The organism is Pseudomonas sp. YuFO8 (genome assembly GCF_035065025.1).
Classification (GTDB): Bacteria; Pseudomonadota; Gammaproteobacteria; order Pseudomonadales; family Pseudomonadaceae; genus Aquipseudomonas; species Aquipseudomonas putida_AE.
The window spans coordinates 57,215-114,752 of the sequence record NZ_JAXDEQ010000012.1; the positions used below are offsets into that span (position 1 = coordinate 57,215).

Here is a 57,538-nt window from a genome sequence, read left to right on the forward strand (position 1 = left end):
GCACCGTGGATTCCCTGGTACTGCCGGACCTGAAAGTCACCGACCCGTCTACACCTGAATTCGCCGGTCGCGTCAAAGTGGTCAAGGAATTGCTCGAACACCACATTGAAGAGGAAGAGACCGAGATGTTTCCCCAGGCTAAAAAGTTGCTGGGGAAAGCGACTCTGGATGAGCTTGGGGAAAAAATGGAGGCTTTGAAGGCCCGCCTGAAAAAGGAAATGGCGGCTTCGCATATGGCTGCTTGATGATGGTGTGTTGTAACGGCGGCAGCCCATACCTGTAGGAGCCCGGCTTGCCGGCGAAGGCGTCCTTAAGGCCAACGCCATGTTCAGCGACGCCTTCGCCGGCAAGCCGGGCTCCTACAGGGCCGTCGCGATGATCTCCACCAGGTTCAGCTGGGTAAACGGCTTGGATAATCGCGGCAGCCCGGAAGCAAAGCCTTCCAGCCGATCGGCATAACCGGTAGCCAGGATAATCGGCATATCGGGTTTAAGCGTTCGGATCGCATCCGCCAGCTGCGCGCCGCTCATGTGCGGCATGGCCATGTCGGTGATGACAAGATCGATGGCCGGATTGTTCTCGAATTGCTCCAGGCCCTGTACACCGGACGTCGCGGTGATCACGCGGTGGCCGAGGTCTTCAAGCAACAGGCAGGTGCTGGTCAGCACCAGGCTGTCGTCATCCACCACCAGTATGCACAACCGAGGAACTTCCGGCTCTGCCGGCTCTTCGATAACGGGCGCCATCACGGCGTTTGCCGAGGCCACTGGCAACCACAACTCCGCGGTAGTGCCCTGGTTTTTCTGGCTCTTCAAAATGAATCGCCCACCCAATTGCTCGATGAAGCCATGGACCATCGACAAGCCCAGTCCTGTGCCCTTGCCAAGCCCTTTGGTGGTGAAAAACGGATCCATCGCCGAGGCCAGTGTCGCTTCATCCATCCCCTCGCCGGTGTCAGTGACACTCAGGCACACATAACGTCCCGCCTTCGGGAAAGACCTATTTTGAACAGGGATGGTTTCGACCCGGGCACTGATGACGATTCTGCCGCCATTGGGCATGGCATCGCGGGCGTTGGTGGCCAGGTTCAGCACCGCCAGTTCGAGCTGATTGACGTCGGCCATGACCGGCTCGAGCTGCGCGGGAAAACGGGCTTCCAATGCCACCGAAGGCCCGAGAGAGCTGCGCAGCAGCCCGGAAATCCCTTGCACCAGATCGGCGAGATCCACAGGTTCCGTCTTGAGCTCCTGTTTCCTGGCAAAGGCCAGCATGCGCTGGGTCAGGGACACGCCGCGCAAAGCACCCTGGGTGGCGTTGTCGAGCAAACGGACTATTTTCGGGTCGTCGGCCAGGCGTTTGCGCACAATTTCCAGGTTGCCAAGAATGACGGTCAGCAGATTATTGAAGTCGTGGGCAATCCCGCCGCTGAGCTGGCCGATGGCTTGCATCTTCTGCGCCTGGAACAGTGCTTCGCGGGTTTGCTCGAGCGCCTGCTGCGCCTCGGTCGCTTCGGTGATGTCGCGGGTGATCTTGGCAAACCCGAGCAAGGTACCGGTGTCTCCCCGGATCGGGTCGACCACGACATGGGCCAGGAACCTCGTGCCATCCTTGCGCACCCGCCAACCCTTGTTCTCGAAGCGTCCCTCGCGCGTCGCAATCTCCAGTGCCCAAGCTGGCAAGCCGGCAGCCTGGTCTTCGGGGGTGTAGAACATGGAAAAATGCTGGCCGATGACTTCTTCGGGCAAATAACCCTTGATGCGTTGGGCCCCCAGGTTCCAGTTGGTCACACGGCCATCCGGGGCAAGCATGTAGATGGCATAGTCGGTGACGCTCTGCACCAGCAACCGAAACTGTTGCTCGCTCTGCTTGAGGGTCTCTTCGGCCATCTTGCGGTCAGTCAGGTCACGGGTGATCTTGGCAAACCCCAGGAGCGTGCCCGTCGGGTCGTAGATCGGATCGATCACCACGTGGGACCAGAAATGCGTGCCGTCCTTGCGCACGCGCCAGCCTTCGCCTTCGAAACGCCCCTCGCGGATGGCCGTGTCCAGCGCCCGCTGGGGCAAGCCGGCACGACGATCTTCATCGGTATAGAAGCGCGAGAAATGCTGGCCGAGAATCTCCGCTTCCTCATAACCCTTGAAACGCCGGGCTCCTGCGTTCCAGCTGGTAATGATGCCATCCAGATCAATCATGTAGATCGCATAGTCCACCACTGCATCGATCAGCAGGCGCAGGCGCCTGTCTTCGTTGATCTCGGCCTGGGTTCGAACTTCGCTCATTGATCCCTCACATCCACTGCTGTTTTTCTGAAGTATGCGATAAACCGTCCATTTGAACAGTCGCCGGTGCAATTGACCACCAGCGCGGCAACAAGTGCTTGACCTTGCTCTCGCCAAACCGGTCATCGATCAACATCACCACGCCCTGGTCCTGCTGGGTACGAATCACCCTGCCGGCGGCTTGCACCACTTTTTGCACGCCGGGGTACAGGTAGGTGTAGTCGTAGCCTGCGCCGAACAGGGCCGCCATGCGTCGCTTGAATTGCTCGTTGACCGGGTTGAGCTGCGCCAGCCCCAGGGTGGCGATGAACGCGCCGATCAAGCGTGCGCCTGGCAAATCGATGCCTTCGCCAAACGCCCCACCCAGCACCGCGAAGCCCACACCCTGGCTTTCGGCGGTGAAGCGGTCGAGGAATTCCTGGCGCTGCGCCTCCGCCATGCCTCGGGACTGTGACCACAGGTTGATTGCGGGATAGCGCTCGGCCAGCAACTGCGCCACTTGCTGCAGGTAATCGAAGCTGCTGAAGAACGCCAGGTAGTTGCCGGGGCGCTGCCGGAACTGCTGGGCGATCAACTCGACGATCGGCCCCAGGGAGGCCTGGCGATGAACAAAGCGCGTGGAGATCTGGTTGACGATCTGCACGTGCAACTGATCGGCATGAAAGGGTGACTCGACGTCGATGCACACGGTATTCGCCGGGGTACCCAGCAAATCGGCGTAATAGTGGCGAGGGCTGAGGGTCGCCGAGAACAGCACGGTGCTGCGTGCAGCGCTCAGGCGCGGCCCGATGAAGCCGGCGGGCACCACATTGCGCAGGCACAGTTGCGAAAGGTTGCGCTTGCGTTCGAGGTCGCGCTTGCTGATGTCGAACAGGTACTGCTGGTCGAACAGCTCGCCCACCCGACAGAACTGCAGCACCTCGAAGTAGAAGCTCTGTAATGCACTGTCCAGCCCCTGGGGATGATCGTTCAGGTAATCACCGATGCTGGCGCTGCACGACGACAAGGCCTGGAGCAGTTTTTCCGGCGGTTTGTCGTAGGCCTGATAGGCACCGAGTTGCTGGTTATGCAGGGCATTCCATTCGCGGTTGACCCGCTGCAGCGGCTTTTTCAAAGCCTCGGGGGCGGTTTTTCGTACGCTATCGAGGGTCGATTGATCGAGGCTGGCGCTGTACATCTGCCGACCGCGCTCCACCAGGTTGTGGGCTTCGTCGACCAACACCGCGACTTTCCAGGTATTGGCCTGGGCCAGGCCGAACAACAGCGCACTGAAATCGAAGTAATAGTTGTAATCGGCTACCACCACGTCGGCCCAGCGGGCCATTTCCTGGCTCAGGTAATACGGGCAGACCTCATGCTCTAGGGCGACCTGGCGCAATGCGCTCTGGTCCAGCAGGCTCAGCTCGCTGGCGGCCTGGCGCGCCGCCGGCAAGCGATCATAGAAGCCCTGGGCCAACGGGCAGGATTCACCGTGGCAGGCCTTGTCAGGGTGTTCACAGGCCTTGTCCCGGGCGATCATCTCCAGCACCCGCAGGGGCGGCGCATCGGCGCGCGCCAGGATCACCTGCGCGGCGTCCAGGGCCAGCTTGCGTCCAGGGGTTTTCGCCGTGAGAAAGAACACCTTGTCCAGTTGCTGCGGCGCCAGGGCCTTGAGCAGCGGAAACAGGGTGCCGATGGTCTTGCCAATCCCCGTGGGGGCCTGGGCCATCAGGCAGCGGCCGGTGCTGACGGCCTTGAACACCGATTCGGCCAGGTGACGCTGCCCCGGGCGAAAGTCGGCATGGGGAAACGCCAGCTCTTGCGCCGCCTGGTTACGCCCCTGGCGATGGACCGTTTCCTGTTCGGCCCAGTGCAGGAACAGGCCACAATGGTGTTCGAAGAACTGCCCGAGTTCGGCGGCGTCGAAGGCCTCGACCAGACAGGTTTCCTTTTCGCTGACGATATCGAAATACACCAGCGCCAGGTTGATCTGCGCCAGGTCGAGTTTGCGGCACATCAGCCAGCCATAGATTTTAGCCTGTGCCCAGTGCAGTTGACGGTGGTTGGCCGGTTGCTTGCTCAAGTCGCCGCGGTAGGTCTTGACCTCTTCCAGGCAGTTTTGCCCGGGCTCGTAGCCATCCGCCCTGCCCCTGACCGTCAGGCCCTGAAACGAACCTTCGAGAGCGACTTCACTCTGGTAGCCATCACTGCGCCGTGACGCCACTGTGCGGTGCCCGACGATACCTTCAAGCGCGGTCGGCGACGGGGTGAAACGCAAGTCGAGGTCTCCGACCTTGGCGGTGAACTCACACAACGCCCGTACCGCGATGCTGTAGCTCAAGCGCCCTGCTCCGCCCATTGCACATAACACACGGCAATCGGCATCCGGTGCTCATGACAGAACGCCAGCCAGCGCAGCTGGTTATCCTGCAGGCGATCCCCCGGTCCCTTGACTTCGATCATGCGGTAGGTTTTTTCCTGCGGCCAGAACTGGATCAGGTCCGGCATGCCCGCGCGATTGGCCTTGATGTCGAGCAACAAGCGGTTGAACCAGTGCTTGAGGTGCTCGGCCGGCAAGCAGTCCAACGCCTGCTCCAGCAACGCCTCGTTGAGTGCGCCCCAGAACACGAAGGGCGACTGTACCCCCCATTTTTCGGCATAACGCGCGCGAATAGTTGCACGATAGCGCCCGTCGTCGAGTTCGCCGAGGCAGGCCTGGAACAACTCGGCCCGGCGGCCATGGAAGTCTTCGCTCAACAGGTCCACCGGACCGCGCTGGAACGGATGGAAAAACGCCCCCGGCAGCGGGGCAAAAATCGCCGGCCAGCACAGCAGGCCGAACAGCGAGTTGATCAGGCTGTTTTCGACGTAATGAACCGGTGCCGACTCTTCGCCCAGGTGCGCCTGTACATGGTCCTCGACCGACAACAAAGGGTCGATCCTGCTCAGTTGCAGGTCCAGGCGCAACATCTCCCGGGGAGCCACACGCTTGACCGCCGGCCCGCCCAGCTTGCGCCGCAGCCTGGGCAGGACACGCAACAGGTGCTGCTGCTCCGCGGCGTTTTGCGGTGACTGTTCGGCCATACAAGCCAGGTCCAGGGCCAGCTGGTACTCGCCGCAACGCTCCAGCACCCGGATCATGCGCACCCGCGCGCCGGGATACGCGCAGTCACGGTACAGGCTCAACGCGGCAGGGAAATCACCGACGCGCTCGCACTCCTGGCCCATCTGGAACAACTGCTTGTCGCGGCGCCTCTGCAGCCAGGGATTGCTCAGCGCCAGGCCGTTGATCTGCACGGCGATGTCGGCCACCGCCTCGCCAGCCTCGAACAGCTGCTGGCACTGGTAGAGGAACAGGCAGGCATCGACGTCCTCACGACTGCGCAAGCCCCGGGAATCGTCGCTAAACTCCACTTTTTCATAGGTAAAGATACCCAGGTCCGCGAGGACGAATTCGGACCAGTCCTGGTAGACATTGCCGAAAAACATCAAGCGCAGGCGATCGCACAGGCCCATGATGGTCAGGCTGAACAAGCGGTCGTTCAGCGCCGGACACCAGTCGTCGAAGGGCTGCGCTTGAGGAAACTGCGCGCACAAATCCGGCAGCCAGTCGGTCTTTTTACCCTTGGGTTTAACAATCGCGTTGCCCAGGCATTGCAGTATTTCCGCCTTGAGCAACACTTCAAACAACGCCTCTACCGGTAACGGCTGGCGGTCGTCGAGCCAACCCAGCGCCAGCAATGGCTGGGCGGCGCTGGGGATGTCACCGATCTCGGCGTAATACAGCTTGCTGGCCCGGAAGTGAACGCCCTTGCGCATGACCATCCTGACCAGCAACGCCCGGGACTCGCGGGGCAAGTCTTTGAAGTCGTTGATGAAGCGATGCTCTTCGTCGCTCAACACGTCGGCATAGCGATGCTCAAGCCAATCAAGCACTTGCATGAAGTTGTTGAGGTAATAGAACGGATCGTCGAGAGGATTTGCGGTCACGGGAAAAGGGGCCATGAATATCGAGCACTGGTTATGCATACAGATACCAGTAACGCCCTGCCCCATGCAAACGGAAAAGGATAAGCGGCGGTACTCCAAGGGTTTTTTGCCCCAGGCAGCGAACTTTCCGCCGTTCCATCGTACCAATCGCCATGCAGCTGCACTCGCTTGCGGCAGCCGTCCGGTTTCAATGAACAATGAGAGGTGACTATGAACATCAAGACTCTGGGTTTTCCCCTGGCGGTAGCAGCCTTTTTTGCCCTGGCTGGCTGCTCGACACCCACGGTGGTTACCCTGCAGAACGGCACCCAGTACCTGACCAAGGACATGCCGAAAACCAAGAACAAGGATGGCTTCTACGAGTTCGAGGATATTTCCGGGGCGACGGTGAAGGTCAGGGCTGATGAAGTGGCCACGGTTCGAGAGGAAGACTGAGTCCGCGAATCATTTTTGCTCTGCTCTGCTGGTGTGGCAGGTTTCGAGCACTGCCTTACACTGCGATAGACCCAGTGCGACCGGATGATGGTGTCGAAATGAAAATGGTCACGCCACTTTTGACTTCCCTCCTCGCGGTCGGCGCCTGGGCTTCCACGAGTCTTTGTGCAAATGCCGCGACGCCCGCGCGAACCTTCAACACCAGCTTCGATTGCGCCTCGGCCAGGGAGCCCATTGAAAAGCTGATTTGTCGCGATAGCCAACTGGCGCAAATGGACAGGGAGCTGCAACGCCTTTATCTGCTGGCGCTCACGGATGCACATTCGGTACCGCCTCCGAACAAAGTCGAGCTTGATCAGCAGTTCTGGGTCCACGCCCGCAATCAGTGTGCCGGGACGCAAGCCAAGGCATGCACGATCCGCAGCTACGTCGAGCGCGCGCACCTGTTACGTCAAGGTTCGGCGATTGCCCGGACCAAGGATCCCAGCAGGCTCACCGAAGGCCCCGTCGCCTATCGTTGCACCGGGTTTAACGGGGTGCTCACTGCAACCTTCTTCAATGCAGAGCCGGGTGTCGTCTACCTGAAATGGGCCAACGCCTCAGTCATCCTTGACCAGGTGTCGAACTATTCCGGCACCCAGTACAAGGGCAAGGACTTTCGAGGCGACTACAGCTTCTGGCAAAACGGCAGCGAGACCCTTTTACAAATGCCGGGCTCCGGAGCAATGACTTGTACGGTCGATCCGGCAGCTTGATCTGCGTCGCGCTGCTTTGAAAGGCAACCGGGACGTTCTGTCCCGATGGCCAGGGTGAGGTTTTCAACTGCCGGTGCGAATCTTGTTCCAGACTCGCGTGCGAATCCGGTCGATATTCAACGGCATCGCTTCGAGCGCAAACAGTTTCCCCATCATGTCCGGGCTCGGATAAACCTTGGTGTCATTCTTGATGTCCGGGTCGATCAGGCTGTCGGCCTGTTCGTTGCCGTTGGCGTAGTGCACATGGTTACTGATGCTGGCCATGACGTCTGGCCGCAGCAGGTAGTTCATGAAGGCGTAACCGGCCTTTTCATCCGGGGCGTCCACGGGCATGGCAACCATATCGAACCAGATGGCGGCGCCTTCCCTGGGAATCGCGTAGCCGATCTCTATGCCGTTGTTGGCTTCCCTGGCGCGGTTTTCCGCTTGCAGGATGTCGCCGGAGAAACCGACCGCCACGCAGACATCACCGTTGGCAAGGTCACTGGTGTACTTGGATGAGTGGAAATAGCTGACATAAGGCCGCACTTTGAGCAGCAGCGCTTCGGCTTTCTTGTAGTCTTCCGGGTTTTTGCTGTGGTGTGGCAGACCCAGGTAGTTAAGTGCCGCAGGGAGTAGTTCCGGGCCATTGTCGAGGATCGCCACGCCGCACTTCTGCAGCTTCTGCATGTTCTCGGGTTTGAAGATCAGGTCCCAGGAATCCACTGGCGCGTTTTCGCCAAGGACCGCCTTGACCTTGGCTATGTTGTAGCCAATGCCGGTACTGCCCCACAGGTAAGGGAAACCGTGTTCGTTCCCCGGATCGTTGCCCTGCAACGCCTTGAGTAACACCGGGTTGAGGTTGTTCCAGTTGGGCAACTGCGCCTTGTCGAGCTTTTTCAGGGCGCCGCCTTCAATTTGCCGCGCCATGAAGTGGTTGGACGGGAACACCACGTCGTACCCTGACCTTCCGGTCATCAACTTGCCATCGAGGGTTTCATTGCTGTCGTAGACGTCGTAGGTGAAGGCAACGCCGGTCTCTTTCTGGAAGTTCTTCGTGGTGTCCGGCGCGATGTAGTCCGACCAGTTGTAGATCTTGACGGTCTCGGCCGCCTGGCTGATGGCAGCGCACAGCATCAGCGGCGCCAGGACTAGTGACTTTGGGGACATGGGTCGATTCCTGTGGGGCTGTTTTTGTTGTTGGAGTTCGGCAGGCAATCAAGGGACCTGCGTTCAGAAAATCAGGACGTACGTCTTGCGCACGGTTTCCTCGATATCCCAGACGCCGAGGCTATTGGCCGGCAACATCAGGGCGTCGCCCGCTTCGATGTGCAGGGTTTCACCTTCGTCCGGGGTGAAGGTGCAACGCCCCTGGATGAAGTGACAGAATTCCTGGGCGACGATCTGCCGCCGCCAGCGTCCCGGGGTGCATTCCCAGACGCCGGTCTCGACGCCGTCGTCGCGTTCGACGCTGGTGGTCGAAGCCACCGCCACCGGCGTGCCCAAAGGCACGGCGACCGGGTTCGACTCTTGCAGTTGCAGGGTGGCGGTGTTCTTGAATTGGGTGATGCGCATGGGAGTACCTGTCAGTGAAGAAAACGCTGTTTAGTGCATGAAACCTTCCATGAACCCTGCAACCCCGCTGGCGAGCTTTCGCCGCCAGGGCGCGCTGGTTGGGTTGGCCAGGGTCTGGTCTTCATGGACGAAGCTGCGGATGATCGCGTTGTAGCCGAGCCAGCGGCAGGGTTCGGGCTCCCAGGCCTTGAGTGCGTTCAGTCCACCCCCGGTTGACACCCAAGGCTGGCGGACCCGCTCGGTGTCGCGTTGCAGGATCAGGTCGGCCAGGGTCCTGCCGCCCAGGTTGCTGGCGCCGACGCCCTCCCCGCCATAACCGCCGGACACGGCGATGCCGCTGGCCTGGTCGCACAGCATGTGTGGCTTGAAATGCCGCGACATGCCCAGGTTGCCGCCCCAGCCATGGGTGATCTGCACATTGCGCAGCTGTGGGAAGAGTTCGCCGAACAGATACCGGCGCAATTCGATTTCGCTGTGCGTCAGGTCGAAGTCATGGCGCAGCCTGCCGGCAAACTGGTAGCCGCCACGGGCGCCGAAGATCAACCGGTTGTCTGCCGTGCGTTGGCCGTAGGTGACCTGGCGACTGCTTTCGCTGAAAGCCTGGCCACGACTCAGGCCGATTTCGTCCCAGGTGGCGGCCGACAATGGCTCTGTGGCCACGATCAGGCTTTGCACCGGTAACTGATAACGCCCCAACGGCGGCAAGGTCACCGAATAGCCTTCGACCGCCGGCACCACCCAGCGGCTGCGCACCGAGGCCCGGGCCGTTCGCAGGCTGCCGGACTGCCAATGATTCACCGGGCTGTTCTCGTAGATCCTGACGCCCAGGCGCTCGACCGCACGCGCCAGCCCGCGGACCAGTTTCGCCGGGTGCAGGGTCGCGACGTGTGGCGCGTAGATACCACCGTAAGGTTTGGCCACGCGGATCTGTTGCGCCAACTGTTCCGGGCTCAACCAGCGGTAATCGTTCTCGTTGAGCCCCTGGCTGTACAGCTTGTCCAGGTACTGACGCAGGCTGGCCTCCTGCTCGGGATAGCGGGCTGCGCAATAAAGCGCGCCACCCTTGCGATAATCGCAGTCGATGCCTTCACGATCGATGACGTTTTTCACTTCATCGGGAATGCCATGAAGCAAATCGTAAGAGGCGCGACGTTGCTCGGGTGACGAGGCGGCAAGCAGCCGGTCTTCGCCCAGCAGATTGCCCATCAACCACCCGCCATTGCGCCCCGAGGCGCCAAAACCGGCGGTTTGCGCCTCGATGATGACGATGTTCAGGTCGGGCGCCTGGCGCTTGAGGTAGTACGCGGTCCAGAGCCCGGTATACCCCGCGCCGATAATGGCGACGTCGACGTCCAGATCCTGTTCCAGCGCCGCACGCGCCACCAGGGGCTCGTCGAGCTGGTCCATCCACAAACTGATAGTGCGCCACGCCGACATGCAAGACTCCGCCACTCAGACTTCGATGGCGTTGATCCTAATGCGCGGGCTCAGGCACTGTCTTGCGCGCGTGCACGCAAGGAAATCTGTTTGACGTAGGCCTTGGGCGACAGGCCTGTGTGCTGGCGGAAACAGCTGTAGAACGCCGACAGGGAATTGAAACCGGCGGCGAACGCCAGCTCGTCGATACGCACCGGTGGCGTGGCGCTGTCCAGGGCGCTGAGCAGGTGCTGCAGGCGTGCCTGGTTGACGTAGCGATAGAAGCTCTGCCCCAGCACCTGGTTGAGCAGATAGGAAATCTGGTTGCGACTGTACCCGCACTCCTGCGCCACCCGCTGCAGGTCGAGCTCAGGGTCGAGATAAGGCTGCTGGCGTTGGAAGTACTGTTGCAGGTCGTCGGCCATGAAGCTCAACTGCCGCGGCGACAGGCCCAGCCGACTGACCGCCGGGCGCTGGCTGGCGGTGTTTTTGCCGGTTGGCTGTTCGTGAACCAGCGAAGCGTATTCGTTGACCCGCCAGATCAGCCCGTCCTTCACGGTGATCGCTTCACTGGCGCGAAACGACACCAACCCCTCACCGCCGCGCAGGGTGATGCGGTACTGGATGAACGCAGTGTTGCCGTCCAGGCGGATGCGGTCCGTGTGTTCCAGGGCTTCGTCCGGGTCACGGGGCATGCTGCTGTGCACATAGTCCCGCAACTCAGCCAGCCCCATCACCCGGTTCTGGAAAAAATCGCTGTACTGGACTTCGGGGTGATACAGCGCCATGACCCCGTCCAGATCGCGGTGTTTCCAGCGCAAGTGATAACGCATGACCGTCTCGCCCGTGGCCTGGGTTTGCAGCGGGCCATCATCCTCGGCATGCATGGTAAGTCTCGTTAAAAAGTGCCGAGCTTGCCCAAGTTTGCCCGCGCCTTCAATGGCTAACAGTGGCTGGCCATTGCGCAAACGTTGGCGCACGTGACCTGCATCAAAAGAATCGCAGCAATTGCCAAACGGCCTGAAAAAAACACATTTTTTTCACATCCAGCTGCTACTTTTAAAGACTGTCACTGGTTGAGCCAATGAAGGCTCTTCCCACCTAACGTGAGCTAACGGAAGCGCTCGATAAAGAAGGCGGGCAACACATGAATAGAGGGTTCAGCAAGGTCACTTTTCCAAATGCCTGCCAGCTGATGCGCTGGCATTTCCATCCCATGGGTTTCGAGGCAAGCATGGACGCCCCGGGCAGCATGATTGCCCGTTTGTTTGATCGGGCCAGTGGCGAGACCATGATCGCCATCGCCGGTATCCCCTGTTCGACGGTCATGAATGCCGCCGACGTCGAGCGAATAATCGAAGCCGTGGAGGATGAGCTTGAAGCGTTCATTCCTCCGGTGGCCCTCAGGAGTTATGCCTGAAGGCAGGCCTTCCCCATCCAAAAGCCCACGATATGGTGTAATGCTGTTCACTTAAGCATGGTGTTGTTAAGAACTGGATTGGGGGAATATCCATTGCTGCGGTAACGGCCACTTATGGTTTCGCTCTTACAGCGAGTCACTTTTGGAAGAGCCCAAAAGTAACCAAAAGGCTCTTGCCCCACCACTCGGTGCCTCGCTGTGGCTCGGCATGCCGTATCGAAGGCATTGCTCCGTGGGTCGCCGCGATGGGCCGTCCCTGGCCCAGCGCGACTAAACCGGCGTCCTGCCGGTTTACCCACTACGCAATGCCTGCGTTCGGCCATCGTGGTTTAACGGGGCGCCACGATCAAAAGCAAAGCGAGGCGGCCTGACAGCCGACCTGGTTTCAAGTGAGCACGTTCCCCTGTAGGAGCGAGCTTGCTCCCACAATTGGATCGTAGACAGGTCCCTTAATCAGGTCGGCTGTCAGGCCGCCTCGCTTTTGCTTTGGCTTTTGATTTTCTTGCCCCATCGAGAGGCCGAGTGGAGGTTCTGCGCAGTGGGTAAACCGGCATGGATGCCGGTTTAGTCGCCCTCGGCCATGGATGGCCGATGGCGACGGGCCCACGGAGCAGGACCGGAGCGAGGGCATGCCGAGCCACAGCGAGGCACCGAACGTCAGGGGCAAGAGCCCTTGGTTACTTGGGGCTTTTCCAAGTGACTCGCTGTAAGAGCGAAACCATAGGTGGCCGTTACCGCAGGAATGGATATACACCTAATCCAAATACCACCTGGGGCCCTCCAACCTAAAGTGAACAGCATTACCCGATTGATCGGGGCTTTTGTCTGCTGTAGCGGCCGGCTTACTTCGAAGCTTCAACCACGCCACTCTGGCGCTGCTTGAGGTTCTTGTCCGATTTGTACTGCAAGGCGGCGGAAGCCACGGCAGCGCTCTTGCCGGTTTCAACCCAATTGCGGATGCGCGCGGCATCGGCAAAGTGCGTGTATTTGCCATAAGCGTCGAGCAGCACCAGGGCAACTGGACGGTTGCTCATCCGGGTCACCAGCACCAGGCAGTGGCCTGCTGCGTTGGTGAAGCCGGTCTTGGTCAGCTGGATGTCCCAGTCCGGCTTGCGCACCAGATGGTCGGTATTGCGGAAACCCAGGCTATAGACGGGTTTACGAAAGGTGACGGTTTTTTCCTTGGTGGTGCTCAGCTCGGTCAGCAACGGGTATTTGTGCGCGGCGATCAACAGTTTGCTCAGGTCGCGCGCGGTCGATACGTTGCGCGCGGAGAGACCGGTCGGCTCGACGAAATGGGTGTTGGTCATGCCCAGGGCCCGGGCCTTGGCGTTCATCGCGGCAATGAACGCGGCATAGCCGCCTGGATAGTGATGGGCCAGGCTGGCGGCGGCCCGGTTTTCCGAGGACATCAGGGCAATCAGCAGCATTTCCCGACGCGGCAGTTCGCTCCTGAGTTTTACCCGGGAGTACACACCTTTCATTTCCGGCGTGTCGCTGATGTCGATGTTGATGTATTCGTCCATGTTCTGCCGGGCTTCAACCACGACCAGGCCGGTCATCAGTTTGCTGACCGAAGCGATGGGGACGACGACGTCCGGGTTGCTGGCATAGATGACTTTGTTGGTCTGCAGGTCCAGCAGCAAGGAGCTGCCGGAAGCGAGCTTGAGTGACTTGGTATCCCGCGGCGCTGCGGTGGTCTCGTCGGCACTGGCGATTGGCGTGAGGAAAGTCCCTGTAACTGCAAAAAATAGGCTCAGGATGGAAAGACGGATTTTCACGCTGGCAGACTCAATAAAGTGTTGATAAGCCGTTTTTGTAACGGGCTATTTCCCGAAAAGCGCGACATTCTGGAGTATGGCTGAATAACTGTCGATGGTTGTTCGAGGGCAGAGTGAAAGACCCTCGAAACGTGAAAAAAACGTCATTTTCCGGCGGATGGTCATCCCGTTCCGCGGGCAAAAAAGAACCCCGCCATGGGCGGGGTTCCTTGTGTCGCTGGTTGCCTCTACCTGCGCCTCAGCTGTGCAGGGCTTCAGCGGCGTACAGGGTGTTTTCCAGCAGGCAGGCGCGGGTCATCGGGCCAACGCCGCCTGGCACCGGAGTGATCCAGCCGGCACGGGGCAGGGCGGTTTCGTAGATCACGTCACCCACCAGCTTGCCGTCTTCCTGGCGGTTGATGCCAACGTCGATCACGATCGCGCCTTCCTTGATCCACTCACCTTTTACCAGGCCCGGCTTGCCGGCGGCGACGACCACCAGGTCAGCACGGCCGACGTGACCGGCCAGGTCCTTGGTGAAGCGGTGGGTGACGGTCACGGTGCAACCGGCCAGCAACAGTTCCATCGCCATCGGGCGTCCGACGATATTGGAAGCGCCGACCACCACCGCGTTCATCCCGTAGAGATCGGCGCCGGTGCTTTCCAGCAGCGTCATGATCCCTTTCGGGGTGCAGGGACGCAGCAGCGGGATGCGCTGGGCCAGGCGGCCGACGTTATAAGGGTGGAAACCATCGACGTCTTTATCCGGGCGAATGCGTTCCAGCAATTTGGAGGCATCCAGATGTTCCGGCAGAGGAAGCTGAAGCAGGACGCCGTCAATCGCCGGATCGTCATTGAGGCGATCGATCAGGTCGGCCAGCGCTTGCTGGGTGGTGTCGGAAGGCAGGTCATAGGCCTGGGACAGGAAGCCGACCTCTTCACAGTCTTTACGCTTGTGCGAGACATAAACCTGAGAGGCAGGATCGCTGCCGACCAGGATCACCGCGAGGCCCGGCGTGCGCAGACCTTGCTGGCGACGCTCGTTGACGCGTTGGGCGATCTGCTGGCGCAGGCTGGCGGCGATCGATTTGCCGTCGATAAGTTGTGCAGTCATTGCGCGTGATTAACCATCGAGAGGGGAAAAAAAGAGAGCGCATTCTCGCATGTCATGCGGTGAGGGCAAAGGCGCTTGGTCTGCAAATTCCGCTAACCCCTTTAATTAAATGAATTTTTTTCAAAAAGGATTTGACGACCTGCGGGGGGCTCTATACTATTCGTCGCACTTGTCGGGCACAGCCTAGCACTGGTTGAGAAGGTTGAGCGGGATTACGGTTCTGCAAGACTGAAAAGCACTTAGTTTGTAGTCCTCCAAGAGTACAGATTAACAAGGCGCCCGTAGCTCAGCTGGATAGAGCATCCGCCTTCTAAGCGGATGGTCGCAGGTTCGAGTCCTGCCGGGTGCGCCATTAGGCAGCTTTGGCACAAGTAACGCGATATGGTGGGCGTAGCTCAGTTGGTAGAGCACGGGATTGTGACTCCCGTTGTCGTGGGTTCGATCCCCATCGTCCACCCCATATTTCGAAAAGGCGCCAGATTAATAGTCTGGCGCCTTTTTTGTTTCAGCAGATTCAGCGACCGCAGGTACCGGGTCGCAAGGGCAGGGCGTTTCGTCGTTTTTATGTTTCGCGATGATGCCGTGTTGCCCGCCGGCCTTGCTTGCGAGATCGGCTGCCAGGGAGATGATTGGCGACCTCCTCTATATATAGAAAGGTTGGCGCAGAGCCCTGGCGTGATTGATTGTATTTGCCATCGGGGCGAGGTGCATTCGTGCATTCGCACCTATAAATTGCCTGCTGCGTTTTTACCCGTTTTCAGTAGGGTGACTTCTTGAGTTTGACCCACTAGAATGCATGCCCTTGATTCTGGGGTCGGAAACGGCCGGCTAACGTCTGTGCAACGAGGAATATCCATGCAAGTTTCTGTTGAAAATACTACTGCTCTTGAGCGCCGCATGAGCGTCACCGTGCCGGCTGAGCGCATCGAGAGCCAGGTCAACAAGCGTCTGCAGCAGACCGCCCAAAAGGCCAAGATTGCTGGCTTCCGTCCAGGCAAAGTGCCAATGAGCGAAATCAAGCGCCGTTTCGGTGCTGACGCTCGCCAGGAAGCTGTAGGCGACGTGATCCAGTCTTCCTTCTACGAAGCTGTGGTTGAGCAGAAGCTGAACCCGGCGGGTTCGCCGTCGATCGAACCAAAATCCCTGGAAGCGGGCAAGGACCTGGAATACGTAGCCGTATTCGAAGTGTTCCCTGAGTTCACCGTTGCCGGTTTCGAAGGTATCACCGTAGAGCGCCTGAGCGCTGACGTGGCTGACGCCGATCTGGACAAGATGCTGGACATCCTGCGCAAGCAGAACACCCGTTTCGAAGTGGCTGATCGCGCCGCTCAAAACGAAGACCAGCTGAACATCGATTTCGTTGGCAAGGTCGACGGTGAAGTGTTCGCTGGCGGTTCCGCCAAGGGCACCCAGCTGGTCCTGGGTTCCGGCCGCATGATCCCTGGCTTCGAAGACGGCCTGGTTGGCGCTAAAGCCGGCGAAGAGCGCGTTCTGAACCTGACCTTCCCTGAGGACTATCAGAACCTGGACCTGGCTGGCAAAACCGCCGAGTTCACCGTGACCGTCAACACCGTTTCCGAGCCAAAACTGCCAGAGCTGAACGAAGAGTTCTTCGCTCAATTCGGCATCAAGGAAACCGGTCTGGAAGGCTTCCGCACCGAAGTTCGCAAGAACATGGAGCGCGAACTGCGCCAGGCGATCAAATCCAAGGTTAAGAATCAGGTCATGGACGGTCTGCTGGCCACCAACCCGATCGAAGTGCCAAAGGCCCTGCTGTCCAACGAAGTCGACCGTCTGCGCGTGCAGGCTGTTCAACAGTTCGGCGGCAACATCAAGCCTGACCAACTGCCGGCCGAGCTGTTCGAAGAGCAAGCCAAGCGCCGTGTTGTCCTGGGCCTGATCGTGGCTGAAGTGGTCAAGCAATTCGACCTGAAGCCTGACGAAGCCCGCGTTCGCGAGATGATCCAGGAAATGGCTTCGGCTTATCAGGAGCCTGAGCAAGTTGTGTCCTGGTACTACAAGAACGACCAGCAACTGAACGAAGTTCGTTCGGTTGTGCTGGAAGAGCAAGTTGTGGATACTGTTCTGCAGAAAGCTAGCGTGACCGACAAATCGGTCTCTTACGAAGAAGCGGTCAAGCCGGTAGAAGCTCCACAAGCCGACTGATCATTTTTGCGCTAAGAAGCACACACATAAGCCAGCTCTCGAGCTGGCTTATGCGTATTCAAGACATAACTATTTGGGAGTGACTGCAGAGCATGTTCCGTAATTCGTATATTCAGCAGAACTCTGATATCCAGGCCGCAGGGGGCCTGGTCCCGATGGTTGTCGAGCAGTCCGCTCGTGGCGAGCGCGCCTACGACATCTACTCGCGTCTTCTCAAGGAGCGAGTGATCTTCCTGGTGGGTCCGGTAGAGGACTACATGGCCAACCTGATCTGTGCGCAACTGCTGTTCCTTGAAGCGGAAAACCCGGACAAGGACATCCATCTCTATATCAACTCCCCGGGCGGTTCGGTGACGGCGGGCATGTCGATCTACGACACCATGCAGTTCATCAAACCCAACGTGTCGACCACCTGTATCGGTCAGGCGTGCAGCATGGGCGCGTTCCTGCTGACGGCCGGTGCCAAAGGCAAGCGTTACTGCCTGCCGAACTCGCGTGTGATGATTCACCAGCCACTGGGCGGTTTCCAGGGCCAGGCATCGGATATCGAAATCCATGCCAAGGAAATCCTCTTCATCCGCGAGCGTCTGAACACGCTGATGGCCAAGCACAGCGGGCGTACTCTGGAAGAAATCGAGCGCGACACCAACCGCGACAACTTCATGAGTGCAGAAGCTGCGAAGGAATACGGCTTGATCGATGAAGTGATCAACCAGCGCCCCGCGTAAAATAAGCAGCTCAAAATAGGGGTGGTCGGCGGGTCCGATCACCAGCGGGCTTGAAAAAGCCCGCAATAGCCTTCATCTTGTGTTGCAAGCCTATCGGATTTGGATCGAACGAATGACTGACACCCGCAACGGCGAGGACAACGGCAAGCTGCTCTATTGCTCCTTCTGTGGCAAAAGCCAGCATGAAGTGCGCAAATTGATTGCCGGCCCCTCGGTCTTTATCTGCGACGAGTGCGTCGACCTGTGCAATGACATCATCCGTGAGGAGGTGCAGGAAGCCCAGGCCGAGAGCAGCGCGCATAAATTGCCTTCGCCTAAAGAAATCAGCGGCATCCTTGATCAGTATGTGATTGGTCAGGAGCGTGCGAAAAAGGTTCTGGCCGTAGCGGTGTACAACCACTACAAGCGTCTTAACCAGCGTGACAAGAAGAGCGACGACGTCGAACTCGGCAAGAGCAACATCTTGCTGATCGGCCCGACAGGCTCGGGTAAAACCCTGCTTGCCGAAACCCTGGCCCGCTTGCTGAACGTTCCGTTCACCATTGCCGACGCAACCACCCTCACCGAGGCGGGTTACGTGGGTGAAGATGTCGAGAACATCATTCAGAAGCTGTTGCAGAAGTGCGATTACGACGTGGAAAAAGCCCAGATGGGCATTGTCTACATCGATGAGATCGATAAGATCTCGCGCAAATCCGACAACCCGTCGATCACCCGGGACGTTTCCGGTGAAGGCGTGCAGCAGGCCCTGCTCAAGTTGATCGAAGGCACGGTCGCTTCCGTTCCACCTCAAGGTGGTCGCAAGCATCCGCAGCAGGAATTCCTTCAGGTCGACACCCGTAACATCCTGTTCATCTGCGGTGGTGCGTTCTCTGGTCTGGAAAAGGTTATTCAAAACCGTTCCACCAAAGGCGGCATCGGTTTCGGTGCAGAAGTGCGCAGCAAGGAAGAAGGCAAGAAAGTCGGTGAATCCCTGCGTGAAGTCGAGCCTGACGATCTGGTCAAGTTCGGTCTGATCCCGGAATTCGTCGGTCGTCTGCCGGTCCTGGCCACGCTGGACGAGCTTGATGAGGCTGCGTTGATGCAGATCCTCACCGAGCCGAAAAACGCACTGACCAAGCAATACGCCAAGTTGTTCGAGATGGAAGGCGTAGACCTGGAATTCCGTGCCGATGCACTGAAATCGGTCGCAAAACGTGCCCTGGAACGCAAGACCGGTGCCCGTGGCCTGCGTTCGATTCTCGAAGGTGTACTGCTCGACACCATGTATGAAATCCCCTCGCAGTCCGAGGTGAGTAAAGTGGTGATCGACGAAAGCGTTATAGAAGGCAAGTCCAAGCCGCTGTATATCTATGAAAACAGTGAGCCTGCTGCCAAGGCCGCGCCAGACGCCTAAGCGTCACGCAGCCGGTACAAAGAAGGGGCCTTCGGGCCCCTTTGCTTTTTGCACTTTTTAACACTGTCTTTGTGCTTGTTTTTTTTCAAGGCAGCCCCCATCTTGGTTTCAAGCTTACATCCATCTGTTTCCGGCCTTATGGCCGCCGTAGAGGCGAAATCATGAAGACAACCATCGAATTGCCTCTCCTGCCATTGCGTGATGTCGTGGTTTATCCGCACATGGTTATCCCGCTGTTCGTGGGGCGCGAGAAATCCATCGAAGCCCTCGAGGCCGCGATGACGGGCGACAAGCAGATCCTTCTGCTGGCCCAGAGAAACCCTGCTGACGACGATCCCGGCGAAGACGCACTTTATCGCGTAGGTACGATTGCGACCGTTCTGCAGCTGCTCAAGCTGCCTGACGGCACGGTCAAGGTTCTGGTCGAAGGCGAGCAGCGTGGCGCCGTGGAGCGCTTCAGCGAAGTGGACGGCCACTGCCGCGCCGAAGTGTCGTTGATCGACGAGGTCGATGCGCCTGAGCGCGAGTCGGAAGTGTTCGTGCGCAGCCTGCTGTCGCAGTTCGAACAATATGTGCAGTTGGGCAAGAAAGTCCCGGCTGAGGTCCTGTCGTCGCTCAACAGCATCGATGAGCCAGGCCGCCTGGTCGACACCATGGCCGCGCACATGGCGCTGAAGATCGAGCAGAAGCAGGAAATTCTCGAAATCATCGATTTGTCGGCCCGTGTCGAGCACGTGCTGGCCTTGCTGGATGCCGAGATCGACCTGCTGCAGGTCGAAAAACGCATCCGCGGTCGTGTCAAAAAGCAAATGGAGCGCAGTCAGCGCGAGTACTACCTGAATGAGCAGATGAAGGCCATTCAGAAAGAGCTCGGTGACAGCGACGAAGGGCATAACGAAGTCGAAGAGCTGAAAAAGCGCATCGATGCCGCCGGCCTGCCGAAAGACGCCCTGGCCAAGGCGACGGCCGAGCTGAACAAGCTCAAGCAGATGTCGCCGATGTCCGCCGAAGCGACTGTGGTGCGTTCCTACATCGACTGGCTGGTCCAGGTGCCGTGGAAGGCCCAGAGTAAAGTGCGCCTTGACCTGGCTCGCGCAGAAGACATTCTCGACGCCGATCACTACGGCCTCGAAGAGGTCAAGGAACGCATTCTTGAATACCTCGCCGTGCAGAAGCGCGTGAAGAAGATTCGTGGTCCGGTGTTGTGCCTGGTAGGTCCTCCCGGGGTGGGTAAAACCTCGCTGGCGGAGTCCATTGCCCACGCCACCAACCGTAAATTCGTGCGCATGGCCCTCGGCGGCGTGCGCGATGAAGCGGAAATTCGTGGTCATCGCCGTACTTACATCGGTTCGATGCCAGGAAGATTGATTCAAAAGATGACAAAGGTGGGTGTGCGCAACCCGCTGTTCCTGCTCGATGAAATCGACAAGATGGGCAGCGACATGCGTGGCGATCCGGCGTCGGCGTTGCTGGAAGTGCTCGATCCGGAGCAGAACCACAACTTCAACGATCACTATCTGGAAGTCGATTACGACCTGTCCGATGTGATGTTCCTGTGCACCTCCAACTCCATGAACATTCCACCGGCGCTGCTGGACCGGATGGAAGTGATTCGTCTGCCGGGTTACACCGAAGACGAGAAGATCAACATCGCCGTCAAATACCTCTCGCCCAAGCAGATCACGGCCAACGGCCTGAAGAAAGGCGAGCTGGAATTCGACGCCGAAGCGATCCGCGACATCATCCGCTACTACACCCGCGAAGCCGGTGTACGGGGCTTGGAGCGCCAGATTGCCAAGGTCTGCCGCAAGGCGGTCAAAGAGCATGCGCTGGAAAAACGCTTCTCTGTGAAGGTCACTGCGGACGATCTGGAACACTTCCTGGGCGTGCGTAAATTCCGCTACGGCCTGGCAGAGCAGCAGGACCAGATCGGTCAGGTGACCGGCCTGGCGTGGACGCAGGTGGGCGGTGAATTGCTGACCATCGAAGCCGCTGTCGTACCGGGTAAAGGCCAGCTGATCAAGACCGGTTCCCTGGGTGACGTGATGGTCGAATCGATCACCGCAGCCCTGACCGTTGTGCGCAGCCGGGCCAAGAGCCTGGGCATTCCCCTGGACTTCCACGAGAAGCGCGACACGCACATCCACATGCCGGAAGGCGCGACCCCGAAAGACGGCCCTAGCGCCGGCGTGGGCATGTGCACGGCATTGGTCTCGGCACTGACCGGCATCCCGGTACGTGCAGATGTTGCCATGACGGGTGAAATTACCCTGCGTGGCCAGGTATTGGCGATTGGCGGCTTGAAGGAAAAACTGCTGGCCGCGCATCGTGGCGGAATCAAGACCGTGATCATTCCTGAAGAGAATGTTCGCGATTTGAAGGAAATTCCGGACAATATCAAGCAAGATCTTCAGATTAAACCAGTTAAATGGATTGACGAGGTCCTGCAAATTGCGCTGCAATACGCCCCGGAGCCCTTACCGGATGTGGCTCCGGAGATAGTCGCGAAGGATGAGAAACGTGACGCAGATTCTAAGGAAAGAATTAGCACGCATTAGTACGTATTTGCCTGGGGGGCTTCCTTGACAGCTTTTTAGAGCCCTTGTTATAAAGCGGCTCTTAAGTGTCTGTAGGCCATTCAGCACTCGTTTTTGCTTTCACCAAAAAAACTTAGAATCATACTCAAATAGATATAAGGGGACTTAGAGTGAACAAGTCGGAACTGATTGATGCTATCGCTGCATCCGCTGATATCCCGAAAGCTGCTGCTGGCCGTGCGCTGGACGCTGTAATCGAATCCGTCACTGGCGCTCTCAAGGCTGGCGACTCCGTGGTTCTGGTTGGTTTCGGTACCTTCTCCGTAACTGATCGTCCAGCTCGCATCGGTCGTAACCCACAGACCGGTAAGACGCTGGAAATCGCAGCTGCCAAAAAACCAGGTTTCAAAGCCGGTAAAGCACTGAAAGAAGCTGTCAACTAAGTTCCATTCAGGTTTTTGCCTATCCGGGTCGGGGTCAAGCCTGACCTGGCAGCGGAGCGGTAGTCCAGTCGGCAGTTCGCCGGTCCGAGACGCCGAGGCTTGTCAAGACGAGTCATCGGTCCGCTCCGCCAGTTACGAGAAGGCGCATCCTCGGATGCGCCTTTCTTCTATCCGGATTCTACCCACGCTCCACGGTTGCCTAATTTTGAAGTTCAACCGTTTATGGGGGACGCATGCTGCAAAATATCAGGGACAATTCACAAGGCTGGATTGCCAAGACCATTATCGGGGTCATCGTTGCACTGATGGCCTTGACCGGTTTCGACGCCATTTTCCAGGCCACGACGAGCAAGAACGAAGCGGCGAAGGTCAATGGTGAAGAAATCAGCCAGAACGAGCTGAGCCAGGCGGTCGATATGCAACGCCGTCAACTCATGCAACAGCTGGGCAAGGATTTCGACGCCTCTTTGCTCGACGAAAAAATGCTGCGCGAATCGGCCCTCAAAGGCCTGATCGACCGCAAACTGCTGCTGCAAGGCGCAGAAAACTCCAAATTCGCTTTCTCCGAAGCGGCGCTGGACCAGGTCATCCTGCAAACACCTGAATTCCAGGTGGATGGCAAGTTCAGCGCTGAGCGTTTCGACCAGGTGATTCGTCAGCTCGGCTACAGCCGCATGCAGTTCCGCCAGATGCTGGCTCAGGAAATGCTGATCGGGCAACTGCGCGCCGGTGTGGCGGGTAGCGGTTTTGTTACCGATGCCCAGGTCCTGGCCTTCGCCCGTCTGGAAAAACAGACCCGCGATTTCGCTTCCCTGAACATCAAGGTCGACCCGTCGACCGTGAAGCTGACCGACGAAGAGGTCAAGGCCTACTACGACGAGCACGCCAAGGAATTCATGACGCCGGATCAGGTGGTCATTGATTACCTGGAGTTGAAGAAGGCTTCCTTCTTTGATCAGGTCAGCGTCAAGGACGAAGACCTGCAAGCGGCGTATCAGAAAGAAACCGCGAACCTGTCCGAGCAACGCCGGGCTGCGCACATTCTGGTCGAAGTGAACGACAAGACCACCGAAGCGCAGGCCAAGGCCAAGATCGAAGAGATCAAGGCCCGCCTGGACAAGGGTGAGCAGTTCGACGCCCTGGCCAAGGAATTCTCCCAGGACCCGGGTTCGGCGAATAACGGCGGTGACCTGGGCTACGCAGGTCCTGGCGTCTATGACCCGGCGTTCGAGAAAGCCCTGTATGCGTTGGCCCAGGACCAGGTTTCCGAGCCGGTTCGCACCGACTTCGGTTTCCACCTGATCAAGCTGTTGGGCGTGGAAGCGCCTGAAGTGCCGACGTTGGCCAGCCTGAAAGACAAGCTGACCCGCGAATTGAAGGCTCAGCAGGTCGAGCAGCGTTTCGTCGAAGCGACCAAGCAACTGGAAGACGCCGCGTTCGAAGCCTCCGATCTGGTCCAGCCTGCGCAGGACTTGAAGCTGACCGTTCATACTTCCGCGCCATTCGGCCGTGAAGGTGGCGAAGGCATTGCGGCCAACCGTGCCGTGATCACCGCAGCGTTCAGCCCGGAAGTACTCGATGAGAGTGCCAACAGCACCGCCATCGAGCTCGACCCCGACACCGTGATCGTGTTGCGTGCCAAGGAGCACCTCAAGCCTGAACAACTGCCACTGGAAAAGGTGGAAGGTCCGATCCGCATGCAATTGGCCAAGGAGCACGCCATTGCTGCCGCCAAGACCCGTGCTGACGAGCTGATTGCCAGCCTGCGTGATGGCAAGACCCCTCTGGACAAGCCGATCGACGGTCAGAGCTGGAAGGTTACCGAAGCTGCGACCCGCGCTCAGGAAGGCGTTGACCCGGCTGTGCTGCAGGCGCTGTTCCGCATGCCCAAGCCTGCTGCCAAGGACAAACCGACTTTCAGCAGCGTCACCTTGCCTGATGGCAGCCTGATGATCGTGCGTCTGAACGGTGTGAACGAGGCCGCCACGCCGACCGAAGAAGAGAAGGCTCAATACCGTCGCTTCCTCGCTTCGCGCGTTGGCCAGCAAGACTTCGCGGCTTACCGCAAGCAGCTGGAAAGCCAGGCCGAGATCAAGCGTTTCTGATCTCAGTCCGCGTGATATGAAGACCCCGGCCGTTAGGCCGGGGTTTTTTTTCGCCTGTATTGCACGAGGCGGGGTAATTTTCTCCCGACCATCGGGTCAACACCCCTGTAACTGTTTTAAGACACAATCGGTACGCCGCTAAGCATCGATCTGTTGCACAATACGCCCCGAACCGTTTCTCTCAGGATGTTCAATGTTTAAATCAATTCCCATGCGGGTTGTCGGGCTGGCCTTGGTGCTGGCTGCTGCTGCCGGTTGTTCGTCGAAGAAAGCCGCCATCTACGAGCATGAGAACTTCGATGATTCCGGAACCTTTTCCCGCAACTATCCGGTGACCGATTCGGCCTCCTGTGAAGCGGCTCGTCGAGCCTTGCTGAGCCAGGGCTATATCATCACCAGCAGTGATCCGAAGCTGGTCAGTGGGCACAAGAGCTTCCAGCAAACCGGCGAAAACCACATGGAAATCAGTTTCAGCGTGGTCTGCACCGAAGACGGCACGACGGAGCACCATGCCACCGTGTTCGCCAACGCCCTGCAGGACAAGTACGCGCTGAAGAAAACCAACAACTCGGCGAGCCTCGGTGTCGGTGTGCTGGGCTCGGTGTCGATGCCGATCGGCTCGTCGGACGACTCGATGGTCAAGGTCGCGAGCGAAACCGTCACCTCGGCGAAGTTCTACGAGCGTTTCTTCGCCCTGGTCGAGCTGTTCCTGCCCAAGGAAGTGAAAGCCGCGGCGCACATCCCCGACAAGCCGAAAACCGACCTGGGCGTGCCCGAGCCGAAGCCGGCACCGGCACCGGCGTCAGCGCCGTTAGCACCGGAATCTGCGCCAGAGCCTGCCCCGGCGCCAGAAGGCGCCAAGGCCCCTGAAGTCGCTCCAGCCGCTTCCGAGCCGGTTGCGCCGCCGCCTGAGGCTGCACCGATTACCTCGACCCCAAGCGCTGAGCCAACGCCTTCCACGGAAAGCATCACGCCACCCGCCAACCCAAGCGACATGTCGCCACCTTCGGAACCGATCCAGGCCATGCCCGTCACTGGCCAGTGATGGCGCCACGGGGCCAGGCGACATCGCGCCGGCCCCGTCACCGCTACAAAGATTGACCCGCGTCAAACAGACCGTCGTCCTGCGGCCTGCAGCAAAAAAATCCTGTGATAAATTCCCTCCCGCCTGCTACGTTTTATCTGTAAGCGACGAACTGTCGTGTCCGCGTCATTTTTCTTTCACGTGGGCACTTTAGGCTCAAGGCGCTGGTCATTTATTCAGACGTTTTTTCATGAGCTGTGGGGGATTCGAAAATGGACGATTATCAAGAAGAACTGCTCGAGTATCAGGCGTTTGAACTGGACCCGCTGGAACCGGCCGAAGACGCGACCGAGCTTTAACGTTCAGCTTAAAGCTTGCTGCTGATGGCTGTCTCTCTGCGACTACGGCGAAACTCGCCGGGCGTCTGGGCGGTCCATCGCTTGAAGGCGCGTTGAAAGGCTTCGGCTGAGGCAAAGCCCAGCAGGTAGGCGATTTCGCCGAACGCCAGTTCGGTATCGCGGATGTAGGTCATGGCCAGGTCGCGACGGGTGTCGTTGAGGATCGCGCGAAATTGCGTGCCTTCTTCGGCGAGCTTGCGGCGCAAGGTCCAGACCGGCAGCTTCAGGCGTGCCGCCACTTCTTCCAGGTCGGGTTCCCGGCCACCATTGAGCAACGGCCCCAGCAATTGAGTGATGCGTTCACCCAGGCTGCGGGTGCGTGTCAGCTGCTCCAGCTCTCGCTCACACAACTTCAACAAGTGGCGCCAGGTGCTCGGGCAATGCTCGGGGTTGCGCTGGGCAAGGCTGGCCAGGCTCAGGCGCAGTTGATTGTGCTCGGCGCCAAACTGGATCGGGCAGTCGCCCAGCACCTCGTAGGCCGCGCGGTAACCGGGATCCTCGAACTCGATGTCGATGCGTTCGGCGCGCAGCGGGGCAGGGCTGACGCTGGACAATTGCTGCAACCAGCCACAGATGATCGAATCCACCACGAAGCGGTTGTAGCTGTTGTAGGGGCTGATGGAATAGAAGCGCAACCAGGCACCCTGGGCATCTTCGTGAAAGCTCGATTGACCGCGATAGTTGGAGCCATACAAGGCTTCGAATCGAATCAGGCAGCGCGCCGCCTCGCGCACCGTCGGCGCCTGGGCGGCAGTCACGCCGGCAAGGCCGGCCTGGCTCAGGCGACTGAGCAGGCCCATCTGCAAGCCGAGCGCCGGGTTGCCGGTCAACTGGATGGCCGCGTGGCCCAGGCGCATGTAGCGCGGGATCGAGAGACGGGCACCGGCTTCACTCAACCGGGCCGCATCCAGGCCGTATTGCTCGAGCAGTGGTTGCGGGTCTGTGCCGTGGCTGCGCACGGCGTCGGCCAGGCTGTGAACAAAACCCACCGACAGATCACCCAGGCGCATGGGGGTGGGTTTCATGGCCTACAGCCAAAGATTCAGCAGACGCGCACCGCGGGCCTTGCCGTCGGCGAAATGCCGGCCGTTGCTGCTGAGAAAACTCTGCCCGGCGCTGCCCTGATCCCAGAACTGTCCACGCAGGAATACATTGATGCCGGCGATGGCCTGGCTGGCGGGTGCTTGAGTGCTCAGGTTCAGGCGCTGCCATGCTTGGCCTTCACTGACTTCCCCGGCCTTGAGGCTGACGGAGGCGGGTGTCGATGAGTCCTTGTAGCCACGCCACGGCTGGTCCCAGGTACCGCGACCGGAGACAAACGCCGGGACAGCAACCAGCTGTACCTGTTGAGTATCGAGTTTGCGGTAGTTGTCCGGGTACCAGCTGTCGCTGCCGATCAGCACGCCCAGGCGCCCGGCCGGGGTGTCGACGACATTGAGCCTGTGTTCGCCGTTGGCCTTGATCGCCTCCTGCTGTTCGAACACCGGATACATCTGGCGCTGGGGTTGGCCGATGGGCAGGCCATCGCGGCCGAACACCACGCTGCTGTTGAACAACGCGCCACGGCCGATTTTCAACGTGCCGTCGACGACACTGGGTTCGGGCAGCACGATGGAGCCGGCCACCAGGGTGACGTCAAACTCCTTGGCCAGTCCGCCGAACAACGCCTGGTAATCCTTGGCCATGCCTTTGGCTTTCATGCGCAGGTGCGCGTCGTCGATACGGCTCTCGCCCTCGGCGCCAATCAGCGCGCGGACGAACTTCAGCGGGTTGCTCACGGCCAGCCAGTTCATGGCTTCCTTGAACGTGCCGGCCTGGTACAACTCGTCCTTTTCGCCGCTGACCATCAGCCAGGTGCCGACATGTTCGGGCAATACGACGATGGTTTTTTCATTCAACAGCCCCTGGTCCCGGGCCTTCTGCAAGTAGGCGGCGAGTTTGCGGTGCAAGCGTTCGGGGCTTTGGTAGTCGGTGGGAAACAGCTCGGGCTGGATGCCCAGCAAGTTGCCGCGGTCAGCGGGCGTGCCCTGGTCGACGGCGACATCGATCCGCAGATCCGAGAGGTACAGCCCCGTCGGGCGATCCGCGGCCCACATTGCGTAGGTCGTAAGAGCGGCGACAAGCGCCATGGAGAACGTCAGGTACAAAAGTTTGCGCATGGGGGAACAGTCAATAGCCCTCTACAGGCTTGTCATCGATTTGCGTCAAGGATAAAGCGAATCAGGCGGTGGGTGGGGAAAATTGACAGCGCCTCGCGTTATTGGCCGCGTCGCAGGTGTTTTGGTCTTCTGGTTGTTGGCGATAATGCACGCCACTACCTCTGTCAGTGTTTCTGTCAGCTGTGCTTCGCTGGTCTCGAGGGTATACCACTGCGACTGGCCAAACAGCATGGCAATGACAGCACTGGTGGTCGGGCAGATGTCTGCACAGGCCGCGCCTTTCTCGCCGTAGCTGTCAGTGATGATGGCGTTCAAGAGAGCGGCGTAGCGGTTTTTCAGCTGGATCACCTGCTTCTTCTGTTCTTCGTTCAGGTTGGTGAACTCACGGGTGACCAGCGTCAGTCTGTATTTTTCATTACAGTTGAAAGCGACGAAAGCCTGGATGAATAGCCGCAGACGTGCACGAGCGTTGCGTGCGCCTTTCATTCGCCGCAGCGTGTCCAGCAGCAGGTCCGACAAGGCCGACTCGATGAGTTCGAACAACAAGGCCTGCTTGTTTTCGATGTGGTGGTAGAGCGACCCGGCATGCAACCCCAGGTAGCTCGCCAGGTCGCGCAAGCCGATGGCCTGATAGCCGTGGGTGGCGAAGAGTTCGAGTGCCGCGTCCAGCAGTCGATCGCGGGCGCTGTGTACTGGATTGGCTGATGCGCTGGTGGTTGGCATGGATGTCCCGTCAACTGGAAAAATTATCCCGCGTGGCGATAGCCTGTTGCGCGAGCATGGTGCGCCGTGCGCATCAGCAGCAGCACCGCACAGATTACTGGAAGGTTCACCAGCAGCAATGCATAGCGCAATGACTCCTGGCCAAACAGCGGTAGCAACATGTCGCTGCACAAGCCGGTCAACAAGGGGCCGACGCCAATACCGAGCAGCGTGCTGACGATGGTTTGCAGCGCCATGGCGGTACCGCGCCTACCCGCTGGCACCAGTTGCGTGACGAGGTTGTAGGAGGGCGCGACCCACCACACGGCAAAAAAGGAATACAGCGCACACCAGAGCATGGCGTCTGGGATCGGCACGTCGCCCAGATGCACCAGCACGGAGTCGGACCACAGTAGATAGGGGACCAGGGCGCAGGTGGCCGCGAGGTGGCCCACTACGGGAATGGACACCTGCCAATGGGGATCGCGACGGCACAGGCGGTCGCTCAACCAGCCACTGAACAGACCACCGATCCCGGCCGAGGTCCCGCAGATCACCCCCGCCAGCAAGCCGGCGTGTTGCAGTGACAAGCCGTGGGAGCGCACCAGGAAACTGGTGTTCCACATGGCAATGGCATAGGAGCTGAGCGTGGTCAGGCCGCCCGCGAGAATCAGGCAGCGGTAGGCCGGCAATGCCCAGAGCTTGCGGGCTTCGGCGCCCATGCCAAGCAGCGCGGGCGCTGTGTGGGTGTGTGGCGTGAGGTCCCAGCGGCCACGCTGCGGCTCGCGCACGAAAAACGCCAGGAGGGTGCAAAACACCAGGGCCGGCATGCCCAGGGCAATGAACGCCGTGCGCCAGCCATAGTGCTCGACCACCCAGGCACCGATACTCAAACCGATGATCGAGGAAAAGGTCGGCGCCGCGGTAAAACAACTGATGGCGAAGGAGCGACGATGGGCCGGATACAGGTCGGCGATCAACGAAAGCGAGGCCGAAGTGGTCGGCGATTCGCTGATGGCCACCAGCATTCGCGCAACGGCCAGCGCCAGGAAGCTGCCCGCCAGCCCGCACGCCATGGTGGCCACGGCCCAGAGCAGGCAGGACATGGCCAGCAGGCGGATACGCGGCATGCGGTCCACCAGCCGCCCGGCCGGCAGGCCCATGAGTGCATAGACGGCCGCGAACGCCAAGCCAGAGATCAAGCCGATGGCCGTGTCGCTGACGCCGAATTCGGCCTTGATCGGTTCGACCATGACCGCGAGTATCTGGCGCCCGACAAAGTTGTCGGCAAACACCATGGCCAGCAGCAACAGCAGGCCATGGCTGCCCCAGCCGACCGTGGCGGCCGGCAGCGTACTTGCGCGAGCGGTCATCGCGGCGCCCACAGGTCAGGCAGGCCCGGGTCGCTCACGTGAATCAGGCGCTTGAGCAACACCTTCAAGGCTTGGGCATCGGCGGCGCCGAGCTTGGCCGACAGGTCTTCTTCCACGGCCTTGGCCAGCGCCAGCTGATGCAACGAAACTTCGCGGCCCTGGGCGGTGAGGACAAAACGCGGCGCTTGTGCCGGCCCTTCGAAGGCCACCAGGCGCTGGCGCTCGAGAAAACGCATGCTGGCCAGCGTCACTTCGCGGCCGGTGTAGGTGACGAAGGTGTTGATCTCCTCCAGCGTCATGTTGTCGCGGATACACAGGATCGACAGGACGAAGAACGTCTGTTCGTCCAGCTGCTGGCTGTTCAGCAGTTGGCGCAGGGCATTGAGCGCCTGGTAATGGCCGCGCCCCAGCAGGTAGCCGAGCAAGTCCTCTGTGTAGCTGCACTCGGGCGGTGGCGGCGTGGTCGCCAGGCGCAGTTCGCTGCGGGGCTTGCGCGTGGCCAGGGCATATTGGCCGCTCTGGAACGCCAACGGCGCGCGGTCGCTGTGATCGAAGGCGAGGACTTCGCCGACGAAAATCACATGGTCGCCACCTTCGTACTGGAACGCGGTGCGGCACTGGAAGCGCGCCGTGCAATCCTGCAGCAACGGTGCCTCGCTGATGCCATTGTCCAGTTGGATCTCGGCGAACTTGTCCTCGCCCTGGGTGGCGAATCGTCCCGACAGGGTCTCCTGCTCCGTGGACAGCACGTGCACGTTCCAGTGCTTGCCGCTGCTGAAGATCGGCAGGCTGCGCGCTTGCTTGGACAGGCTCCAGAGCACCAGCGGCGGGTTGAGCGACACCGAGTTGAAACTGTTGGCGGTGATGCCCACGGGCGAGCCGTCTTCGGTCTGGGTGGTGATGATCGTGACCCCGGTGGTGAACGTGCCGAGCGCGGCGCGAAATGCCTGGGGATCGAAGCTGATATTTTGCATTGCCATGACTGGCCTCATGGGGTGGAGGTTTTCGTATGGCCAGTATTGGACGTTTGCAGGCCTTGAACATCGTCTCAACGGACTAACGCTAATGCACCGCCTCGTCCGATTGGACGAGGCGGCGCAGGCGTGTGCGAGGCTAGGGTGGCGCCAGGCGCATCGGGCGCTCACCGGCCATCGAGCCAACCTGCAAGGGGATAACAATGAGTTCAGCCACGTCTTCGGACGACCTTTCCAGCCTGCTTGCGCGCCAGAAAGAAGCCTTTGCCGGCGCCGGCAGTGTCAGCGTCGACACCCGCCGCCAGCGCCTGCAGCAAGTGATCGACCTGCTGGTCGACAACCACGGGGCATTGACCACGGCGATCGACCAGGACTTTGGCGGACGGCCCGCCGGCTTTTCCCTGATGAATGACGTGCTGGGTTCACTGGCTTCGCTCAAATATGCCCGCGATCATCTGCAAGGGTGGATGCAGGACGAGCCGCGGGAAATGTTTGCCCCCTATGACCAGCTCGGCGCCAGGGCCTGGGTCATGCACCAGCCCAAAGGCACGGTGGGCATCCTCGGCACCTGGAACGCCCCGCTGTACACCTTGTTCAGTCCTCTGGCCTCGGCGCTGGCAGCGGGCAACCGGGCCATCCTCAAACCGTCGGAAGTGGTGCCGCGCACCGCTGAACTGGTGGCGCGCCTGTGCGCCGAACACCTCGACCCGCTGGTGGTGGCCGTGGTCAATGGCGGCCCGGAGTTGGGCGAGGCGTTCAGCAGCCAGCCTTTTGATCATCTGGTGTTTACCGGCAGCACGGCGATTGGCCGGCGGGTAATGGGCAATGCCGCGAAAAACCTGGTGCCGGTGACCCTGGAGCTGGGTGGCAAGTCGCCGGTGATCGTCTCGTCCAGCGCCGACCTGAACAAGGCCGCCTTCAGCATCGCCGCAGGCAAGGCCGGCAATGGCGGACAGATCTGTATCACCCCGGACCTGGTGTTTGTGCCCAAGGCCCGCCTCGAGTCTTTCCTCGATGCATTGCGAGGCGCTTATCGCGATCTCATCCCGACGGTGGCTGGCAACCCGGATGTGGTGGCAGTGGTCAACCAGCGCCATCTGGAGCGGGTCGAGGGCCTGGTCGAGGATGCGCAATCGCGCGGTACTCGCATCGAGTGCCTGCCCGAACCCCTCGCGGTGGATCCCCAGGATCGGCGTCGTCCGCTGCGGGTGGTGGTGGATCCGGCCCAGGACAGCCTGATCATGCACGAGGAAATCTTTGGCCCGGCCATGGTCGTGCTGGGTTATGACGAGCTCGATCAGGTCATCGCACAAATCAACGCAGGGCCACGTCCGTTGGCGCTGTACTACTTCGGCGAGGATGCACAGGAGCAACGTCATGTGCTCGAGCACACCCTGTCCGGCGGGGTCACGATCAACGATGTGATGATGCATGCCGCCCTGCACGATGCGCCGTTCGGTGGTATCGGTGCCTCGGGCATGGGCCATTACCATGGCCGCGAAGGCTTTCTCGAATTCAGTCACCTGCGCACGGTGTTCAAGGCCTCGGCCCACGACCCGCGCCGGGAATGGGGCCTGTTGCCGCCCTATGGCGAGCACTTTCTGGCGGCGATGCTGGCCGGGGTCACTCGCGACTAATTCCAGGCTGGGGTACCTTGCGCCCCATCCGCTCCAGGGGACAGGCCATTGATCATGTTCAAGGCAATTACGATCGCCCAGCGCCTGTGGCTCTGGGCGCTGTTGGCCACCTTGTTGTTTGCCCTGGCGGTACTGTTCGGCGCCTACGGTTTGCAGCAGGCGCGCGACAGCCTGCGGGCCATCAACGAGGACAACCTGGCGACCTTGTTGATGTTTGGTGACATCGAACATCGCCTCGGTGAAAGTCGTCGCCAGGTTCTGCTGGCGATCCAGCAAGACCCGGAAGGCTCGCTGGTGGCGGCGTTTGACCGTCCGGTGGAAGCCACCCTGAGTGCCATCGAGAGTAACAATGTGGCACTGGCGAAGATTTGGGCGAGCTATCGCCAACGCTCATTGAGTGGCGAAGAGCAGCAGGCGGCTGATGCGTTCGACCAGCATTACCGGGCATGGCAGGACGAGTTGGGCATCCTTCTGGAATCCTTTCGCGTCGGCGATTTTCGCCTGCCGGGCATTCTGTCCTTTCTGCGCATGGCCGAGCCCCGGGGCAATGCCGCCGTGGCTGAGCTGAGCAAGCTGCAGGCCTTGCAGAAGCTGCGCGCTGCGCAGGCCTACGAGGCGGCGCAGTACCGCTATCGTTCGACGTTGCTGGCTTACCTGGCACTGGCGGTGGTAGGCGGCCTGGTGGGCAGCCTCACCGCGTTTTCCACGCTGCGTCGGCTCAAGCGTGCCTTTGCCCAGGCCGGTGCCTGCGTGCGGGCCATCGCCAGTGGCGATCTGGTGCAACCAATCGAGATCAAGGGCGGCGACGAGTTCGCGCTGATGCTGCGCGACATTGCGCTGATGCGTGACGGCCTGCACGGGCTCATTTCACAGATGCGCGAGCTGGTGCAGCGGGTCAGTCACGAAGCGGCGCACATGGCTGAGTCGGCGGAGTCGGCTTCTACGGCCACCCAGCAACAGGCGGACGCGGTGCGCGGGATTTCCCGGGCGGTGGAGGACCTCTCGGGGTCGATCAGCGAAGTGGAAAACCATGTCGGCGTGTCTCGCGACATCACCCAGCATTCGGCGCGGCGCTCGGGCAAGAGCGAGGAATTTATTCGCGACATGGCCCAGGAGATGAACCGCATCAGCGACGTGATCAGTGACACTGCCGTGCACATTCGCCAGCTGGAAGGGTTCTCCGGGGAGATCAGCCACGTGCTCAAGGTTATTCGCAGCATTGCCGAGCAAACCAACCTGCTGGCGTTGAACGCCGCCATCGAGGCCGCGCGGGCAGGGGAGGCGGGGCGCGGGTTTGCCGTGGTCGCCGACGAAGTTCGCCTGTTGGCCCAACGCACCGCCAGCTCGATTGGCGAAATCGATCTCACCGTGCAGCGCATCCAGGAAGGCACGCTGGCGGTGGTCGACGGCATGGGGCGGGTGGTCAGCCGGGTGCGTGACGGCGTCAACCTGGCCCATGAGGCCGGCGATTCGGTGGCGCAGATTCGCAGCGGCACCGATGATGTGATCCGCAGCGTGGACACCATCGCCACGGTGATCACCGAACAGGTGCGGGTCACTCGGGAAATGGTCGCCAGGGTCGAGAGCGTTTCCAGCGGCACCGGTGCGCTGTCGGCCAATGCCGGGCGCAGCGCGGTGGCCGCCGCGGACCTGGAGCAACTGGCGCGGGCACTGGATCAGTTGTCGGCACGATTCAATGTTGCATGAGCAGACACTGCATTCACTGTGGGAGCGAGCCTGCTCGCGAAGAGGCCAGCATAATCAACATCAATGTTGACTGATCCATCGCTTTCGCGAGCAGGCTCGATCCCACAGGGCGTAAGACCTGAACACTCTAATAACCCACAAACAGGGCGCGATCACTACAATGGATAACCACGAAAACGCACCACTCAACTCCGCCACTGGCTGGCCGCGCCGCAGCGTGCTCAAGGCCGGTGCCGTGGCGGTCGGCGTCGGCCTTCTTGGGCGGTTTGCCGACGCCCGCGCGGCGGGGCTTTCGGCCAGCGACTACCAGGCCATGGACGCCTGGGCGATGAGCCAGGCGATCCGCAGTGGCGAGCTGAGTGCCGAGGACCTGCTGGCGGCGACACTGGCCCGTTACAACGAGGTCAACCCCCGGGTCAATGCGGTGAACATGCTGCATGAAGCCTACGCACGCGCCATGCTTGCCCAGCGCCGCGCGGCCGGCACCTTAAACCAGGGCGCCCTGGCCGGCGTGCCACTGCTGATCAAGGACCTCAATACCTCGCTGCAAGGGACCGTCACCAGCAACGGAAGCCGGATGTTCAAGGACTCACCGCCCGCCACCCGCACCAGTACCCTGATCAGCCGGTATGAACAGGCCGGCGCGGTGCCGTTCGGCAAGACCACATGCCCCGAGTTCGGCCTGACCACCACCACCGAATCCCTGGCCTGGGGCCAGACCCATAACCCCTGGAACCTGGCCATGAGTGCGGGCGGCTCCTCCGGTGGCGCGGCGGCGGCGGTGGCAGCGGGGATCGTGCCCGTGGCCCACGCCACCGATGGCGGCGGCTCGATCCGCATTCCGGCTTCGTATTGCGGCCTGGTCGGGCTTAAGCCCAGTCGCTATCGCACCCCCAGCGGACCGCTGCATTTCGAAGGCTGGTTTGGCGCCAGCGTGGGTAACGTGGTCTCGCGCACGGTCCGCGATACCGCGCTGTTCCTCGATGTCGGGCAAGGCCATGAAGCGGGAAGTGCCTATTGGAGCCCACCCTTGGTACGACCTTATGTGCAAGAGCTGCAGCGCGAACCGGGCAAGTTGCGGGTAGCCGTGGTGCGCCAATCGCTGACCGGTGCGCCGCTGGAACCGGCGATTGCCGCCACCCTGGAACAGACCATCAAGCAACTGCTCGCCCTTGGGCACGAGATCGACGAGTTGACCCTCGGGGTCGATCCTCGCCAGTTGTTCGGCGCCCACGGCACGGTGATCGGGACGGCGGTGCGAACCCTGATCCACGACCGTGAACAGGTGCTCGGCCGCGCAGCCACGGCGCAGGATCTGGAGAAGATCACCCTGGTCAACCTGGAGCGTTCCAAGGGCACCAGCGGCGAGGACCTGTACCGCGCCCGCCAATCGTTCGAGAACATCGGCGCGACCATGGAGCAGCACTTCGAACGCTACGACGTGATCCTGTCGCCGGTCACCGGCAGCCTCACGCCCAAGCTCGGCCTGCTGTCCCTCGACCAGCCCTGGGACAGCTACGCCCACAATGCCATGGGCAGCGCCGGCTTCACCGTGCTGGCCAACGTCAGCGGCCAGCCGGCCATCTCGCTACCTTTGGGCCAGAGCGACAACGGCCTGCCGGTGGGCATGATGTTCACCGCGCGTTTAGGCGGCGAAGACGTACTGCTGCGCCTGGCCAGCCAGCTGGAGCAGGCGCATCCGTGGGCCGCCAGACGCGCCGCTCTTTAATCCCATACCTGTGGGGGCCTGCTCATGATGGCGGCGTGTCAGGCGATGGAGATGTTAGCTGTGCCGGCCTCATCGCTGGCAAGCCAGCTCCTACAGTGTGATTGGGTGTTGCCGGGATTGGGTTCCCTTGTAGGAGCCGGCTTGCCGGCGAAGGCGATATGTCAGCCGATTGAGATGCTGGATTTGCCGACCTCTTCGCTGGCAAGGCAGCTACAGGGTGAGCACATGGAATGACAGGGGGTGTGTACGACCAGGCCCCTAGTCCACTTTGACGATGAGCCCATCCCCCCGCAGCCCCGATCATGGGGCTGCACTCCGCCAGCGCACCCTGCGTGGTCGGCGGTTTCTTCCTGACCTCAGCTAATGGCATAACAACAATGACGGCTCAAGTTCAGTCTCAGACCCACTACGACGTGATCGTCGTTGGTTCGGGCGCAGGTGCGATGACTTCGGCGGTGTTCCTCGCCGACCAGGGAATGCGCGTGCTGGTGCTGGAGAAAAGCGACCAGTACGGCGGCACTTCGGCGATCTCCGGGGGCGGTATCTGGATCCCCAACAACCACTACTTCGCTCGCCAGCGCGGCAACGACAGCTACGCCACGGCGCTGACTTATCTCAAGGCCGCGGCAGGCGAACATGTCGATGAAACGCGCCTGCGTGCCTACCTCGACAATGCGCCGAAGATGATCGAACAGCTCACCCGTATCAGCCGGGTGCGCTACGCGGTGGCAGCGAAATACCCAGATTATTATCCGCACCTGCCGGGGGCGCTGCCCGGCGGGCGGACCCTCGACCCGGAGATGTTCGACACCAGCCTGTTGGGTGATGAACTGGCGAACCTGCGCAAGCCGTCACCTTCAACCCTGCTGATGGGGCGCATCGCCTGGACCGCGCGCGATGCGCACAAGGCCATGGCCCGCAGTTTCGGCTGGCGCCTGCTGATCATGAAGCTGATGCTGCGCTACAAGCTGGACTTCAAATGGCGGCGCAAGAGCAAGATGGATCGCCGCGCATCCCTGGGCAACTCATTGGTGGCCTCGCTGCGCCGCTCGCTGATGGACCGCGACGTGCCGCTGTGGCTCAACACCGATTTCTGCGGCCTGGTCACCGATAACGGTCGGGTCACCGGCGTCACCGTGCGGCGTGACGGCGCCGAGCTGCAACTGCATGCACGCCTGGGGGTGATCCTGGCCTCCGGAGGCTTCGAACAAAATCAGGTCCTGCGCGACCAGTACCTGCCCAAGCCGACCCGCAAGGCCTGGAGCGCGACGCCTCCCGGCAACAACACCGGCGCAGCCCTGGAAGCTGGCATGGCCCAGGGCGCGGCCACCGCGTTGATGGATTGGGCCTGGTGGGCACCTACCATTGCCGTGCCGGGTGAAGACAAGCCCCGGGGGATCTTCGCCGAGCGTGCGTTCCCCGGTGCCATCGTGGTCAACGGCCTGGGCCAACGCTTTGTCAACGAAGCGGCGCCGTACCTGGAATTCGTCGATGCCATGCACCAGGACAACCAGAAAACCGGCGGCAAATCGGTGCCGGCCTGGGTAATCTTCGACGCGCATTTCCGTTTCAACTACGCCATGGGCCCGCTGATGCCGGGCCAGATCATGCCCGACAGCCGCCTGCGCAAGGAATGGCTCAACAACCTGTACTGGAAGGCCGACACACTTACCGGCCTGGCCCGGGAGATCGGCGTCGACAGCGCTGGCCTGGAAGCCACCGTCAGCAAGGTCAACGGCTACGCCGAGAGCGGCGTGGACCTCGACTTCGCCCGTGGCGGCAACGTCTTCGACCGCTATTACGGCGACTGCAACATCAAGCCCAATCCTTGCCTGGCACCCTTGAAAAAAGGCCCGTACTACGCCATGCGCCTGGACGCCGGGGACATCGGCACCAAGGGCGGCCTGTTGACCAACGAACATGCCCAGGTGGTACGCGATGACGGTTCGACCATCGCTGGCCTGTACGCCATCGGCAACTGCTCGGCGTCGGTGATGGGCACCAGCTATCCGGGCGCCGGCGGCACCCTGGGACCGGCGATGACCTTCGGTTATGTCGCCGCCAATCACCTGGCCAGCCAGCGTTAGGAGGGGTTATGCCAATGTCCGATAACCTCCCCAGCACCGACGTGCTGCCACCCTTGCAAGTGGCCGATGGCAACAGTGTGACGTGGGACCAACAATGCGACGTGGTGATCGTCGGCTGGGGCGCGGCCGGTGCCTGCGCCGCGCTGGAAGCCCGGGCCCAGGGCGCCGACGTGTTGATCGCCGACCGCTTCACCGGCGGCGGCGCCAGCGCCAAGAGCGGCGGGGTGGTGTACGCCGGTGGTGGCACACGCCATCAACAGGCAGCGGGTTTCAACGATAGCCCCGAAGCCATGTTCGATTACCTCAAGCACGAAACCCGGGGCGTGGTCGGCGATGACACCCTCTGGCGCTTCTGCACAGACAGCGTGAGCAACCTGCAATGGCTGGAAAGCCACGGCGCACCCTACGCCCACCAGATGCCACCGGGCGGGGGCAAGACCTCATACCCGCCCGACGGCTACTTCCTCTATTACTCGGGTAACGAATTGGTGCCTGATCACGGCGGTCCCTTGCCGCCTGCACCACGAGGGCATCGCACCGTGGGCAAAGGGCAGGGCGGCGCAGTGCTGTTTGCCCACCTCAAGGCCGCGTGCCTGAAGGCCGGAGCGAAGACGCTGTTGCAGGCGGCGGCGCGACGACTGGTGACCGATCGCCAGGGGCGGGTACTGGGCGCCGAGTTCTGGTGCATGCCCGAAGGCAGCAAGGAAGCACAGCTGCATGCACGACTGGCGGCCCGCGCCGAACGCTTGCAGAACTTCGCCCCTGGCTATTGCAACAAACTGCGCAAGAAGGTTTGCCAGCTGGAACGGGACTTCGCCCAGCCACGCCGGGTGCGGGCGCGCGATGGTGTGATCCTCAGCACCGGCGGTTTCATCTTCAATCGCCAGCTACTCGAACAGCACGCGCCGAAGTTCCGGCGCAACTTCAAGGTCGGCGCCACCGGCTGCGATGGCAGTGGCTTGCGCCTGGGCACCAGTGTCGGTGGCCAGGGTGCGGGGCTTGAGCGGGTATCCGCGTGGCGCTTTATCAACCCGCCGTACAGTTGGCACAAAGGCATCGTGGTCAATCGCGAGGGTCGGCGCTTCTGTAACGAAGAAGTCTACGGCGCCACCCTCGGCCAACCCTTGATGGAAGAACAGGGCGGCAAGGCGTGGCTGGTGCTGGATGCGCCGCTGCGCAAGAAAGCCATCCGCGAAGCGCTGTTCGGCGGCTACTGGTGGTTCCAGAGCTTTCCGGCCCTGGCGCTGATGCTGTTCAAGGTGCGCAAGGGCAAGAGCCTGACCGAGCTGGCCAGTGCAACGTCCATGGCCCCCGCCGTGCTGCGCGACTCGGTGCTGGCGGCCAACGCCGCCGCCCGTGGCGAGGCGCCGGAGCCGTTCGGCAAGTCCGAAGGCGGGCGCCAGGTGCTTGAACAAGGACCGTTCTATGCCTGTGATATCTCGGTGACCAATCCAGTATTCCCCCTGGGCGCCCTGACCTTGGGCGGCTTACGCGTGGATGAGCGCAGCGGCGCGGTGCTCGACCAGCAAGGCCAGGCCATCACTGGATTATACGCCGCCGGACGCAGTGCCCTGGGCATCCCTTCGCACCTGTACATCAGTGGCCTGTCCCTGGCCGACTGCGTGTTCTCCGGCCGTCGAGCCGGTGCCGCCGTCGCCCGTGCCCGCAGCCAGCAATCGCAAACAACCCTCGCACAGGAGACCCCATGATGACCCTCGAGCAAACCAGGAAGAACGGGCGTGTTCACAGCAAGGTTGCGCTGGTCACCGGCGGCGCCAGGGGCATCGGCGCTGCCAGCGCGCGCCTGCTGGCGGCCGAAGGTGCCCAGGTGCTGATCAGCGACCTGGACGTCGAGGCCGGCCAGGCCCTGGCCGCTGAAATCGGGCCAACCGCCGCTTTCATCCGCCACGACGTCAGCAGCGAAGACCAGTGGCGTCAGGTCATCGACCATGTGCGCGAGCACTACGGTCGCCTGGATATCCTGGTCAACAACGCCGGCATCCTGATCGCCGGCTCGATCGAGGAAACCAGCCTGGCTGATTGGCACAAAGTAATGCGCGTGAACGCCGACAGCGTGTTCCTGGGCTGCCGCGAAGGCATCGCGTTGATGAAGGACAGCGGTGGCTCGATCATCAACCTGTCGTCCATCGCAGCCCTGGCCGGGCGCGACGATTACCTCGCCTACAGCGCCTCCAAGGGCGCAGTGGCGGCGTTGTCGCGTTCGGTGGCGGTGATGTGCCGGCGGCGCAAATACCGCATCCGCTGCAACACCCTGCACCCCGACGGCGTACTCACCAACATGACCCGCGGCGGCTTCCCCGAAGGCGTCGACCCCAACCGCCTGACCATCGACAGCGATCCGATGAACCGCATGTGCCGCCCCGAGGATGTGGCGGCCAGCGTGCTGTTCCTGGCCAGCGACGAGGCGCGGGCGATCAATGGTGTTGAGTTGCGTGTTGATAGTGGGCAGATGGTGATGAGTATCTAGCGGCTCCTGAAACCGTCTTCTGATGTTCGCTCCTACAGGGGATCGCAAGACCTGTAGAAATCCCTGTGGGAGCGAGCCTGCTCGCGATGGCGGCGGGTCAGTCAGCAGAGAAGTTGAATGGCTGGCCCTATCGTGAGCAGGCTCGCTCCCACAGGTTTTTTGCTAAAACCCCTCAAACTGCGCCGGACGCTTTTCGATAAACGCCTGCATACCTTCCTTCTGATCCCGTGACGCGAACAGCAATGCATTGGCCTTGCGCTCCAAAGCCAGGCCGGCTTCCAGCGGGGCGTCCATGCCGGCCAGGATCACTTCCTTGATCTGCTCGGCGGCCAGGGCCGGCATCGCGGCGATGACGCGTGCCAGCTCCAGGGCGTGGGCCTGGACCTGGTCGTCGTCCACCAGGTCGCTGACCAAGCCGGCGACCCAGGCCTCCTCGGCGCTGATCGGTTGCCCGGTGAGCGCCATGCGCATCGCCTTGACCTTGCCCACCGCCCGCACCAGCCGTTGGGTGCCGCCGATGCCGGGCATGATGCCGATGCGGATTTCCGGTTGGCAGAAGCGCGCGCTGCGCCCGGCGACGATCAGGTCGGCGTGCATTGCCAGTTCGCAACCGCCGCCGTAGGCGTAGCCACAGACGGCCGCGATCACTGGTTTCGGACAGTGCTGGATCGGGCCCCAGACCCGTTCGGTGTGGCGCTTGTAGATATCGATGGCGCCGACCCCGGCCATGCTGTTGATGTCGCCACCGGCGGCAAACACCTTGTCGCCGCCCGTCAGCACGATGCAGCGCACTTCGGGATCAAGCGCCAGCTCACTGAAATAGCGCGACAGCAGCGCCTGTAATTCCAGGCTCAAGGCGTTGGTCGCCTGCGGGCGATTGAGCCGCAGCAGGGCCACGCCGGGCAGTGGGCGTTCGAGCAGGACCGGTGCAGCGCAGGAGTCGGACATGGGCATCTTCGAAGACCAGGCAAGGTGTGAAAGGCGCCAGTGTCCTGTTCACGGCGTTGAATTTTCATCGTCCGTTCAGACGTAGTTTGGCCCGCGGTTCGTCCCTAGAGTGGCTCTTGTCAGTAGAAAAGGAGCACATGATGGAGCTGCATTCGGGTCTTGATTACAGCGGCAAGGTGGTGCTGATCACCGGTGGCACCAAGGGCATCGGCGCCGGTATCGCGCTTGGATTTCTGGCCGCGAACGCACGGGTGATCGTCTGTGCCCGGCGCGAACCTGAACAGGTGCCGACAGTGGGTGGCAAGCGCGCGACCTTCATCGCCACCGATGTGCGCGACCACGATTCCCTGCAACGCCTGTTCGCCACCATCGAGCGCGACTTCGGGCGCCTCGACGTGGTGATCAACAACGCCGGCGGCAGCCCTGCCACCGACGCGGCCACAGCTTCGCCGAGGTTCCACGAAAGCATCATCGGCCTGAACCTGATCGCGCCGCTCAACGTCGCCCAGCACGCCAACCGGCTGATGCAGGCACAGACCCAGGGCGGTTGCATCGTCTTCATTGGCAGCATCAGTGCGCTGCGCTCATCGCCGGGTACCGCCGCTTACGGCGCGGCCAAGGCCGGGGTGCTGGCGCTGGTGCAATCGCTGGCGGTGGAGTGGGGGCCCAAGGTGCGGGTGGTCACGGTCAGTCCGGGACTGGTGCTGACCGATCAGGCGCATCTTCACTACGGCTCCGAGGCCGGTATCGCCGCCGTCGCTGCGGGTATCCCGGCCGGCCGCATGGCGGTGGCCGAAGACATCGCCAACGCCTGCCTCTATATCGCATCGCCGCTGGCCGGTTACGCCAGCGGTTGCAACCTGTTGCTGCATGGCGGTGGTGAACGCCCGGCATTTCTCGGCGCCGCGCAGGTGCTGCCCACCTGATCGACCTATTGCGGCGACCGGGTTCGGTGGCCGCCTTCAATGTGAAGGAGACGACTTTGGCTGATCCACAATTGCTATCCAATGTGCGCGCCCTGGTGGGGCGCGAGTACGGCCGCGTGTACGCCTGGGACGAGGTCAATGCCCCGATGATTCGCCAGTGGTGCGAAGTCATGGGCGTGGACAACCCGCTGTACACCGACGCGGAATTTGCCCTGGGCACCCGGCACGAGGGCCTGATCGCGCCGCCTGCGATGCTGCAGGTGTGGACCATGGAAGGCCTGCACGCCAACAACTATCCGCCTGGCTCCACCGACGAGAACCCGTACGAGGTGCTCAAGGAAATGGAAGCCTACGGCTATGCCTCCACCGTGGCGGTGAACTCCGAACTGAGCTTCACCCGCCCGCTGCGTTTGGGTGAAAAGCTCTACTACACCACGCGCCTGGATTCGGTGGGCGATGAGAAAACCACCGCCCTGGGCACCGGCTTTTTCGTCACCCTGGTGATGAGCCACTTCGTCGAAAAAGCCGGCGGCGACGAGCCGGTGGGTCAGTTGCTGTTTCGCGTGTTCAAGTTCCGCGCGGCCAATGCCCAGGCACCGACCAAGGTTGAAGCGGCGCCGGTCAAGGCCAAGCGCCCGCTGCCAGGCATCAGCGACGACACCCGGTTCTTCTGGGAAGGCTGCGCCAAGGGTCAGCTGCTGATCCAGCGTTGCACCGCCTGCCAGACCCTGCGCCATCCACCGGCGCCCGTGTGCATCGAGTGCCACAGCTTCGACTGGGACACCCTTGAGGCCAGCGGCCGCGCCACCTTGTATTCGTTCGTGGTGATGCACTACCCCGAAGTGCCGCCGTTCGATTACCCCAACCCGATCGGCCTGATCGAGCTTGCGGAGGGCGTGCGCCTGATCGCCGGGCTGGTGGGTATCGAGCGTGAGCAATTGCAGATCGGCCAGCGCCTGCAGGTCGAGTTCCAGACCTTCGATGACCAACAGACCCTGCCGATGTTCCGGCCGGTAGAGGCATAGGAGCCACCCATGGATTTCGAATTGAGCGAAGACCAGCGCGCCATTGCGCAGATGGCCGACGGCCTGTTTGTCGACCATTGCCATGACGAGTACATGCGCCAGTGGGACACCAGCGGCGAATCGATGATGGCGCCTCTGTGGGCGTTGTGCATCGAGACCGGGCTGCACGCCCTGGCGATTCCCGAAGAGCACGGTGGCAGCGGCCTGGGCATGACCGAACTGATGCTGGTGCTGCAGGCCCAAGGCAAGGCCCTGGCCCAGGTGCCGTTGTGGCGTCATCAATTGGCGGCCGCGACCCTGGCCCGTTTCGACGCCGGCGACAGTGCCGGGTGGGTGGCCAAAGCGGCTTCCGGCGAGGCATTGCTAAGCCTTTCTTTGGATGGCTTGAGCAGTGCTCGGGGCATTGAGTTGCAGGCGCAGACGAACACCGGGGGCTGGTCGATCAGTGGCCGGGTCGCGGCCTTGTCCCTGGGTGACCAGGCCAGTGCCGCACTGGTGCTGGTACAGGCCGAAGGGCAGCCGCGCTTGCTCCTGCTCGACTTGGCGGCGCCTGAAATTCGGCGGGTGTCGGCAGTGCTGACCCATGGCGAAGCCGCCACGGACCTGCACATCGAAGGCTTGACCGTGAACGCCACCGCGCTACTGCCGGCCGAGGCCGTCGCCTGGCTGGAGCAGCGTTGCACAGCGGCATTGGCGGCCCTGCAACTGGGGGTCAGCGAAGAGCAGATCCGCCGCACCGTGGCCTATGTCAGCGAGCGCCGGCAGTTCGAGCGCGTCATCGGCAGCTTCCAGGCGGTGCAGATGAGCATGGCCGACACCCATATCGCCGTCGAAGCCTTGCGCACCACGCTGTGGCAACTGGCCTACCGCATCGATGCCGGCTTGACGGCACCCAGCGAGGCACTGGCCACGGCCTGGCTGGCCTGTGAAGCGGGGCACCGCATCGGCCATATCGCACAACACGTGCATGGCGGCATCGGCGTCGACCTGACGTACCCGATCCACCGTTTTCTCTACTGGAGTCGCGGCCTGTCCCTTGCCTTGGGTGGCTCGGCGGCAAGCCTGGAACGCCTGGGCGACTGGCTCAACGATAACGACAAGCTGGGATGGAAATATGACCTCGAAGAACACCAAGCGCTTTGAAGACGTGCGCCCCGGCGAAGCACTGCCGGAGCTTGCGGTGCCGATCACGGTGACCCTGATCAACGGCGGCGCGATTGCCACCCGTGATTACTTCCCCGGTCACCACGACGCCGAGGCGGCCCGTGCCCTGGGTTCGCCCCACGTGTTCATGAACATCCTCACCACCAACGGGCTGGTGCAGCGGTTCATCGAGCAGTGGGCCGGGCCACTGGCGCAGTTCACCGCGCTGAAAATCAAGCTCGGCGCGCCGAATTATCCCGGCGACTGCATGACCTTCAACGGCAGCGTCAGCGCACTCGACGCCGAAACCCGCTCGGTGGAAATCACCTTGAGCGGCAAAAATTCCATGGGCAACCACGTGACCGGCACGGTCGCGCTGATCCTGCCCTGACAGCCGGAGAGACACAGATGACTGATTCATCGATTTCCGGGCGCGCCGCGATCGTTGGCCTCGGCGCGACCGAATTTTCCAAGAACTCCGGACGCACCGAATTGCGCCTGGCCATGGAGGCCACCTTGAGTGCGCTCAAGGATGCCGGCATCGACCCCTCCGAAGTAGAGGGCTTCAGCTCCTACTCGGTGGACAAGGTCCCGGAGTACGAAATTGCCCGCCTGCTCGGCTGCAAGGACGTCAAGTTCTTCTCCCAGGTGCCCCATGGCGGCGGCGCGGCCTGCGGGCCGGTGATGCACGCGGCGATGGCGGTGGCCACCGGCGTGGCGAAAGTAGTGGTGGTGTACCGGGCCATGAACGAGCGTTCCTGGTACCGCTTCGGCACCGGCAACTACGGCTTCGCGGCTTCGCCGATCTTCGACAACGTCAACTATGGCTGGTACATGCCCCACGGCTTCCATACGCCGGCCGCCTGGGTCGGCATGTTCGCCCAGCGCTACATGCACACCTATGGCGCCACCAGCGAAGACTTCGGCCGGATCGCGGTGGCCGCGCGGGATTTCGCCGCGACCAACCCCCAGGCGTTTTTCCACGGCAAGCCGATCACCCTGGAAGAACACCAGGCCTCGCGCTGGATCTGCGAACCGCTGCACCTGCTCGATTGCTGCCAGGAGTCCGATGGCGCGGTAGCGATGGTCATCACCTCGGCCGAGCGCGCCCGTGACCTGCGGCAGAAACCGGTAACCATCAAGGCCGGTTCCCAGGGCATCAGCCACGGCCAGCAGAGCATGACTTCGTTCTACCGCGACGACATTACCGGGCTGCCGGAAATGGGCGTGGTCGCCCGCGAGCTGTATCGCCAGTCGGGCCTAGGTCCCGAATCTTTCCAGACCGCGATCATCTACGACCACTTCACCCCGTTCGTGCTGCCGCAGCTGGAAGAGTTCGGCTTCGTCAAACGCGGCGAAGCCAAGGAGTTCATCCGCGCCGGGCACCACGCCCGTGGCGGCAAACTGCCGATCAACACCCACGGCGGGCAACTGGGCGAGGCCTACATCCACGGCATGAACGGCATCGCCGAAGCGGTGCGCCAGGTGCGTGGCACGGCGGTCAACCAGGTGGCAGATGTGCAGAACGTGCTGGTCACCGCCGGCACCGGCGTACCCACCAGCGGCCTGATTCTCGGCGCAGCCTAAGGAGCAGCAGATGTTCGTCGACCTCACTCCCGAACAACATGCCCTGCGCCACAAGGTGCGGGACTATTTCCAGGCCCTGATGACCAAGGACATGCGCGAGCAGCTGCGCGGCAAGGAAGGCGGCGAGCTGTATCGCCAGACCATCCGCCAGATGGGCCGCGACGGCTGGCTCGCGGTCGGCTGGCCCAAGGCCCACGGCGGCCAGGGCTATGCCGCCACCGAACAGTTGATCTTCTTCGAAGAAGCCAACATCGCCGGCGCGCCGCTGCCGTTCGTGACCATCAGCACCGTGGGCCCGGCCTTGATGGCCCATGGCAGTGAGCTGCAGAAAGAGCGCTTCCTGCCCGGGATCGCCGCGGGCGAAATCATGTTCGCCATCGGTTATTCCGAACCCGATGCCGGCAGCGATCTGGCGGTGCTGAAAACCAGTGCGCGCCAGGACGAAGAAGGCTTCGTGGTCAATGGCAACAAGCTGTGGACCTCGGGAGCCGAATCGGCCGATTTCGTCTGGCTGGCGGCCCGTACCGATCCGACCCAGGCGCGGCACAAAGGCATCTCGCTGCTGATCGTCGATACCACGACGCTGGGTTTCTCCCACACCCTGATCCACACCGTGGGCAATCCGACGGCGGCCACTTACTACGACAACGTGCGGGTGCCCAACGACATGCTGGTGGGCGAGTTGCACGGTGGCTGGAAACTCATCACCTCGCAGTTAAACCACGAACGCCTGGGCCTCGGTACCTGGTCGGACAAGGTGGTGGCGCTGTTTCGCCGGGTTTACCTGTGGGCGCGGGCTCGCGATGAACAGGGCCGTCGGGCGATGGACAAGGCCTGGGTGCGCAGCTCGCTGGCCGAGTGTTATGCGCGCCTGGAGGCGATGCGCCTGATCAACATGCGCATTGCCGCCGACCTTGAGCTCGACCGCATGAGCGTCGCGCTGAGTTCGACCACCAAGGTGTTCGGCTCGGAGTCGGCCATCGAGATCCTGCGCAAGCTGGCGGCGATCGTCGGTGCCAATGGCTCGATGCGCAGCGGTTCGGCGGCGACGCTGTTGGAAGGTGACCTGGAGTATGAATTGCGCTCTGCAACGACTCTGACCTTTGGCGGCGGCACCAATGAAATCCAGCGCGAACTGATCGCCCAGTTTGGCCTCGGTATGCCGCGCACCCAACGCTGACGCTCGTCCATCAACAACAAGAACCGCACTCGCCCCGGATCCGGGGCGGGTCGAAGGGGACTTTCATGAGCACTATCGAGCAATTTCGCCAGGACACTCGTGCCTGGCTGGAGGCCAACTGCCCGCCGTCGATGCGCACCGGCATGGCTGAAGGCGATGTGGTGTGGGGCAGCCAGAACCCGCAGTTTCCCTGTGAAGACGCACGCCTTTGGTTTGAACGCATGCGCGACAAGCGCTGGTTCTGCCCTGAGTGGCCCGAGGAATACGGCGGCGCCGGCCTGAGTGACGAACAACTGGCGGTGCTGGAAAGCGAGATGCGCCGCCTCAAGTGCCGACCGCCGCAGATCAACCTGGGCATCTGGATGCTCGGTCCGGTGCTGCTGGCTTACGGCAGCGAGCAACAGAAGCGCGATCTTCTGCCGCCGATTGCCCGCGGTGAAGTGCGCTGGTGCCAGGGCTTCTCCGAGCCGAACGCCGGCTCCGACCTGGCCAGCCTGAAAATGGCCGCCCGCGATGCCGGTGACCATTTCGTGGTGGACGGCAGCAAGATCTGGACCTCCTACGGCGACAAGTCCGACTGGATGTACGCCCTGGTACGCACCGACTTCAGCGCGCCGAAACACGAGGGCATCAGCCTGATCGTGCTGGACATGCGCAGTCCCGGCGTCAAGCCGCAACCGATCGATCTGATCAGCGGCAAGTCGGCGTTTTGCCAGGTGTTCTTCGACAGCGTGAAGGTGCCCAAGAGCCAGTTGATCGGGCCGTTGAACGGTGGCTGGAACCTGGCCAAGTACCTGCTGCAGCACGAACGCAAGGCGATGTCGAAATTCGGCGAATTCAGCCTGCCGTCGCACTTCGACCTGCTGGCCCTGATGCGCGAGTACGTGCCGGCGCCACAGAGTCAGAGCGAGCACGCTTTGCAGGCGCGGGCCACGGCCTGTGCGATGAACGAGCAGGCCTACAACCTGACTGTACAGCGCATGGGTGAAGAGGCGCGGGCCGGCGATGACATCGGCGGCCTGATGTCGATCATGAAGCTTACGCACACCGAACAGGAGCGCGACAAGTTCGAAGTGCTGCTCGATGCCATGGCCGGGCATGCCTTCGGTTGGGAAAGTGCGACGTTCAGCGAGCAGCAACTGGCGGTGACCCGCTCCTGGTTGAACAGCTATGCGCTGACCATTTCCGGTGGGTCTTCGGAGGTCCAGTTGAACGTCATCGCCAAGCGTGTGCTGGGCTTGCCCGACGCAAAAAAAGGAGTCACCCCATGAGCCTGCGTTATAACGATGACCAGCGCCTGCTGGCCGACAGCGCCCGGGACTTTCTCGCCGCCCGCAGCCCAGTGAGTGCCCAGCGTCGACTGCGCGATGAGGCAGTAGCCCTGGGTTTCGACCCGCAACTGTGGCGTGACGCGGTGGGGCTGGGCTGGAGCGCGATCGCCTTTCCCGAAACGTTCGGTGGCCTGGATTTTGGTTGCAAGGGCCTCGGGCCGATCTTCGAATCCATGGGCCGCAACCTGTCGGCCACGCCGCTGTTGTCCAGCGTGGTACTGGGTGGTTCGCTGGTGCAAGTTGCAGGCAATTCGGCGCAGCAGGCGCAGTGGTTACCGGCGCTGATCGGTGGCGAACAGCGCCTGGCCCTGGCCGTGGACGAACAGTCGCGCCACGACCCGCGTCGTATTGCCCTCGAGGCCAAGGCCGAAGGGCAGGGCTATCGCCTGCACGGAGAAAAGTTCTGGGTGGTCGATGGCCTCGGTGCCGACGCCTATGTGGTGGCGGCGCGCACGTCCGGGCAGTCGGGTGAGACCCAGGGCATCAGCCTGTTCCTGGTGCCGGCCGATGCGAAGGGTCTGACCGTCAGCGCCCTGGCGCTGATCGATTCGCGCAACAGCGCACGCCTGCAACTGGACGGCGTGCAACTGGGCAGCGATGCGCTATTGGGGACCTTGGGCGAAGGCTGGGCCGCGCTGGAAACCGCGCTGGACCGTGGTCGCACCTGCCTGGCTGCAGAGCTGTTGGGTATGGCCGAGCAACTGTTCGAAACCACCCTGGAGTACCTCAAGACCCGCGTGCAATTCGACACGCCGATTGGCACCTTCCAGGTCCTGCAACACCGCGCCGCGCAACTTTATGTCGACCTGGCGCTGAGCCGCAGCGCCCTGATGGCCGCGCTGGCGACCCTGGACGACGCCAGCCTCGACGCCGGGGCACGCGCCCGACTGGTCAGCCTGGCGAAATGGAAGGCCGGCGACACGGCGATCAAGGTCGCCAACGAAGCGGTGCAGATGCACGGCGGCATTGGCGTCACCGACGAACTGGATGTCGGCCTGTATCTCAAGCGCGTGCGCGTGGCGCAGAGCAGCCTGGGCGATCGGGATTTCCATTGCGAACGCTACGCCTCTAACGCGTAACCCCCCCCTGTGGGAGCGGGCTTGCTCGCGATGGCGGAGTGTCAGGCAAAGAGGATGTTGAATGCACCGGCCTCTTCGCGAGCAAGCCCGCTCCCACAAGAATTGCTGGTGTACCCAGCATGTGAGCACGACGCACCACCCTGTGGGAGCGGGCTTGCCCGCGAAGGCGGAGTGTCAAGCAACGAGGATGTTGAATGTGCCGCTCCCACATGGAATCGCAGGGGTACCCGGCACTTGAGTACGACGCAACACCCCTGTGGGAGCGGGCTTGCCCGCGAAGGCGGAGTGTCAGGCCATGAAGATATTGAATGTGCTGGTCGCCCCCACAGGTCTTTCGCCCGTTCTGGAGAAAACAAACATGAGCATTGAACGCTGGCAAACCGCATGGCGCGAACTGATCGCCCCCGGTGCGCCGTTCGAAGTGGTGACGCCCGATGACGGCGCTCCACGTTACTTTCGTCACGCCGCGCACGACTTGCTGCAGGTGTTCGACGCCGGTCGGGTTCACGGTGACCGGGAGTTCCTGGTCTGGCAATCGCAGCGCCTGACCTTCAACCAGTTCTTCGATCAGGTCGACCGCCTGGCCGGGCAGATGGTCGCCCGTTTTGCCCTGCAACCGGGCGAGCGGGTGGCGATTGCCATGCGCAACCAGCCGGCTTGGCTGGTGGCCTTCGCCGCGATCGTGCGCTGTGGCGCGGTGTGTGTGCCGCTCAACAGTTGGGGCCTGCGCGACGAGTTGCAATACGCGTTGCAGGACAGCGGTTCGCGCCTGCTGCTATGCGACCAAGCGCGCCTCGATACCCTGCGCGAAGACCTGGCCCGCGAGCAGCGCGCCACGATCGTCGTCGGGGCCGGGGAAGCAAGCTTGCCCGAAAATTGCCTGCGTTTCGAGGACTTGATCAGCGCCCCGGCACAACCTGTGCCCACGCTGGAAATCGATCCTGAGGCGCCGGCACTGATCCTCTACACCTCGGGCACCACCAGCCGCGCCAAGGGCGCCGTGTCCAGTCACCGGGCCATTTGCCAGGCGCTGTTTGCCCTGGATTTCCAGGGCGCGTTTTGCGCCATGAGCTCGCCCGAGCGTATCGGCGTGGTGATCAACAGCGGCTATCCACCCACCACGCTGGCGGCTGTGCCGCTGTTCCATGTCAGCGGCTTGCATGCGCAATTCCTGTCGGCACTGCGCGGCGGTCGGCGCTTGATGCTGATGTACAAGTGGGATGTCGAACGTGCCATCGACCTCATTCGCGATGAGCGCTGTACCCAGTTCAACGGGGCGCCGGTGATGATGCAGCAACTGCTTGCGTCGCCACGCTTTGGCAGCGAGCACACCGCCAGCCTGTTCGGTCTTGGTCTGGGCGGTGCAGCGTCGTCCGCCGGGGTGCTGGACAACATGCTCAAGCTCAAGCCCGACGTCATCGGCGGTGCCGGCTACGGCCTGACCGAAAGCAATGGCATCGGCGCGGCTATCGGCGGCGACCCGTTCGTGTACAAGCCGCAGACGGCAGGTTGGGCGCTGCCGATCGTCGATATTCGTATCGGTGACAGCCCTGACCAGCCACAGGTGGCGGGTACTCGCGGGGTGATCTGGTTGCGTTCCCCAACCTTGATGAGCGCCTACTGGAACCTGCCCGAAGCCACTGCGCAAAGCCTGCGCGACGGTTGGCTGGACACTGGCGATATCGGTTACCTCGACCAAGAGCAATTCCTCCACATCACCGGCCGGGTCAAGGAGTTGATCAACCGCGGTGGCGAGAAGATTTCCGCCGCGGAAATCGAAACCTGCGTCCTCGATATGCCCGGAGTCCTGGAGGCGGCGGCGTTCGCCATTGCCGACCCGCTGCTGGGCGAGACGGTAGGGCTGGCCGTGCATGGCCAGGCCTCGACACTGCCCCAGGAGGCGCAAATCTGCGCATTCATTGCCGAGCGCCTGGCCGCCTACAAAGTGCCGGCGCAGGTCTTTCGGGTTCGCGAACCCTTGCCTCGCAATGCCACCGGCAAGGTGCTCAAGGCACAGCTGCAAGAAAAGTTGGGCGCTTAGCGGCGCCTTAGTCTTTCCGGACGATGTTCGGGCCGGCAGAACACGAACAATGGGTCCATTCCATAAAGCCTTATCAGCGTAGGAGGCATCACATGAAAATAACAAGAACAGGTCTCATGCTCGCGGTCGCAGTCACAGCCAATAGCGGGCTGATGGGTTATGCGCACGCCGCGGTGTCACCCCAGGAAGCAGCCAAACTGGGCAAGGAGCTGACCTGTGTCGGCGCCGAGCAGGCCGGCAATGCCGAGGGCACCATTCCGCCGTACACCGGCAAATACCTGGGTGAAGTGCCAGGCTGGAATCATGTGAAATTCTCCGGCGACCAGCCGGTGGATCCCTATGCCGCGGAGAAGCCGATCCTGGTGATCACCGCGCAGAACATGAGCCAGTACGAGTCGCACCTGACCGAAGGGCAGAAAGCCCTGCTGAAGAAATACCCCACCACCTACAAGATGAACATCTACCCCGGCCATCGGGATTTTCGCTACCCCGATTATGTCTGTCGCCGGGTGATGGACAATGCGCTGCACGCCCAACTGGTCAACGACGGTGCCGGTTTCACCGGGATCGGCCAGGTGCCGTTCCCGATCCCCAGGAACGGCATGGAATTGCTGTGGAACCACCAGTTGCCGGCACGTGCCTACACCGAGGAAAAAACCTCCGACCTGGCGTCGGTCCTGCCCAACGGCAGCATTGGCTGGGGGCGAGCTTACGCACGTAACCTGGCACTGGGTAACTCACCGGGCGCCGACTCCAGGACCGAAGACAAGATTGCGGCCATGAGCAACAACATGACCCTCAAGCCGGCCCGCGACAACGGCACCATCAGCATTTCCCATGAACCCTACAACTTCGGCACCGATGCCCGCCAGGCCTGGACCTACAGCCCATCGACCCGGCGCGTACGGCAACTGCCGGGCTACGGTTTCGATCAGCCGATGATCGGCACCAACGGCACCATGACCATCGACGAAGACCGCTTGTTCAACGGCTCTCCAGAGCGTTTCACCTGGAAGCTGATCGGCAAGCGCGAGATCTACACCCCGGCCAACGCCTTCAAGCCCAACGCCGGCACCGTCAAGCACGCCGACATGCTGACCCCCAACCATCCCAACCCCGATCTCATGCGTTATGAATTGCGCCGGGTGTGGGTGCTGGAGGCCGACTTGAAGGAAGGTTATCGCCATGTCTATGGCAAGCGTGTGCTGTTCATCGACGAAGACACCTGGAACGCGGTCCTGGCCGACAACTACGACGCCCGTGGGCAACTGTGGAAGCACGCCATGATCAACTACTACTACCACCCCGACATGAGCGGCTGGCAGGCCGGTTCGCAGTTCTTCATGGACCTGAACTCCGGCCAGTACACCGGCTATGGCATGACCAACGAAGCGAAAAAGGGGCCGATCCTCAACGAAGGCAAGTTCACCCCGGACCAATACACCGCGGATGCGGCGCGGGCGATCGGGCGTTAAGCTTCGGGTCGTTGCAATGACAAAAGCCCCATCGGTATTCGGTGGGGCTTTTTTTTGGTTCTTCACGGAATCCCGGGAGCAATAGGTAACGCGTTACCTGTAGGAGCGAGCTTGCTCGCGATTGAGGTCAACGGTGACGCGGGCAGCCTGACACCCCGCGGTGCTCTCAGGCTCTTCGCGAGCAAGCTCGCTCCTACAGGGTAATGCGATCATCTCCAGCAGCCGTTTGTAGCTGATACGCAGGCTTGTCGCCTTCAAGGGCTTAGCAGGGCAGGTAGTGGCCGCCGTTGACGTCCAGTTGCGCGCCGGTAATGACCTTGGCGAAGTCGCTGGCCAGGTACAGGGCGGCCATGGCGCAGTCGCTGTCTTGCGGAATCTTGCGCAGTGGAATCTGTTGCGCGACCTGGTCCACCAGCGACTCTATCGGGACGCCCAGGCGCTTGGCTTCGCTCTCGAAGTAACCGATGACGGGCGCGCCCCACATCCAGCCCATGAAGGTGGAGTTGACGCGGATGCCGAACGGGCCGAGATCCTGGGCCAGGTATTGCACGGCGGTTTTCAGCGCGCCTTTGGAGACGGCATAACCGGACTCCAGCTGGTTGGGGGTGCGGGTGGCCATGGTGTTGATCATGACGATGCTGCCTGACTTCTGTTTCTTCATCTGCGGCAGCACCGCCTGGGTCATGTGCATGGTGCCGAACAGGTTGACGTCCATCGCATTGCGCCAGTCGGCCATTGACGACTCGGAGGAACTGCCCCAGGCGCCGTGGGCGTAGGCGGAATTGATCAGTACGTCGATCCGGCCGAAGTGCTCGATCGTCAGGTCCGCGAGCGTCTGGCACTGATCGACCCGGGAAATGTCGGTGGGGACTTTCAGGATAGGGGTGCTGTAGCCCGCGTCGCGGACCGCTTGCTCGGCCTGATCCAGCTTGGCCGGGGTACGTGCAGCCAACACCACGGCCTTGGCCTGATACTCCGCGGCGCGCACGGCCAGCTTGATGCCAAGGCCTGGACCGATACCGGAAATGATGACGACTTTATCTTTGAGCAACATGGTGATTACCTTCTTATTGTTCTGGTAAGGAGTGGGTCGTTCAGGTGCGACTGGCGTGCAGTGCTTCAGCACGTCGTTTCAGGTCCAGGGCCATCTGGTCGAAGCCGGTTTTTACCCAGGCACCGTGCTCGCGCATGATCGTGTCCTGGTTCAGGCCCAGGAAAATATCGGTGGTGAAATAGCTGCAGCGGTTGGCATCGATGGCCTTGATGTACTGGTCGCGGCGGGCGGCGTCCATGTTTTCCGGGACGGGGCGCTGCTCCCAGGACAACAGTTGCTCGGGGTCGCAGGCCACGAGGTATTCGAACACCGGAACGGTTTCGCCGGTCTCGGGGGAAAGCACCTGCATATGCACCTCGTCGCCGATCTGCAGGCCGCAGCGTATGTGCGGACAGAAGCTGTTCCACTGGTGGTAGTTGTCCAGATCGATGAGCACTTCCCAGACCACCCGGGCGGGGGCATTAATTTCCACCGTGTGGGAGGTCACTATGTTTTCTGCTCTGGCCATGAAGGTCTCCTGTCGTGCATTCAGTTGATGGGTCTGGAGGTGATCTGCAGCTGTTCGCTCAAGGGCTGGAGAGTCTCGAGCAGGGTTTCGTAGCCCGTCTCGGCGATCATCCAGCGCTCGCCGTGCTTGATGTAGCGATCCTGGTAGATCGCGCTGCCGTGCATGTGGGTGTTGTCCTCGAGGTTGATGAACACGTAGCTCAGGTACCAGAGGGCTGTGGCCTGATCGCCAGCGACTTCGATTTCCGGGGTGTGACCGTTGTGGGTGGCCAGGCGGGTCTTGGTGAATGAGGTGCGGTAGAAGTCCAGCGCATCGCCCAGACCGTTGACGTGGAACTCGTAGGCAGGGCTCTTGAACGACAGGGCGACGTCCTCGGTGAGCATGCCCTGGAGCATCTCGATATTGCCGGTGTCGATGGCGCGAAAATAACGCGCCTTGAGCTGTTTGATCAGCTCGATAGCTTGCAGGTCCAACATGTGAAACCTCCTTGGGGCCATTCAGGCACTGAGCTGGTACTCGCTGGTGAGGATGCAGTCGATCTTCTCGAAGTCGATGAATGTGCTGGTCGATTCGTACATGGTCTGCTGGCGCTGCACGCATTTTTCCGGGTCGCCCAGGGCGGCGAAAAAACCTTGCGGATTGCCGAGGGCCTCGGGCGGGAAGTTTTCTTCGACGATGGCGTGCAGCACCGGCGCACCGAAGGAAAGCGCCCGTACCACGGTGTTCTGTCGGTAGCCGAAGATCGATTGCAGTGGATAGGCATTAGGGCCGTGCCCGTTGCGCCAGGTATCGTACCAATGCTCGTAGCTCATCCGATCTGGCTTGTGCAGCAGCGCCACCTGGTTCATGCCGGGTGTGCGCTCGCCGAGCGGCACCCGGTACCGAGCGGCACGGGTCTGGCGTTCCTCGGGGTAGGGCTCGGATTCCACCACCAGATACGCCTCCAGGCGGCTGCTCAACGGCGCCACGATGGTCTTGATCGCGGGCCATTGCGAGGCACTGTCCAGCCACAACGACAGCATCCCGTCCAGGGGCGCTGCGCTGTTGGTGATGCGTTGCGCGGATGCACTGGCAACCGCCTCATCGACCAGCATGACGCGGATGTTTTCTCCACCGGCTGCGGCTAATGCGTCGCGCAGCCCGAGCAAAACCGCACGCCATTGCCCGGCGTCGAGTCGCGCCGGCTTCCACAAGGTCAACATGATTTTTTCCATGATTTCTCCAGCCCTTGTTCAGGATTGACGCTCAGTGATTGACGCCCAGGTGACGGGCGCGATATTCGCTGTAGTCCTGGGTCATCTGCGCCTCGTTCAGGCCAAAGCGTTCCAGGCTGTAGTCGTGGCTGGCACGTTTTTCCCGGCTGTTTTGCGCCAGCCAGCCCTGCGCGTCGGTGCGGGCTTTATCGGTGAACGGCAGGTTGGCGAAGGCGTAGACCTTTTCCAGTACCAGCAGCGGCTGCTTCACGGTGTCGGCGAAGTGGATGTCGAGAAAGCGCTCGGGCGCATGCTGCTCGCGCACCTGCATGGTGTGGCGGATACCGCGCGCCATGCGGTGGTTCCACTGCTCACCGGCGGCTTTCGGGTCCGGGTTGTCGCTGTACATCTGCCACAGGGTGTGGGCCATGCTGGCCATCGACGGGATGGTCTGGGCCGGTTCACGGTGGGTCAGGATCACCTGCGCCCCGGGGAAGACATCCAGTAGCAGATCCAGGGTGTGCAGGTGTTGTGGCGCCTTGAGCAGCCAGCGTTGAGCCGCCGTCTCACCCCGTTGCTGTTTCTGCCACTGCAGGAACTGCAGCATCTTCTTCAGTTGCGTGTAGACCGGCCGCTGGTCCTGCTGATCCAGCCAGCGGGTGTAGCTGGGTACATTCACGTAGGCGTCCATGGCGCACATGAAGGAATGCTCCATGAGCATGAACTCTTCATCGCAGAGCAGGGCATCGAGCGGGTGGATCGCGAGGATCTGCGGGATCACCTCGGCCATCAGATCGACCTCTGCCTTGGCCTGGGCGATGCGCTTGGCCGGTGCGGCCAGGGTTTCGCCAGCCAGCGGTGCCGGAAAACGGGTTTCCCACCAGGCGGCGCAGTAGAAGCGTGGGTCGACCGCCAGCGTGCGCTGCAACATGGTGGTGCCGGTGCGCGGCAGGCCGACGATGACCAGCGGGTCGTCGATTTCTATCCGGGTTATTTCCGGATAACGGCTCAGGTAGTCTTCCATCACCAGGCGGTTGACCAGTTGCCCGACCAACCGTTCTTCCAGCAGATGCAAGCCGGTTTGCGACAGCCCGGCCTCGCTGGCCAGGGCATCGAGCAGCGCCTGCAGGGACGCCCGGTAGTTATCATCGCCAAAATGGCTCAGGCCGTCGGTGCGAGCGATTGCGCTGGCCAACAGCTTGTCGACGGTCAAATCTTCAATTCGGCTGGGCGCGTTCATACGACCTCCGCGACGGCAGCGACGTTTACCACGCGAGTGGTGGGGTGGCATTGCTCCCGGGCGCCGACCCAACGCAGGCAGAACGTGCCCTGGCGGACGCCGGCGGTTTGCAGCCAGTTGCTCACTCCGGGGTCCCGCTCACTGAGCACCAGCGTCACCCCGCCGTTGTCGTCGTACCGGGCCTGGTGCTTGTTGAAGCAGATGCGGTGGTAGCGGTAGTCCAGCGACTCCATCCAGTAATTGTTGATCTGCAGGTTCCAGAAGTCGCAGTCCGGCACCTTATCGATGTGGATGACCAACGCCTCGTCCTCGGCCAGCGCCCAGTGCGAGTGGTAATAGAAAATATTTGGATCGCCGCCCACCGATTGGCAGAGCGCCTGGTTGGCCGGGGGCAACTGATTGCTGTGCGGCAGGTAGCTTTGGCTCCAGTCGGCGAACAGCCGGGCGGTGTTC

48 protein-coding genes and 2 tRNA genes (2 of these 50 cut by a window edge) are annotated in these 57,538 nt (G+C 61.7%); 29 read left to right on the forward strand and 21 right to left on the reverse strand.

Annotated features, from left to right (window positions below):
- A protein-coding gene (locus tag SOP95_RS13125; protein WP_274075783.1) for a hemerythrin domain-containing protein crosses the window boundary here: on the forward strand, positions 1-245 show its 3' portion. The gene continues 232 nt to the left of window position 1, outside the view; only the last 245 of its 477 coding nucleotides appear in the window; the start codon falls outside the window, past its left edge; it ends in the stop codon at positions 243-245.
- Between the two features lie 114 nt (positions 246-359).
- On the opposite strand, the gene SOP95_RS13130 is transcribed toward SOP95_RS13125, so the two are convergent.
- From SOP95_RS13130 to SOP95_RS13140, 3 genes are read right to left on the reverse strand one after another with little or no spacing between them, the layout of a single operon-like run.
- Positions 360-2,279, reverse strand: a complete 1,920-nt coding sequence (locus SOP95_RS13130; protein ID WP_323607331.1) for a hybrid sensor histidine kinase/response regulator — start codon at positions 2,277-2,279, stop codon at positions 360-362.
- A gap of 7 nt (positions 2,280-2,286) precedes the next feature.
- The gene (locus SOP95_RS13135) at positions 2,287-4,599 is read right to left on the reverse strand and encodes an ATP-dependent DNA helicase (protein ID WP_323607332.1); all 2,313 of its coding nucleotides are present in this window, start codon (positions 4,597-4,599) and stop codon (positions 2,287-2,289) included.
- Positions 4,596-6,263 (reverse strand): VRR-NUC domain-containing protein, encoded by a 1,668-nt coding sequence (locus SOP95_RS13140; protein WP_323607333.1) that lies wholly within the window; start codon positions 6,261-6,263, stop codon positions 4,596-4,598. Before SOP95_RS13140 ends, SOP95_RS13135 begins: the two co-directional genes overlap by 4 nt.
- Before the next feature lie 195 nt (positions 6,264-6,458).
- On the opposite strand from SOP95_RS13140, the gene SOP95_RS13145 reads away from it, so the two are divergent.
- Positions 6,459-6,683 carry a YgdI/YgdR family lipoprotein gene (locus SOP95_RS13145; RefSeq protein WP_323607334.1) on the forward strand — a complete coding sequence of 75 codons (225 nt, stop codon included), beginning with the start codon at positions 6,459-6,461 and terminating at the stop codon, positions 6,681-6,683.
- Positions 6,684-6,781: 98 nt separating this feature from the next.
- Entirely contained in the window at positions 6,782-7,438 is a 657-nt protein-coding gene (locus SOP95_RS13150) for an MliC family protein (RefSeq protein WP_323607335.1), read from the forward strand.
- Positions 7,439-7,501: 63 nt separating this feature from the next.
- Here the strand turns inward: SOP95_RS13150 and SOP95_RS13155 are convergent, their stop codons facing one another.
- The 4 genes from SOP95_RS13155 to SOP95_RS13170 form a co-directional block, all read right to left on the reverse strand.
- Entirely contained in the window at positions 7,502-8,587 is a 1,086-nt protein-coding gene (locus SOP95_RS13155) for a polyamine ABC transporter substrate-binding protein (RefSeq protein ID WP_323607336.1), read from the reverse strand.
- A gap of 63 nt (positions 8,588-8,650) precedes the next feature.
- A complete protein-coding gene (locus SOP95_RS13160; RefSeq protein WP_323607337.1) occupies positions 8,651-8,992 on the reverse strand; it encodes a cupin domain-containing protein in 342 nt (113 codons plus the stop codon).
- A 30-nt stretch (positions 8,993-9,022) separates the two neighbouring features.
- Positions 9,023-10,429: an NAD(P)/FAD-dependent oxidoreductase gene (locus tag SOP95_RS13165; RefSeq protein ID WP_323607338.1), complete on the reverse strand. Its 1,407-nt coding sequence runs from the start codon at positions 10,427-10,429 to the stop codon at positions 9,023-9,025.
- Positions 10,430-10,479: 50 nt separating this feature from the next.
- Positions 10,480-11,295, reverse strand: coding sequence for a helix-turn-helix domain-containing protein (locus tag SOP95_RS13170; protein WP_323607339.1), 816 nt, complete (start codon positions 11,293-11,295; stop codon positions 10,480-10,482).
- Between the two features lie 260 nt (positions 11,296-11,555).
- Between SOP95_RS13170 and SOP95_RS13175 the strand changes: the two genes are divergently transcribed.
- Positions 11,556-11,828: a DUF1652 domain-containing protein gene (locus SOP95_RS13175; protein WP_274075793.1), complete on the forward strand. Its 273-nt coding sequence runs from the start codon at positions 11,556-11,558 to the stop codon at positions 11,826-11,828.
- 842 nt (positions 11,829-12,670) lie between these two features.
- On the opposite strand, the gene pbpG is transcribed toward SOP95_RS13175, so the two are convergent.
- Positions 12,671-13,609, reverse strand: a complete 939-nt coding sequence (gene pbpG / locus SOP95_RS13180) for a D-alanyl-D-alanine endopeptidase (RefSeq protein WP_274074628.1) — start codon at positions 13,607-13,609, stop codon at positions 12,671-12,673.
- 238 nt (positions 13,610-13,847) lie between these two features.
- On the reverse strand, positions 13,848-14,702 hold the full coding sequence (folD, locus tag SOP95_RS13185; RefSeq protein WP_274074629.1) for a bifunctional methylenetetrahydrofolate dehydrogenase/methenyltetrahydrofolate cyclohydrolase FolD: 855 nt from the start codon (positions 14,700-14,702) through the stop codon (positions 13,848-13,850).
- A gap of 275 nt (positions 14,703-14,977) precedes the next feature.
- On the opposite strand from folD, the gene SOP95_RS13190 reads away from it, so the two are divergent.
- The 9 genes from SOP95_RS13190 (at position 14,978) to SOP95_RS13230 (ending at position 25,122) form a co-directional block, all read left to right on the forward strand.
- Positions 14,978-15,054 (forward strand) — tRNA-Arg (locus SOP95_RS13190).
- Positions 15,055-15,086: 32 nt separating this feature from the next.
- Positions 15,087-15,162: transfer RNA gene (locus SOP95_RS13195), tRNA-His, on the forward strand.
- A 395-nt stretch (positions 15,163-15,557) separates the two neighbouring features.
- Positions 15,558-16,868, forward strand: coding sequence for a trigger factor (gene tig, locus SOP95_RS13200; protein ID WP_323607340.1), 1,311 nt, complete (start codon positions 15,558-15,560; stop codon positions 16,866-16,868).
- Between the two features lie 92 nt (positions 16,869-16,960).
- Positions 16,961-17,596, forward strand: coding sequence for an ATP-dependent Clp endopeptidase proteolytic subunit ClpP (gene clpP, locus SOP95_RS13205; RefSeq protein WP_274074631.1), 636 nt, complete (start codon positions 16,961-16,963; stop codon positions 17,594-17,596).
- A gap of 112 nt (positions 17,597-17,708) precedes the next feature.
- Positions 17,709-18,992 (forward strand): ATP-dependent Clp protease ATP-binding subunit ClpX, encoded by a 1,284-nt coding sequence (clpX, locus tag SOP95_RS13210; protein WP_046817996.1) that lies wholly within the window; start codon positions 17,709-17,711, stop codon positions 18,990-18,992.
- Between the two features lie 161 nt (positions 18,993-19,153).
- A complete protein-coding gene (lon, locus tag SOP95_RS13215; RefSeq protein WP_046817997.1) occupies positions 19,154-21,550 on the forward strand; it encodes an endopeptidase La in 2,397 nt (798 codons plus the stop codon).
- Positions 21,551-21,699: 149 nt separating this feature from the next.
- Positions 21,700-21,972: an HU family DNA-binding protein gene (locus SOP95_RS13220; protein ID WP_002552737.1), complete on the forward strand. Its 273-nt coding sequence runs from the start codon at positions 21,700-21,702 to the stop codon at positions 21,970-21,972.
- Positions 21,973-22,205: 233 nt separating this feature from the next.
- On the forward strand, positions 22,206-24,077 hold the full coding sequence (locus tag SOP95_RS13225) for a SurA N-terminal domain-containing protein (protein WP_274074632.1): 1,872 nt from the start codon (positions 22,206-22,208) through the stop codon (positions 24,075-24,077).
- 193 nt (positions 24,078-24,270) lie between these two features.
- Positions 24,271-25,122, forward strand: coding sequence for a DUF2242 domain-containing protein (locus SOP95_RS13230; RefSeq protein WP_323607341.1), 852 nt, complete (start codon positions 24,271-24,273; stop codon positions 25,120-25,122).
- A gap of 346 nt (positions 25,123-25,468) precedes the next feature.
- Here the strand turns inward: SOP95_RS13230 and SOP95_RS13235 are convergent, their stop codons facing one another.
- The 5 genes from SOP95_RS13235 to SOP95_RS13255 are packed head-to-tail and all read right to left on the reverse strand — an operon-like array spanning position 25,469 to position 30,713.
- Complete coding sequence (locus SOP95_RS13235; RefSeq protein WP_274074634.1) at positions 25,469-26,524, reverse strand: AraC family transcriptional regulator; 1,056 nt, start codon at positions 26,522-26,524, stop codon at positions 25,469-25,471.
- Between the two features lie 3 nt (positions 26,525-26,527).
- On the reverse strand, positions 26,528-27,658 hold the full coding sequence (locus SOP95_RS13240; RefSeq protein WP_274074635.1) for a carbon-nitrogen hydrolase family protein: 1,131 nt from the start codon (positions 27,656-27,658) through the stop codon (positions 26,528-26,530).
- A 45-nt stretch (positions 27,659-27,703) separates the two neighbouring features.
- A complete protein-coding gene (locus SOP95_RS13245) occupies positions 27,704-28,381 on the reverse strand; it encodes a TetR/AcrR family transcriptional regulator (RefSeq protein WP_274074636.1) in 678 nt (225 codons plus the stop codon).
- A 23-nt stretch (positions 28,382-28,404) separates the two neighbouring features.
- Positions 28,405-29,733 (reverse strand): spinster family MFS transporter, encoded by a 1,329-nt coding sequence (locus SOP95_RS13250; RefSeq protein WP_274074637.1) that lies wholly within the window; start codon positions 29,731-29,733, stop codon positions 28,405-28,407.
- On the reverse strand, positions 29,730-30,713 hold the full coding sequence (locus SOP95_RS13255) for a flavin reductase family protein (RefSeq protein ID WP_274074638.1): 984 nt from the start codon (positions 30,711-30,713) through the stop codon (positions 29,730-29,732). The genes SOP95_RS13250 and SOP95_RS13255 overlap by 4 nt, the downstream gene beginning before the upstream one ends.
- 197 nt (positions 30,714-30,910) lie before the next feature.
- Here SOP95_RS13255 and SOP95_RS13260 point away from each other — a divergent pair, with 197 nt between their 5' ends.
- The 6 genes from SOP95_RS13260 (at position 30,911) to SOP95_RS13285 (ending at position 40,355) form a co-directional block, all read left to right on the forward strand.
- Positions 30,911-32,344: a coniferyl aldehyde dehydrogenase gene (locus SOP95_RS13260; RefSeq protein ID WP_274074639.1), complete on the forward strand. Its 1,434-nt coding sequence runs from the start codon at positions 30,911-30,913 to the stop codon at positions 32,342-32,344.
- 54 nt (positions 32,345-32,398) lie between these two features.
- Complete coding sequence (locus tag SOP95_RS13265) at positions 32,399-34,051, forward strand: methyl-accepting chemotaxis protein (RefSeq protein WP_323607342.1); 1,653 nt, start codon at positions 32,399-32,401, stop codon at positions 34,049-34,051.
- Positions 34,052-34,211: 160 nt separating this feature from the next.
- Complete coding sequence (locus tag SOP95_RS13270) at positions 34,212-35,780, forward strand: amidase (RefSeq protein WP_274074641.1); 1,569 nt, start codon at positions 34,212-34,214, stop codon at positions 35,778-35,780.
- A gap of 377 nt (positions 35,781-36,157) precedes the next feature.
- Positions 36,158-37,867: an FAD-binding protein gene (locus SOP95_RS13275; protein ID WP_274074642.1), complete on the forward strand. Its 1,710-nt coding sequence runs from the start codon at positions 36,158-36,160 to the stop codon at positions 37,865-37,867.
- Positions 37,868-37,875: 8 nt separating this feature from the next.
- Positions 37,876-39,576, forward strand: a complete 1,701-nt coding sequence (locus tag SOP95_RS13280) for an FAD-binding protein (RefSeq protein WP_274074643.1) — start codon at positions 37,876-37,878, stop codon at positions 39,574-39,576.
- On the forward strand, positions 39,573-40,355 hold the full coding sequence (locus SOP95_RS13285) for an SDR family oxidoreductase (protein ID WP_274074644.1): 783 nt from the start codon (positions 39,573-39,575) through the stop codon (positions 40,353-40,355). The genes SOP95_RS13280 and SOP95_RS13285 overlap by 4 nt, the downstream gene beginning before the upstream one ends.
- A 162-nt stretch (positions 40,356-40,517) precedes the next feature.
- Here SOP95_RS13285 and SOP95_RS13290 read toward each other — a convergent pair whose 3' ends face one another.
- Positions 40,518-41,303 carry an enoyl-CoA hydratase gene (locus SOP95_RS13290; RefSeq protein ID WP_274074645.1) on the reverse strand — a complete coding sequence of 262 codons (786 nt, stop codon included), beginning with the start codon at positions 41,301-41,303 and terminating at the stop codon, positions 40,518-40,520.
- 140 nt (positions 41,304-41,443) lie between these two features.
- On the opposite strand from SOP95_RS13290, the gene SOP95_RS13295 reads away from it, so the two are divergent.
- The 10 genes from SOP95_RS13295 to SOP95_RS13340 all read left to right on the forward strand — a co-directional run bounded on the left by SOP95_RS13295 (position 41,444) and on the right by SOP95_RS13340 (position 53,090).
- Complete coding sequence (locus SOP95_RS13295; protein WP_046817037.1) at positions 41,444-42,229, forward strand: SDR family oxidoreductase; 786 nt, start codon at positions 41,444-41,446, stop codon at positions 42,227-42,229.
- A 56-nt stretch (positions 42,230-42,285) separates the two neighbouring features.
- Complete coding sequence (locus tag SOP95_RS13300; RefSeq protein ID WP_274074646.1) at positions 42,286-43,254, forward strand: bifunctional MaoC family dehydratase N-terminal/OB-fold nucleic acid binding domain-containing protein; 969 nt, start codon at positions 42,286-42,288, stop codon at positions 43,252-43,254.
- A gap of 9 nt (positions 43,255-43,263) precedes the next feature.
- The gene (locus SOP95_RS13305) at positions 43,264-44,397 is read left to right on the forward strand and encodes an acyl-CoA dehydrogenase family protein (protein WP_323607343.1); all 1,134 of its coding nucleotides are present in this window, start codon (positions 43,264-43,266) and stop codon (positions 44,395-44,397) included.
- Complete coding sequence (locus SOP95_RS13310; RefSeq protein WP_274074648.1) at positions 44,369-44,788, forward strand: MaoC family dehydratase; 420 nt, start codon at positions 44,369-44,371, stop codon at positions 44,786-44,788. Before SOP95_RS13305 ends, SOP95_RS13310 begins: the two co-directional genes overlap by 29 nt.
- Before the next feature lie 17 nt (positions 44,789-44,805).
- Positions 44,806-45,984 carry a lipid-transfer protein gene (locus tag SOP95_RS13315; protein WP_274074649.1) on the forward strand — a complete coding sequence of 393 codons (1,179 nt, stop codon included), beginning with the start codon at positions 44,806-44,808 and terminating at the stop codon, positions 45,982-45,984.
- Positions 45,985-45,994: 10 nt separating this feature from the next.
- Entirely contained in the window at positions 45,995-47,164 is a 1,170-nt protein-coding gene (locus tag SOP95_RS13320; RefSeq protein WP_274074650.1) for an acyl-CoA dehydrogenase family protein, read from the forward strand.
- A gap of 65 nt (positions 47,165-47,229) precedes the next feature.
- Complete coding sequence (locus SOP95_RS13325) at positions 47,230-48,435, forward strand: acyl-CoA dehydrogenase family protein (RefSeq protein ID WP_046817043.1); 1,206 nt, start codon at positions 47,230-47,232, stop codon at positions 48,433-48,435.
- Positions 48,432-49,574 (forward strand): acyl-CoA dehydrogenase family protein, encoded by a 1,143-nt coding sequence (locus SOP95_RS13330; protein ID WP_274074651.1) that lies wholly within the window; start codon positions 48,432-48,434, stop codon positions 49,572-49,574. Before SOP95_RS13325 ends, SOP95_RS13330 begins: the two co-directional genes overlap by 4 nt.
- A gap of 358 nt (positions 49,575-49,932) precedes the next feature.
- Complete coding sequence (locus tag SOP95_RS13335) at positions 49,933-51,615, forward strand: class I adenylate-forming enzyme family protein (protein ID WP_274074652.1); 1,683 nt, start codon at positions 49,933-49,935, stop codon at positions 51,613-51,615.
- Between the two features lie 116 nt (positions 51,616-51,731).
- Entirely contained in the window at positions 51,732-53,090 is a 1,359-nt protein-coding gene (locus SOP95_RS13340) for a DUF1329 domain-containing protein (protein WP_274074653.1), read from the forward strand.
- Positions 53,091-53,352: 262 nt separating this feature from the next.
- Here the strand turns inward: SOP95_RS13340 and SOP95_RS13350 are convergent, their stop codons facing one another.
- The 6 genes in view from SOP95_RS13350 to SOP95_RS13375 are tightly spaced (at most 40 nt apart) and all read right to left on the reverse strand, a layout consistent with a single transcriptional unit that may run on beyond the window.
- The gene (locus SOP95_RS13350; RefSeq protein WP_274074654.1) at positions 53,353-54,144 is read right to left on the reverse strand and encodes an SDR family oxidoreductase; all 792 of its coding nucleotides are present in this window, start codon (positions 54,142-54,144) and stop codon (positions 53,353-53,355) included.
- A gap of 40 nt (positions 54,145-54,184) precedes the next feature.
- The gene (locus SOP95_RS13355) at positions 54,185-54,652 is read right to left on the reverse strand and encodes an SRPBCC domain-containing protein (RefSeq protein ID WP_274074655.1); all 468 of its coding nucleotides are present in this window, start codon (positions 54,650-54,652) and stop codon (positions 54,185-54,187) included.
- Between the two features lie 20 nt (positions 54,653-54,672).
- Positions 54,673-55,128, reverse strand: a complete 456-nt coding sequence (locus tag SOP95_RS13360) for a nuclear transport factor 2 family protein (RefSeq protein WP_274074656.1) — start codon at positions 55,126-55,128, stop codon at positions 54,673-54,675.
- A 21-nt stretch (positions 55,129-55,149) separates the two neighbouring features.
- Positions 55,150-55,866: a hypothetical protein gene (locus SOP95_RS13365; RefSeq protein WP_274074657.1), complete on the reverse strand. Its 717-nt coding sequence runs from the start codon at positions 55,864-55,866 to the stop codon at positions 55,150-55,152.
- Between the two features lie 31 nt (positions 55,867-55,897).
- Positions 55,898-57,085, reverse strand: coding sequence for a sulfotransferase family protein (locus tag SOP95_RS13370; protein WP_323607344.1), 1,188 nt, complete (start codon positions 57,083-57,085; stop codon positions 55,898-55,900).
- Positions 57,082-57,538, reverse strand: partial view of a DUF1214 domain-containing protein gene (locus SOP95_RS13375; RefSeq protein WP_274074659.1) — the end only. Its footprint extends 656 nt past the window's final position; the window shows 457 of its 1,113 coding nt (coding positions 657-1,113); the start codon falls outside the window, past its right edge; its stop codon occupies positions 57,082-57,084. Before SOP95_RS13375 ends, SOP95_RS13370 begins: the two co-directional genes overlap by 4 nt.

Excerpts from the sequence above, each read along its gene's own strand:
- SOP95_RS13245 (WP_274074636.1), bottom strand. The coding sequence starts at position 28,381 with ATGCCAACCACCAGCGCATCAGCCAATCCAGTACACAGCGCCCGCGAT.
- clpX (WP_046817996.1), top strand. The coding sequence starts at position 17,709 with ATGACTGACACCCGCAACGGCGAGGACAACGGCAAGCTGCTCTATTGC.
- SOP95_RS13240 (WP_274074635.1), bottom strand. The coding sequence starts at position 27,658 with ATGCGCAAACTTTTGTACCTGACGTTCTCCATGGCGCTTGTCGCCGCT.
- SOP95_RS13320 (WP_274074650.1), top strand. The coding sequence starts at position 45,995 with ATGTTCGTCGACCTCACTCCCGAACAACATGCCCTGCGCCACAAGGTG.
- SOP95_RS13280 (WP_274074643.1), top strand. The coding sequence starts at position 37,876 with ATGCCAATGTCCGATAACCTCCCCAGCACCGACGTGCTGCCACCCTTG.
- SOP95_RS13330 (WP_274074651.1), top strand. The coding sequence starts at position 48,432 with ATGAGCCTGCGTTATAACGATGACCAGCGCCTGCTGGCCGACAGCGCC.
- clpP (WP_274074631.1), top strand. The coding sequence starts at position 16,961 with ATGTTCCGTAATTCGTATATTCAGCAGAACTCTGATATCCAGGCCGCA.
- lon (WP_046817997.1), top strand. The coding sequence starts at position 19,154 with ATGAAGACAACCATCGAATTGCCTCTCCTGCCATTGCGTGATGTCGTG.
- SOP95_RS13350 (WP_274074654.1), bottom strand. The coding sequence starts at position 54,144 with ATGTTGCTCAAAGATAAAGTCGTCATCATTTCCGGTATCGGTCCAGGC.
- SOP95_RS13355 (WP_274074655.1), bottom strand. The coding sequence starts at position 54,652 with ATGGCCAGAGCAGAAAACATAGTGACCTCCCACACGGTGGAAATTAAT.
- SOP95_RS13160 (WP_323607337.1), bottom strand. The coding sequence starts at position 8,992 with ATGCGCATCACCCAATTCAAGAACACCGCCACCCTGCAACTGCAAGAG.
- SOP95_RS13335 (WP_274074652.1), top strand. The coding sequence starts at position 49,933 with ATGAGCATTGAACGCTGGCAAACCGCATGGCGCGAACTGATCGCCCCC.
- SOP95_RS13250 (WP_274074637.1), bottom strand. The coding sequence starts at position 29,733 with ATGACCGCTCGCGCAAGTACGCTGCCGGCCGCCACGGTCGGCTGGGGC.
- SOP95_RS13310 (WP_274074648.1), top strand. The coding sequence starts at position 44,369 with ATGACCTCGAAGAACACCAAGCGCTTTGAAGACGTGCGCCCCGGCGAA.
- SOP95_RS13230 (WP_323607341.1), top strand. The coding sequence starts at position 24,271 with ATGTTTAAATCAATTCCCATGCGGGTTGTCGGGCTGGCCTTGGTGCTG.
- SOP95_RS13315 (WP_274074649.1), top strand. The coding sequence starts at position 44,806 with ATGACTGATTCATCGATTTCCGGGCGCGCCGCGATCGTTGGCCTCGGC.
- SOP95_RS13325 (WP_046817043.1), top strand. The coding sequence starts at position 47,230 with ATGAGCACTATCGAGCAATTTCGCCAGGACACTCGTGCCTGGCTGGAG.
- SOP95_RS13175 (WP_274075793.1), top strand. The coding sequence starts at position 11,556 with ATGAATAGAGGGTTCAGCAAGGTCACTTTTCCAAATGCCTGCCAGCTG.
- SOP95_RS13130 (WP_323607331.1), bottom strand. The coding sequence starts at position 2,279 with ATGAGCGAAGTTCGAACCCAGGCCGAGATCAACGAAGACAGGCGCCTG.
- SOP95_RS13255 (WP_274074638.1), bottom strand. The coding sequence starts at position 30,713 with ATGGCAATGCAAAATATCAGCTTCGATCCCCAGGCATTTCGCGCCGCG.
- tig (WP_323607340.1), top strand. The coding sequence starts at position 15,558 with ATGCAAGTTTCTGTTGAAAATACTACTGCTCTTGAGCGCCGCATGAGC.
- SOP95_RS13285 (WP_274074644.1), top strand. The coding sequence starts at position 39,573 with ATGATGACCCTCGAGCAAACCAGGAAGAACGGGCGTGTTCACAGCAAG.
- SOP95_RS13340 (WP_274074653.1), top strand. The coding sequence starts at position 51,732 with ATGCTCGCGGTCGCAGTCACAGCCAATAGCGGGCTGATGGGTTATGCG.
- folD (WP_274074629.1), bottom strand. The coding sequence starts at position 14,702 with ATGACTGCACAACTTATCGACGGCAAATCGATCGCCGCCAGCCTGCGC.
- SOP95_RS13290 (WP_274074645.1), bottom strand. The coding sequence starts at position 41,303 with ATGTCCGACTCCTGCGCTGCACCGGTCCTGCTCGAACGCCCACTGCCC.
- SOP95_RS13225 (WP_274074632.1), top strand. The coding sequence starts at position 22,206 with ATGCTGCAAAATATCAGGGACAATTCACAAGGCTGGATTGCCAAGACC.
- SOP95_RS13270 (WP_274074641.1), top strand. The coding sequence starts at position 34,212 with ATGGATAACCACGAAAACGCACCACTCAACTCCGCCACTGGCTGGCCG.
- SOP95_RS13305 (WP_323607343.1), top strand. The coding sequence starts at position 43,264 with ATGGATTTCGAATTGAGCGAAGACCAGCGCGCCATTGCGCAGATGGCC.
- SOP95_RS13365 (WP_274074657.1), bottom strand. The coding sequence starts at position 55,866 with ATGGAAAAAATCATGTTGACCTTGTGGAAGCCGGCGCGACTCGACGCC.
- SOP95_RS13155 (WP_323607336.1), bottom strand. The coding sequence starts at position 8,587 with ATGTCCCCAAAGTCACTAGTCCTGGCGCCGCTGATGCTGTGCGCTGCC.
- SOP95_RS13165 (WP_323607338.1), bottom strand. The coding sequence starts at position 10,429 with ATGTCGGCGTGGCGCACTATCAGTTTGTGGATGGACCAGCTCGACGAG.
- SOP95_RS13235 (WP_274074634.1), bottom strand. The coding sequence starts at position 26,524 with ATGAAACCCACCCCCATGCGCCTGGGTGATCTGTCGGTGGGTTTTGTT.
- SOP95_RS13150 (WP_323607335.1), top strand. The coding sequence starts at position 6,782 with ATGAAAATGGTCACGCCACTTTTGACTTCCCTCCTCGCGGTCGGCGCC.
- SOP95_RS13370 (WP_323607344.1), bottom strand. The coding sequence starts at position 57,085 with ATGAACGCGCCCAGCCGAATTGAAGATTTGACCGTCGACAAGCTGTTG.
- SOP95_RS13265 (WP_323607342.1), top strand. The coding sequence starts at position 32,399 with ATGTTCAAGGCAATTACGATCGCCCAGCGCCTGTGGCTCTGGGCGCTG.
- SOP95_RS13360 (WP_274074656.1), bottom strand. The coding sequence starts at position 55,128 with ATGTTGGACCTGCAAGCTATCGAGCTGATCAAACAGCTCAAGGCGCGT.
- SOP95_RS13295 (WP_046817037.1), top strand. The coding sequence starts at position 41,444 with ATGGAGCTGCATTCGGGTCTTGATTACAGCGGCAAGGTGGTGCTGATC.
- SOP95_RS13170 (WP_323607339.1), bottom strand. The coding sequence starts at position 11,295 with ATGCATGCCGAGGATGATGGCCCGCTGCAAACCCAGGCCACGGGCGAG.
- SOP95_RS13145 (WP_323607334.1), top strand. The coding sequence starts at position 6,459 with ATGAACATCAAGACTCTGGGTTTTCCCCTGGCGGTAGCAGCCTTTTTT.
- SOP95_RS13140 (WP_323607333.1), bottom strand. The coding sequence starts at position 6,263 with ATGGCCCCTTTTCCCGTGACCGCAAATCCTCTCGACGATCCGTTCTAT.
- SOP95_RS13260 (WP_274074639.1), top strand. The coding sequence starts at position 30,911 with ATGAGTTCAGCCACGTCTTCGGACGACCTTTCCAGCCTGCTTGCGCGC.
- SOP95_RS13275 (WP_274074642.1), top strand. The coding sequence starts at position 36,158 with ATGACGGCTCAAGTTCAGTCTCAGACCCACTACGACGTGATCGTCGTT.